This is a genomic window from Parabacteroides sp. AD58, assembly GCF_023744375.2.
Taxonomy (GTDB): domain Bacteria; phylum Bacteroidota; class Bacteroidia; order Bacteroidales; family Tannerellaceae; genus Parabacteroides; species Parabacteroides absconsus.
Genome location: NZ_CP146284.1, coordinates 2,246,052 through 2,303,722, shown reverse-complemented (window position 1 = coordinate 2,303,722; position 57,671 = coordinate 2,246,052). Strand labels below are relative to the sequence as shown.

Genomic DNA, 57,671 nt, shown 5'->3' with positions numbered 1-57,671 from the left:
ATGATTGCCATCATTTCACAGAAGAATGCTCCAAAAAGAAACTGTAATATTTCTTTTTTGTCTTCCAATAGATGTGTCTGAATGCGGGAATTGATCAGCGACCGATACTGGTTAAAGAAAACGACCTCTTCTTTATTTAAATGCTTGACGGGATTGTTATGAATATGATGCATTATTTTCCAATGATTCTTCTCGAATTGTAAGGTTCGCTGTAAAAAAGGCGTAGATAAGCAGACGAATTCAACAACGTGGTTAGGCGAAGCCAGAATTTTACCGATGATATGATTGGGTGGACTTAGCAGCAGGTCATTTTTCTGTAATTCGTAATTCTGGTCGTTCAATTCGATCTGAATATGCCCTTCCAGGCAGAATAACATGAGAAACAAATCTAATTTAATTTTATCATTTCCTAACAAAAGATGGTCAAGGCTATTACTTACCACAAGATAGTCGTCGGCGTAACTGTTGTTGTGGTCATATTCTTTTAGCTTTTCTATGTTTACATGAATTATGTCTTGTTGTTCCATATTCCTAATTTTTGGTAGCAAAGTTGGGGAATAATGATCATATATACTTATTCAATTTGTCGATAAAAATGGTCTATTTCCCTTATTCGCCCGGTATGGAAGGGTAGGTTAAGAAAATAGGTAAATTCTGTGCGAAAAAAGGTTGCAGGCGTTTTTGGGGCTTACGGTACTTTTGCCGCGAATTTTAAATGTAAGATATGAATAAGTTTGGAAGAAAAAGCTGGCAAATAGCTCTTATTTGCTTTACGTTAGGATTGATCTCCTGCAAACAGGAGGTGAAAGAACAAGCAGTGGCTAAATATGCTGTGATGAAGATTTCTGCAAATGCAGAAAAAGAAGTGATGACTTCCTATTCTGCGGCTATTGAAGGAAAGCAGGATATAGAAATATATCCTCAGGTTTCGGGTTATATTGAACGATTATGCGTATCTGAAGGAGAAAAGGTACGTCAAGGACAAATCTTGTTTGTGATTGATCAAGTTCCATACAAGGCGGCCCTTGAGACGGCAATAGCTAACGTGAAAGTGGCTGAAGCTTCTCTGGCAACGGCAGAACTGACATATAACAGTACTAAAGCCTTGTTTGAAAAGAAAGTGGTTTCGGATTTTAACCTGCAGACCAGCCGAAATTCATATCTGACGGCTCAAGCGCAATTAGCTCAGGCAAAAGCCGAAGAAGTGAATGCCCGGAATAACCTTTCGTATACCGAAGTAAAGAGTCCAAGTGATGGTGTTGTAGGTATGTTGCCTTATCGGAAAGGAGCGTTAGTCAGTCCTTCGATTCCGCAACCCTTGACTACGGTTTCCGACAATTCTGAAATGTATGTATATTTCTCAATGACTGAAAACCAGTTGTTGGCATTAGCCCGGCAATATGGTACAATCGATCAGGCTATCAAAGAAATGCCTGAAATCCAGCTTCAGCTGAATGACCAGACATTGTATGCGGATAAAGGACGAATTGAATCTATCAGTGGTGTTGTCGACAAAACGACCGGAACAGTAGGTGTTCGGGCCGTATTCCCGAATGAGACACATCTGTTGCATAGCGGTTTTTCAGGGAATGTGCTGGTACCGAGTACTTATAAGAATTGTATTATCATTCCTCAAGGTGCCACTGTCCAGTTACAGGATAAGATTATTACGTATAAAGTAGTGGATGGTAAAGCCACTTCAACCTTAATTCAGGTAGCCGGTGTTGACGATGGACGTGAGTATATTGTGTTAGACGGATTGAAAGAAGGTGATGAAATCGTTTCCGAAGGAGCCGGTATGCTCCGTGAAGGAACGCAAGTAAAATAAAGGGATAGCTTTATGAAAGGAAATATATTTATCAAGCGGCCAGTGATGGCCTTATCTATCTCGATCCTGATCCTGATAGTCGGATTTATTTCATTAGGAACATTACCTGTTGAACAGTATCCGGATATTGCTCCTCCTACGGTTCGTGTGGAAGCTACGTATACTGGTGCCAATGCTGAAGCGGTTATGAATAGTGTGATCATGCCGTTGGAAGAGAGTATCAATGGTGTGGAAAACATGATTTATATCACATCTACGGCGACCAACTCGGGTTCTGCTGAAATCTTGGTTTACTTCAAACAGGGAACAGATCCGGATATGGCAGCTGTCAATGTACAGAACCGTGTTTCCAAAGCACAGGGTCTATTACCGTCGGAAGTAACGAAGATTGGTGTGAGTACAACAAAACGTCAGAACAGTTTCTTGCAGATTGATGGATTAATCAGTCCTGACAAGCGTTATGATGAAACGTTCCTGGCCAATTATCTGGATATAAATGTAATCCCTGCTATTAAACGTATTCAGGGAGTTGGTGATGCCCAGTTGTTGGGTGATACGTATAGTATGCGAATCTGGATGAAACCGGAATTGATGGCTCAATATGGATTGGTTCCTTCCGATGTAACCGCTGTTTTGGGGGAACAGAACATAGAAGCTCCGACAGGTTCGTTGGGTGAAAACTCAGACCATGTATTCCAATATACTATGAAATATAAAGGGCGTCTGAAAAGTACAGAAGAATTTGAGAATATCGTAATCCGTTCACAGGCGGATGGCTCGGTACTTCGTTTGAAAGATATAGCGGAAGTAGAATTAGGACGTCTTTCGTATGGTTTTCATGGCGAAGTAGATGGTGTCCCGGGTGTGATCTTTATGGTTTATCAGGTTGCAGGTGCGAATGCGACAGCTGTCAATCAGGAAATATCGGAATTATTGGATGATATGTCTAAAGAACTTCCTACAGGAACTGAGTTTGTTCAGATGATGAGTGTGAACGACTTCTTGTTCGCCTCTATCCATAATGTAGTGGAGACTCTGGTTATTGCCATCATTTTGGTCGTATTGGTGGTTTATTTCTTCTTACAGGATTTCAAGAGTACGTTGATCCCGTCTATTTCCATTATTGTTTCTTTGATCGGAACATTTGCCTGTTTGCAGATAGCCGGTTTCAGTATTAATATCTTGACATTGTTTGCCTTGGTATTGGCGATCGGTACGGTTGTGGATGATGCGATTATTGTGGTGGAAGCTGTGCAGGCAAAATTCGATGTTGGCTATAAATCCTCCTATTTGGCCACTAAGGATGCCATGAGCGATGTTACCATGGCGGTTATCTCCTGTACGTGCGTGTTTATGGCTGTATTTATCCCGGTTACCTTTATGGGAGGAACGTCAGGCGTATTCTATACGCAGTTTGGTGTGACAATGGCAGTAGCTGTCGGTTTGTCGTGTATTAATGCGTTGACCCTTTGTCCGGCGTTATGTGCCATGTTGATGAAGCCTTCGGATGGAGAAAAAGGTGCCAAGAGTTTTAACGGTCGGGTGCGTGCTGCTTATAACGCTTCTTACAATGCTTTGTTAGGAAAGTATAAAAAAGGATTGATGTTCCTGTTCCATCATCGTTGGATGACTTGGACGGCATTTGGAGTGGCAATTGTGTTGTTGGTATTTTTAATGTCTACTACGAAGACAGGGCTTGTTCCGCAGGAAGACCAGGGAGTTATGATGGTCAATGTAAGTACATCTCCGGGTAATACGTTGGTAGAAACAGACAAGGTATTGGATAAAGTAGAAAATATATTGAGAAATACGCCTGAAGTAGAACATTACTCAAGAACAGCCGGGTTTGGATTGATCTCCGGACAAGGAACATCCTATGCTACACTGATTATCCGTATGAGGAATTGGGATGAAAGAAAGGGCGAGGAACATACTGTAGATGCGGTAATGAAGCGATTGAATGCACAGTTTGCCCTGATTAAGGAAGCGCAGATCTTCTGTTTCCAGCCGGCTATGATTCCGGGTTACGGTACAGGTAACTCAACTGAATTGTATCTGGAAGACAAGACTGGTGGTGAAATGGCTACTTTCTATCAATTGGCAATGCAATATTTGGGAGCGTTGAACCAGCGGCCGGAAGTGGCGATGGCTTATACTTCGTATGCCATGAATTTCCCGCAGATTTCGGTCGATGTAGATGCAGCCAAGTGCAAGCGTGCCGGTATTTCTCCTAATACCGTATTGGATGCTTTGGGCTCTTATTGTGGTGGTTCGTATGTCTCAAACTTCAATAAGTTTGGTAAAGTATATCGTGTCATGCTGCAGGCATCGCCTGAAACCCGATTGGATAAACATGCTTTGGATAATATGTTTGTCCGCAATGGCGAGGAAATGGCCCCGATCAGTCAGTTTGTAACAGTAAAGAATGTATTGGGTGCTGAAGTGGCCAAGCGTTTTAACTTGTATAATACCATAACGGTGAATGTAAATGCGGCCGAAGGTTATTCTACGGGTGAAGTACAGCAGGCTATTAAGGAAGTGGCAGAGCAGATGCTTCCTACGGGTTATGGCTATGAATATGGTGGTATGGCTCGTGAAGAGGCTTCAAGCGGAGGAGCACAGACCGTATTTGTGTATGTCCTTTGTGTTGTCCTGATTTATCTGATTCTATCCTGTTTGTATGAAAGTTTCTTGGTGCCGCTGGCAGTTATCTTATCTGTTCCTTTTGGATTGATGGGTAGTTTCTTATTCGCTAAGATTGCAGGTCTGGAGAATAATATTTATCTGCAAACGGGAGTGATTATGTTGATCGGTCTGTTGGCGAAGACTGCTATCTTGATTACCGAGTATGCCATTGAACGCCGGCGAAAAGGTATGGGAATTGTTTCGGCTGCTTATTCTGCCGCCCAGGCTCGTCTGCGTCCGATTCTGATGACGGTCTTGACAATGATATTCGGTATGTTGCCTTTGATGTTCTCAACGGGTGCCGGAGCGAATGGAAATGGATCGTTGGCAACGGGTGTTGTCGGTGGTATCTCGGTTGGTACATTGGCCTTGCTTTTCGTTGTTCCGGTATTCTTTATCTTCTTTGAATATCTGCAGGAAAAACTGCGGAAACCGAAACAGGAAGACGAGGATATGCAGGTTATGTATGAGAAAATAAAAACACAGGTCGAACGGGACGCATTGAATACTAATAGTTAATGAAGGAATGAAACGTATGAATAAATGGATTTTCATGATAGGCGCTACTTGTTTACTGAGTAGTTGCGGTATATATTCAACCTATAAGCCACAGACGTCGGTCCCGGATAACTTGTATGGAGAAGAAATTCCGGCGGAAGACACAGTGAACTTGGGTAATATGAGCTGGCGGGAATTGTTTAAAGACCCGCAGCTCCAGGCTCTGATTGAACGGGGATTGCAGAATAATACGGATTTGCGTACGGCCCAGCTTCGGGTAGAAGAGGCTAAGGCGGCCTTGCTCTCGGCTAAATTGTCGTTTTTGCCTTCTTTGGCTTTCTCGCCGCAAGGAACGATCAGTAGTTTTGATGGAGAAACGTCAAAGAGCTATACGGTTCCGGTTTCAGCAAGTTGGGAACTGGATGTTTTCGGGAAGTTACGCAATGCCAAGAAGCAGGCTCAGGCTGCTTATGAACAGAGTGAAGATTATCAGCAGGCTGTTCATTCCAGTCTGATTGCCAATATAGCCAACACCTATTATACGTTGCTGATGCTCGATGAGCAATTGGCTATCTCGGAAGAAACAGCTGCTTCGTGGAAAGAAACGGTTCAGTCGACAGAAGCGTTGATGAATGCCGGCTTAGCCGATGAGAGTGCTGTTTCGCAGATGCGCGCCACTTATTTTGAGGTGGAAAATTCGGTGCTCGATTTAAAGGAGCAGATTAATCAGGTCGAGAACAGCCTGGCATTGTTGCTGGCTGAGACGCCGCAGGCTTTCGAACGGGGAAATCTGGCCGCACAGGAATTTCCGGAAGAGCTTTCGGTTGGTGTTCCATTGCAGCTTTTAGCGAATCGGCCGGATGTTCGGGAAGCTGAACGACAGTTGGAACAGGCTTTTTATGTGACGAACCAGGCTAACGCAGCCTTTTATCCGTCGATTACACTCAGTGGAAGCGCAGGCTGGACCAATGCAGCGGGAGCCATTATTACCAATCCGGGCAAATTCCTGGCTTCTGCCGTTGCTTCTCTGACTGAACCCTTGTTCAACCGGGGAACATTGATCGCTCAGAAGCGAATTGCTAAAGCACAGCAGGAAGAGGCTTCGTTGGCTTTTCAGCAGAAATTATTAAGTGCCGGCAGTGAAGTGAATGATGCGCTGACTTCTTATCAGACGAGCAGGTACAAACGCAGTAATTATGAACAGCAGATCGTCTCTTTAGAGAACGCCTTACGAAGCACGACTCTGTTGATGGAACATGGTACAACGACTTATCTGGAAGTCTTGACGGCTAAGCAAGCACTGTTGAGTGCGGAGCTGTCGCAAGTGGCCAATCAGTTCAAGGAAATCCAGAGTGTGATCAATCTGTATCAGGCTTTGGGTGGCGGACGTATGTGAATCATTGTTTGATTAGGTTTATATCGTCAGAAATGAAAGCTGGGAAGAATGCTCTTTGAAGAAATAAAAGGTTTTGACAAACTGGATAACCTTTTCTTATAACTCATGTTTCTTCATATTAACGATTGAAATTTCTTCCGAATGAATTGCTCCTTCAAAGGCATCTCCCAGCTTTTTATATATTATATAAGGTAGGAACAAGTGAGCCGTTCAGATTCTTTTTGGAAAAAATTTGCCTGCAACAGGTACAACGATAGCTATTCTTGACTATATTTGCCTTGCTTTTTGAGAGAAATGACTGGAAAGATGCCGGAGTGGTCGAACGGGGCGGACTCGAAATCCGCTATACGGCTTTGCTGTATCCAGGGTTCGAATCCCTGTCTTTCCGCATAAGACAGTCAAGGAAGACGGAGAGATTTTTCAATCTCTCCTTTTTTATGTTCTCTCAAGTTGTATAGTTATACAACTTTCCTGCCTTTGTTATGATCAACTTGTGCATACAACTTGAATTAGCCAGCTTGAATATAAGTCTGTTATTCCCTAAACTCATCCAGCAGTTCATTGCATCTTCTCATGTGCTTTTTATATTGCAACAGCGTGATCACAATGCCAACGGCGATGGAAATAATGCCTGCTACGGTAATAAGTCGCACAGTAGCAGCGTCGTTTGCCTGGGCATATAGCCGCATAAATATATAAGTAAGCATAGCGGTCAGGGGAACTATGCCGGCAATGAGCGTTCCTGCGTAGAATTTACGATAGCCGGCAATCTTTTCTGTAACCGTCCGTACATCGCCGTTCAACAGATTTTCCATGCCTAACTTACGGCTTACCCACAGGCTGGCACCCAAGTCGGCCAAGGCCCATAACGACACCAATAGGGCAAACAGTATAGGCCAGTTTATGTGGATGCAAATCACAATTATCATAGGTACCGTCAGGATGTCACCCCACATTCGGTCTCTGATTTCTTTGCTGATGGCCATTGCGGGCCGTTTTCTGAGGGATTTAAAGAACTTTTCGTTCACTGTTTTTTGTTTTCCCAACTCTTCCTTGAGCAGATCATATTCCGACTTCAGTGTTTGAAGTTCTTTTTCGATATTGATTCCCATACGATTCTTTTTTTAGATGTTAGACATTTTTTTGAGTTGTTCTTTGATACGAACCAACTTGAATGAGACATTCTTGACAGAAATACCCAGGATAGCGCCAATCTCTTCGTAGCTCAGGCCTTCGAGCCACAACAGGACGACGCTTCTGTCTACCAGTCCCAACGTGTTGATCCGCTTATAAAGCTGCTTTATCTGCAAATTCTTTTCCATACTTCTCCCTTCCGAAAGGGAATCAGTATCAAGGTTCAGCCGTTCGCGCTGCTTTTTCTGCCGGTTACTGAAGTTGATACAGTAATTCAAACTGACACGATAGATCCACGTTCTGATATCGCTTTTCCCTTCGAAGGCATCGAAGCCTTGCCACAATCGGACGAGAATGTCCTGATACAGGTCGTTTACCTCGTCCGAATCGCTCGAGAACATATAACAGACGGTATAGATGGTCCGTTCATGTTCCTTGATGATGTTCGTGAATTGTTGTTCTTTCGCATTCATTTCACATGCTGTTTTTACTTGTTAGACCATAAAGTGGGCCGAAAACTATACATTCACACCTGTTTTTTTCGATTCATTTATCTCCATCCCATAAAATCTTAAAGGAAAATGTCTTGTATTTTTACCGTTCCACAACTGTGGAACGATCGTTTCACCCTTGTGGAATGATCGTTTCACCTGGGTGGGACGATCGGATCACCCGGGTGAAACGATAAAAAATAAAAGAATTTGACATAAAATCGTGAGGACTTCGTTATAACTGGCAGAAGAAGGATACTAAAAAAGGTACGCTGAAATCGACCAGAATCCCGTGGAAGATGGAAACAAACACCAGATCGTTGCCGCAGTAACGGGTGATGATGGGCAGCGTTGTATCCATGGTGGTGGCGCCGCCGGCACAGATTGGTGCCAGACGTCCGAAGTATTTCAGGAAGAAGGGTGCACCCAACAGGGCGAAAATCTCCCGGATAATGTTGGAGATTAAGGCGATGGTCCCTAATTCGGAAGCGATCTGCACGCCTAAAGACGGCTCTTTCAGCTGGGTAACCAGAATGGAAGAAAGGGAATAGTAGGCAAATCCGCTGCCTACGGCCAGGCAGTCGAATACACTCCATCGGCTGATTACCAGACTGATCAGGGCAGCAAACAGTAAGGAGCCGCTGATTGTGGCCAAAGGCACAAGCAATAATTTCGGACGAATGCTGCGCAGGATGTCTTTCAGTTTCTTATCACTGCCGATACTGAGTCCGACTTGAAACATCAGGGCATATAGCACATACATCGAAAGATCTGAATCCATGATCCAGGAGGGCAAAACTCCGGCCCAGCCTAACAGGCAGCCCAGGAGAAAGAAACCGACAACAATGATACTGCCAATCATTTCTCTCCTCCTTTCTTCTCAAAGAAAAAATGATATATCAGCTTGGCCATGCAAACACTGCCTAAAGTAGTAGCTATGGCAATCAGTAAGGCTTGCAGGCCAAGTGTACTGAGATTATTGACAATCTGGGGATTACTTCCCACGGAAGTCCCTAACAAAAACAAGAGGGCGAATATTGTATAAGAAATAGGTTTACCGATCTTCTGCAAAAAAGAGAGATGCTTCAGTAAATATCCCACAGCGATACCGGCAAACATGATTCCAATAACCGTAAACATGATGCATTCATTTTGTGAATTGCAAAGGTAGAAAATAAATCAGCGTATCCGTGGTTCCAGACGTGGTTTTTCGGCTTTGAATGATGGGTAAGTCAATAAAAATATGTAAGTTTGCTGAATGTGATTTGACAATAACTAATACTAAATCTATAACACAGTGAAGACGAAACTATTTTTATTATCTGTTGCCGTGATGGGGTTGGCAACGAGTTGCCAGCAGAAGCCGGAGTCGCAGCCGTTGGCCGACGAAATCCAGTATGTAGATCCGTTTATCGGAACCGGTTTCCATGGGCATACATTCCCGGGAGCTACGCGTCCGTATGCGATGGTGCAGTTAAGTCCGGATACACATATCATGGGCTGGGACGCCAGCAGCGGCTATCATTATGACGATCATCAGATTTATGGCTTCAGTCATACGCATTTGTCGGGAACAGGTATCGGAGATCTGGGCGATATCATGCTGCTCCCGTTCAGTGGAGGCGATTCGATCAAGCCGGTGGCTACCTTCAAAAAGGAGACAGAGAAGGCAACTCCGGGTTATTATGCCGTACGCTTGGAAAACTTGGGTGTGAATGTCGAACTGACTTCTACCGATCGGGTAGGTTTTCACCGGTATACTTTCGATAATCCGAAAGACCGTCGGGTGATGCTGGACTTGGGGCATGTGCTTCAACCGAACTGGGGACACAAACTGGTGAGCAATGATTATCAGCTGGTCAACGACTCAACGGTAGAAGGAACGTTTAAGACACAAGGTTGGGCGCATTTCCATTCTGTTTCTTATCGGGTGACATTCTCTGAACCAATGACTAAGATTTATCAGTATATAGATGGAAAATTGCGTTCGGATTCGTTGTTCCTCAAATTGCATTCCGAGAAAGATCTGAAGTTCCACTACCGGTTCAAGGAATCGGATAAGCCTTTGTTGGTAAAAGTAGCTCTTTCTCCGGTTGATGTGGAAGGAGCGGAAAAGAATATGGAAGCCGAATTGCCGGGTTGGGACTTCGATCAGGTCCGTGCTGAATCGGCTGATATCTGGAACAAGGCATTGAACAAGATCCAGATTGAGACCAACGATCCGGTGGTAAAGAAGAACTTCTATACGGCACTTTATCATACGATGATTGCTCCGTTTGCTTATCAGGATGTGGATGGCCGTTATTGGGGTATGGACAAGAAAGTACATACAGCGGCTTCTGGTTATACGAATTATACGGCCTTTTCTTTGTGGGATACATTCCGTGCCTTGCATCCGCTGATGACAATTATCAATTCTTCGTTGGCTTCGGATATGGGAAATGCGCTGGTTCAGGGTTATATGGAAGGAACCATCTTGCCGAAATGGCCGTTGGCTTCCAATTATACCGGATGTATGGTTGGTTATCCGGCGGTATCTGTATTGGCTGATCTGGTAGCCAAGGATTTGGCAAAAGGAGATTTGAATCTTTGGGCCGAAGCCGGAGCCCGTTCTTCTGTTTATCGGGCAGACCTGGCGGAAAAGTTCAAAGATACACGCGAGCTGGATCTGATTACCCGACATGTATATTATAAGGATAAGTTTGGATTTGTCCCGGCCGATTCTATTCCTGAATCCGTTTCGTGGGGATTGGAAATGGCTTATTACGACTGGTGTATCGCTCAGATAGCGGCTAAAGCCGGAAATGATACGTTGGCTAAGGCTTATCAGGAGAAAGCTGCTTATTATAAGCGCTATTTAGATCCGGAAACGAAGCTGATGCGCGGCGTGATGGCCGACGGTTCTTTCCGTACTCCGTTTAATCCGCGTTATTCATCTCACATGAAGAGCGATTATACCGAAGGAAACGCATTCCAATGGAGCTTCTTTGTTCCGCATGATATGGATAACTTCATTGCCGAGATCGGTGGTAAGAAAGAATTGGAAACACGGCTGGATACCTTGTTTACGACTTCTTCTCAAATCGACGGAGCTGAGGCTTCGGGTGATATTACGGGTCTGATCGGTCAGTATGCGCATGGCAACGAACCGAGCCACCACATGGCCTATTTGTACAATTGGACGGATGCGCCTTGGAAGGGAGCGGAACGCTTGGACTTTATCATGCGTAATTTCTATACGAACCAGCCGGACGGAATCATCGGAAACGAAGACTGTGGTCAGATGTCTGCCTGGTATGTATTGAGTGCATTAGGCTTTTATCAGGTTTGTCCGGGCATTCCGGTGTATGCAATTGGTCGTCCGATGATAGATAAAGCGACAATCCCGGTTAGCGGAGGTAAATTCCTGATCATTGTCAAGAACAATGCTCCGGAAAACAAGTATGTGAAAGAAGCCAAGTTGAACGGAAAAGTATTGGATACCTTGTTCTTCTCGCATGCCGACCTGGTGAAAGGCGGAACCTTGGAAATCGAGATGACGGCGATTCATCCGTAAGACAGCAGAAAACAATCAATAAGCAAGGCATCAGAGGTTCCGGCCTTTGATGCCAGGATAAAAATAGAAATACAATTATGTTACTGACAACAACAAACAACATTGAAGGCCGGCAGATTACGGCTTATTATGGAATTGTTTCGGGCGAAACAATCATTGGTGCGAATATTTTCAGGGATTTCTTTGCCAGCATCCGGGATATTGTAGGCGGACGCTCGGGTTCATACGAAAAAGTATTGCGGGAAGCCAAGGAAACGGCTTTGCAGGAGATGTCGCAACAGGCTGCTGCTTTGGGCGCGAATGCCGTGATTGCTATCGATCTTGATTATGAAACCGTAGGAGGTGAAGGAAGTATGCTGATGGTTACGGCAGCCGGAACAGCCGTTCGTTATGAATAATAACAGAAAGATGAGAAATAAAAAAAGGTCACTCCGGCAAGAAGTGACCTTTCTATGAACTTTATATGAGAAGTAAAATTACTTTCTGATACCCAGTTCTTTGATAATAGCACGATATCTTTCGATATCAACTTTTGTCAGATAATCCAACAGACGACGACGCTTACCAACCAACATTTTCAATGCACGTTCAGTTGCGAAGTCTTTGTGATTAGCTTTCAAGTGCTCAGTCAAATGAGCGATACGGTAAGTAAACAAAGCGATCTGGCTTTCAGCAGAACCTGTGTTAGTAGCTGATTTACCGTACTTTTCGAAGATTTCTTTTTTCTTTTCTGAATCTAAATACATGATTCTTGTACTTTAATAAATTAATACTATGTTATTTAAGCGGATGCAAAGATAGGTGTTTCTTTTTGATTTGCAATGAATTCTTCCTCTTTTTTTATTTTTTGGGTATAATATTCCTTATACATTGTGAGAAATGTCGTATTTTTGCAGCCAATAAATTAGTCTTCAATGCAAAAGATAAGAAACATTGCGATTATCGCGCACGTAGACCACGGAAAGACAACGCTCGTGGATAAAATGTTATTAGCCGGTAAGCTTTTCCGAGAAGGACAGGCAGAGCCGGATCAGTTCCTTGACAGCAACGACCTGGAAAGGGAAAGAGGTATCACTATTCTTGCCAAAAACGTGTCTATTAATTACAAAGGTTATAAGATTAATATTATCGATACTCCGGGGCACGCCGATTTTGGTGGGGAAGTTGAACGTGTATTGAATATGGCTGATGGCTGTTTGTTGTTGGTTGATGCCTTCGAAGGCCCGATGCCGCAGACTCGTTTTGTGCTTCAGAAAGCCATTCAGATTGGTCTGAAGCCTATCGTTGTCATTAATAAGGTAGATAAGCCTAACTGTCGTCCTTCAGAAGTACAGGAAATGGTGTTCGACTTGATGTTTAGTCTGGATGCAACCGAGGATCAGTTGGATTTCCCGACTATTTATGGTTCTGCTAAACAAGGTTGGATGTCGGAAGACTGGCAAAAGCCTACGACGGATATTACGGCTCTTTTGGATGCCATCATCAAATATATTCCGGAACCGCAGGTACTGGAAGGTCCGTCTCAGATGTTGATTACTTCGTTGGATTATTCTAAATATGTAGGACGAATTGCAGTCGGACGTGTTCATCGCGGAGAATTATGTGAAGGACAAGATATCGTTCTGTGTAAACGGGATGGTTCGCAGGTGAAGTCGAAGATAAAGGAAATCGATGTATTCGAAGGATTGGGTCGTACAAAGGTTCAGTCGGTTAAATCCGGAGATATCTGTGCTGTAATCGGTATTGAAGGTTTTGAAATCGGTGAGACAATAGCTGATGCGCTAGAGCCTGAAGCTTTGCCGACTATTGCCATTGATGAGCCGACCATGTCTATGCTCTTTACGATCAATAACTCACCTTTCTTCGGTAAAGATGGTAAATATGTAACTTCTCGTCATATTTATGAACGCTTGCAGAAGGAACTGGACAAGAACTTGGCATTGCGTGTCAAGCCAACGGATTCTGCTGATTCTTGGTTGGTTTATGGTCGTGGTGTATTGCACTTGTCTGTCTTGATCGAAACGATGCGTCGTGAAGGTTATGAATTGCAGGTAGGTCAGCCGCAGGTTATCATCAAGGAAATTGATGGCGTAAAATGCGAGCCGGTTGAACAGCTGACAATCAATTTGCCGGAAGAATGTTCAAGCCGTATCATCGATATGGTAACTAAACGTAAAGGTGAGATGACGATGATGGAAAGCAAGAACGGACGTATGCATTTGGAATTTACAATTCCTTCTCGTGGTATCATCGGTTTGAATAATGCTGCTCTGACGGCTTCTGCCGGTGAAGCAATCATCGCCCACCGCTTCCTGGAATATCAGCCTTGGAAAGGTGAGATTGAACGCCGTACCAACGGTTCTATCATTGCGATGGAAACCGGAACGGCTTATGCTTATGCCTTGAACAACTTGCAGTCTCGTGGCCGTTTCTTCATAGCTCCGGGAGAAGAAGTTTATGCGGGTCAGGTAGTTGGTGAACATACAAAAGAAAATGACCTGGTCGTAAATGTAACGAAGTCGAAGAAGCTGACCAATATGCGTGCTTCTGGTTCAGATGAAAAGGTTTCTTTGGCTCCGCCTACTATCTTCAGTCTGGAAGACGCATTGGAATATATCAAGAGTGATGAATATGTTGAAATCACTCCGAATTATATGCGTATGCGTAAGATTATTTTGGATGAGACAGAGCGTAAACGTCAGAACAGAAACTAAGATTTCTTATATAATAGCATATGACAGGCGCAGAGTTGTTAAAGCTCTACGCCTGTTTTTTGTATCTGAACGTATAAGAAACTTAGATAATATCTAATCGCTGTGTGAATAAACCTGTTGATAACCCGGTTGAAAAGCCTGTGAATTGTGAAGAACCGGTTGAAAAGTTATTGGGAAAACGTGTGGATTGTGCATAAAAAAAAGAAACACATATTAGCTTGTGTCTCTCTTAGGAAGCTCTTCCTCTTGGACTTGAACCAAGGACCCTCTGATTAACAGTCAGATGCTCTAACCGACTGAGCTAAGGAAGAATGTATGTTTTGCTCTTCTTCTTGGACTTGAACCAAGGACCCTCTGATTAACAGTCAGATGCTCTAACCAACTGAGCTAAAGAAGAATGTTTTGCTCTTCCTCTTGGACTTGAACCAAGGACCCTCTGATTAACAGTCAGATGCTCTAACCAACTGAGCTAAGGAAGAATGTTTTTGTTTGCTTTCCCAGAGTGCCTCTCTGAAATTGCACTGCAAAAGTACGGTGTATTTTCGAAATATGCAATATCTTTGCAGAAAAATTTTGAGAAAAATGAAGATTTTAGGTATAGGCAATGCGTTAGTCGATGTTTTATCGAAGTTGGATAGTGATGAAACATTGGTAAAAATAGGTATTCAGAAAGGTGCTATGGATATGATTTCCAGGGAACAAATGTATGTTATCCGGAAATATCAGGCAAATACGGAGACAACTCAGGCTCCGGGTGGAGCAAATTGCAATACGATGCGGGCTATTGCTCTTTTAGGTGGTCAATCCGGCTTTATCGGCAAGGTAGGCGATGACAGTCTGGGGCAATTTTATGAGGAAGCTCTTCTGAAAGCGGGTGTTGCTTCTTATCTGATCAAGACAGAAGGTCCGTCGGGCGCTTGCACGGTGTTTATTTCTCCGGATGGAGAGCGTACGATGGGTACGTTTTTAGGGCCGGCGCCGACTATTTCGCCAGATGAAATTACAGAAGACGTATTGCGTAACTATAATTGTATTCATATAGAAGGTTATTTGATCGTCAATGAAGAGCTGGTGCGCGAGACGATGAAGAAGGCGAAACGTCTCGGATTGAAAGTGGCTCTTGATTTGGCCAATTATAATATTGTAAATGCCTATAAAGGGTTGCTGGAAGAAGTCATTCCGCAGTATGTCGATATCCTTTTTGCCAACGCCAGCGAAGCAGAAGCTTTTACCGGACTTCCTGCCCAGGAAGCTGTAAAGGCGTTGGAAAAGCAAGTGGATGTGGCTCTGGTTACTTTAGGTAAAGAAGGTTCCTTGATTGGCAGTCATGGTCAATTCTATCACGTAGATGCTGAAGGCGGAAAACCGGTTGATACGACCGGTGCCGGCGATAACTTTGCTGCCGGTTTCTTGTATGGTCAGTCGGTGGGCGCTTCCTTGGTTCAGTCGGCTCAGATTGGTTCGATGTTATCAGGTTATGTAATTGATGTGGTTGGTCCGCAAGTGCCGGCCGATAAATGGGAACAAATAAAGTTAAAAGTAAAGGCTATTTTGGCTGGTACAAAAGATTAATTTCTACTTTTACACCCAATAGTGAATTAATAAAGAATAAGTCAAATGCAACGTAAGGGTTTGATTGGTTGGATTTGTGCCTTGTTGTGTGTTGGTTCTTTGTTTCCGGCACAGGCGCAAGAGAAAAAAGACAATCATTTCGAAGTAAGTAAGAATTTAGAGATTTTCAACTCGCTGGTGAAGGAGATGGAAATGTTCTATGTCGATACGATTGATGTGGAAAAAACAGTCCGTCGTGGTATTGATGCCATGTTAGGAGGCTTGGATCCGTATACGGAATATATACCTGAACAGGAAATGGGCGACTTCAAGCAGCTTGTAACTGGTGAATATGGCGGTATTGGTGCTTATATCCGTCAGCGTAATGAGAAAGGAAATGTCATGATCATTGAGCCGTTTGAAGGAATGCCGGCGGCAGAAGCCGGACTGAAGGCGGGTGATGTGATTTTAGCAATTGATACGACGAAGGTTTCTTCGTTTACCAACGACAAGGTAAGTGAACTGTTGAAAGGTGTTCCGAACTCGAAGATGACGCTTACCATTCAGCGGCCGGGAGAAAAGAAGCCCCGGAAGTTTGATATCATCCGTAAACAAGTTCAAATTAATCAGGTTACGTGGTATGGCGTGCGTGGCGACAGTGTTGGTTACATCTATTTGAAGAGCTTTACCGATAAATGCGCGCAGGAAGTGAAAGACGCTTTCCTGGATTTGCGGGATAATCACCATGTAAAAAGCTTGATTCTGGATTTACGGAACAATGGCGGTGGTGTTTTGGAGTCGGCTGTACAGATTGTCAGTATGTTTGTTCCGAAAGGAAGCGTTGTCCTTTCTACCAAATCCAAGCATGCACAGATGGATCGTACGTACCGTACGTCGAGTGAACCGATTGATACCGTTATGCCTTTGGCGGTATTGATCAATGGAAACTCGGCATCGGCTGCCGAAATTGTTTCGGGTTCGCTACAGGATATGGACCGTGCCGTATTGATCGGGCAGCGTTCATACGGAAAAGGTTTGGTGCAGTCTACGCGCGACCTGCCTTATAATGGTAGTCTGAAGGTTACGATCAGTAAATATTATATTCCGAGTGGGCGTTGTATCCAGCAGCTGGATTATACACATCGCAAGGCAGATGGTTCGGTAGCAGCCATTCCGGATAGTTTGACGAAGGTCTTTTATACGGCAAAAGGTCGTCCGGTTCGTGATGGCGGCGGTGTCCGTCCTGAGTTTGAAGTCAAAGAAGATAAACTGCCTACCATGATGTATTATTTGGCTGTTGATACGGTATTCTGTGACTTCGTGACCAATTGGGTGCAGCAGCATCCGACGATTCCTCCGGTAGAAGAATTCTCCATCAGTGATGCCGATTTCGAAGCCTTCAAGGCCTATGCGAAGGAAAAAGGGTTTACTTACGACCGCCAGAGCGAGAAAGTCTTGAAGAACCTGAAAGAAGTTGCCGAGTTTGAAGGATATCTGGAAGGCGATTCAACCTGGTTCAAAACCCTGGAAACAAAGCTGACGCCGAATCTGGATCGGGATTTCGACCGTTTTAAGAAGGAAGTAACCCGTATGCTTGAGTCGGAAATCGTCAAACGCTATTATTATCAGAAAGGAGAGCTGCTGGCCAGTCTGAAAGATGACAAAGTCTTGGAGAAGGCTTTGGAAGTATTGGCCAACCGTGCTCTTTATCAACAGACTTTGAGTACACCGGAAGGAAAATAACGGAACGCTGATTCGTTATTCTTTCCAGTCGGGTATTTATATAGATATAAGGGAGGCCCCTTCGATAGCCGTTATGGTAAATCGAAGGGGCTTTTTGTTTTGTGTCGGTTGTTGGGAAATAAAGTTCCGAAACCGGTGATGCAAAGTTGCAAATCATTCGGATAATTCTTTAGTTCACGCCGTGAACTAAGTAATCCACACCGTGAACTACTTAATCCACGTCGTGAACTAAGTAATCCGCAGCGTGAACTAAAGAATAGTTCGGCATCAGAGAAGTTTTTCTTAACGGGGAAGGATAGAATATCAAACGGTAATCATTTTCTAGGGAAACGACTTCTTCTGAGATTCCGAGGCTTCCATTTGCAAAACTGCCGATAAATCGTTTACTTTGCTTTCTCACTAAAACAGTTTGGCTATGAGCTTTGATGGTTGTCGCGAAATTTATATAAATCCCTATACGGATTTCGGATTCAAAAAGTTGTTTGGAACGGATTTGAATAAAGATCTGTTGATCAGTTTCATCAATGCCTTGTTGGAAGGACGAGAGCATATTGAGGATCTGACTTACCTGAATACGGAGCATTTAGGCATCCGCGAAATGGATCGGAAAGCCGTATTCGATGTTTATTGTGAGAATGATAAGGGCGAAAAGATCTTGATTGAGATGCAAAAAGGAGAACAGCAGTTCTTTAAAGATCGTAGTCTCTATTATGCTACTTTTCCTATTAAGGATCAGGCTGAAAAAGGTCGGGGTTGGAACTATGAGCTGAAAGCTGTCTATGTAATAGGTATTTTGAATTTCACATTAGACGACAAGCATCCGAATTATTATCGGCGTGAAGTGAAATTGATGGATACAAAACTGAAGGAAGTCTTTTATGATAAGCTGACTTTCATTTATCTGGAGATGCCTAAATTCAATAAAGGGGAAGATGAATTAAAGACTTTGTTTGATAAGTGGTTATTTGTCCTGAAAAATTTAGGTCGTTTGCAGGAACGTTCAAAGGCTTTGCAGGAACGGATTTTCACCAAACTATTTGCTGCTGCTGAAATTGCCAAGTTCTCTCAAGAGGAATATTATGCCTATGAAGAAAGTCTTAAGGTTTATCGAGACTGGTTTAGTGTGATACAAACGGCAGAAAAAAAAGGAATGACCAAAGGCCGGAAAGAGGGTTTGGAAGAAGGCCGAAAAGAAGGTAGAAAGGAAGGTCTGGAAGAAGGACTGAAAAAAGGCCGGCAAGAAGGACTTTTGGTTGTTGCCCGGAATTTAAAGCGGCAACATTTATCGGCAGAAGATATCGCGGCAGCGACAGGTCTTTCGAAGGAAGAGATTGAGGCTTTATAAATGCGTTGTGATATTATAAAAATCCCTGCCATCCGAATAGAACGGCAGGGATTTCGTCTTTTAGGATAGTGTCTTTTTATTTTATATCCTTCGTAAGTTCATAATCTCATCATCTGTCAGGCCTGTGCATTCTTTAATCAAGTCCAATGCAATTCCTTTTTGTTGAAGATAACTGGCCTTATACCGGTAAAGGCGTTATACCCAATAATTGACATATATCTTTAGAACGACATTGTCTTAATCCGGTTATTGGCAAAGATTATAAGTTTTTATCGTAAGAAACAAATATTTCTGTATAAGATTCACAGAGCTATATCCTAAACAAATCGGATGTGTAATACAATCAGTTCGGAATGTGTGCCGACACGATAAGCCGGTCCGGCACAACCAAAACCGGACGAAATATAATGTTGCGTTCCTCCTTTACTGTAATAGCCGTAAGGGCATTCGTAAATAAGTTTCATCAAGAGCGGATAAGGCCATAATTGTCCGTTATGTGTATGGCCGTGTAATCCGAGATCGATATGGTTCATGCGCATTTCAGCAAAACTCCAGGGCTGGTGATCGAGGACGATAAGAGGTTTGGTCGTATCGATTCCCATCAGGAGCTGGTGTAAAGGCTTACGCTTCTTGTTGATAAAATCATCCCGTCCGATCAGGTAGAAAGATGAATCGGGCGAAGCAACAGAGTCTTTTAATAAGGTAGAGAACTTTCGGATCCAGCGTTCTTTGGCAAAACGGTTGGCTCGGTATTCATGGTTCCCGTAGGTTGTATAGACACCTAAGGGCGCAATCAGTTGCTTGAAGTCGTCTTCAATATGGGCATTCTCGGCAAAACGGGATTCATAATCCAATACATCACCGACCATGACGACTAAGTCTGGCCGTTGTTCGTTGCTCAATCGGACTAAATTCTGGGCATGCTGCTTACCGATTACTTCACCAAAGTGCGTATCTGACACCATGACAATCTTCAGGCTGTCTCGACTGCTGCTGCCTTTGGGCAAATCAATATAAAGATGTTTTACTACGGGATGTATAACATTTAGATGGGCTTTATATAACAGACAACCGGTTCCAATGACAAAAAGAATAAATAAAATACGTTTACATTCCTGCCAATGTTTGGAAATCAGACGGGGCAGCCATTCCCATTTCCGCTGACTGATACGGATAACTTCCAGGCATAAAAGACCCAATGTGATATAAATACTGCCGATATACCATGTGTTGCAGATATTCATAATCGGTATAAATACTGAATCGGGCAGATCTTCTCGGAAAAAGAATCCAAAGAAGTACAGACAGAGCTCAAGAACAAATAACAGCAGATAAGAAACCTGCCACTTCTTCTGCTGAGGCAAAGCCTGGCGGCCTCGCCAGTATATATAAGGATTCAGTAATAGCTGTGCTACGATCGACTGGATAAATACTTTCATACGTAAAATCGTTTATTGGAAATTGATGTTAAAGATAACCATTTCACTGCGAGTTCCAATACGGAAAGGTGGTCCCCAAAGTGAAAGTCCGGAGGAGACATAAATGTGTGTATTCCCCTTTTGCTTGTAACCGTAGCCGACTTCAAACAGATGGTCGGTAATCAGATTCAAGGGCCAGATTTGTCCGTCGTGCGTATGTCCGCTAAATTGCAAATCAATCTTGGCCTGTTCTGCTTCTTCCAAATGGTAGGGTTGATGATCGAGTAGGATAGAAGGAGCATGGGCTGGCAGTGTATCTGTCAGCTGGGCGATTGATTTTCTTCGTGGATTATGCCGGTCGTCCCGTCCGATCAATTGAATTCCATTCGGTAGAGTAACTACCGAATCCTGTAACCATTGGATAGACGTCTGCTGGCGGATGAAAGCCCTGCTTTTCCCAATACCGCTGATGTATTCATGATTTCCCGGAATCATAAAGACACCCAACGGTGCCTGCAGCTGATTAAGTTCCTGTTCCATGCGTTGCTCTCGTACAGGCTTTAGGTTGCTGTCGATTAAATCTCCGGAGATAAGGATTAAATCCGGCTTTTCTGCCTGTATCATCCGGATATATTGCTGAAGCCGTTCCTTGGTTGTCCCGTATCCGATGTGAATATCACTGATGGCAACTACTCGTATTTGTTTTTTACCGGTTACTTCCTTGTTGATATCTATGTTGATAACTTCCTTTTTGGGATGTGAATAATGAATATATCCACCGGTCAATAATAAGATAGTCAGAACAAAACAGCTTATAAACCGGTAGTTGAAACCTATGTTGAAAACCCGGAGTAAATCGGTGCATAAAAGGAATAATACCATATACAGGGTAAAGATCAGCCAGCCTGTTCCGATATAATATAATATGTGTATGACAGGATTGAATTCAGGCAATTCCCGGTGTCCGAAAAGATAAAAGAAAGAGAAGGTTCCGGCCCAGTAGCATACAGAGAAAACCCATTTCCACAGTAAGGGAAATGTGCGTAGCATTTCCCAGCTACGAAAGTATATATAACCGTTCCCTGCTATATATAGCGCTGCAAGAATTAAAAAGAACCAAGGCATAAAGTTACTATTATAAATCCAACATGTTTTTACCGCGAGACAAAAGTAATGAAAACTGCCTTATCTCTGTTTATACTGACAGATAAAAACAGGCTGATACATTTTTTAGTCTTCTTTAAAAAGGTTCGGATAATACTGTTAGTTTTATTCCACTACTTTTGTGAAATGATAAATGTAGACTAACTTATAATTCTAATTATAAAATGTGTAAAACGGTATGAAATGTAGTTTTTTTGCTTTGTTGTGTTTGTTGTTGATATGTTTGCCAATAAAAGTACAAGCCCAGACTTCCGGTGAATTTGTGATCAAAGGCCAAGTAATTGATTCATTAAGTAATGAAACAGTACCTTATGCAACCATAAGCATTGCTTCGGCAGCTTCTCCTCAGAAATCATTGAAGCTGTTGGCTTGTGATATTGATGGAAAGTTTGAAACGGATCTGAAAAGCGCCGGAAAGTATATCCTTTCTTTACAGTCTATCGGAAAAGTACCGGCAAAAAAGAATTTTACACTTTCTGTCAAGAAGAAAGTCCTGGATTTAGGAATTCTCTATATGCATGATGACAGCAAACAGCTGGGAGAGGTCACCGTAACAGCCCAAAGGAAGCTGGTGAAGGTGGAGCTGGATAAATTAACCTACAGTCTGGACGATGATCCGGAAGCGCAGACCAGCAATACTTTGGATATGTTGCGTAAAGTTCCTATGATTACTGTCGATGGTAATGATGAGATTCAGCTGCAGGGATCAACCAACTTCAAGATTTATGTAAATGGAAAACCTTCCAACATGATGAATAACAACCCGGCCGATGTATTGAAGAGTATGCCCGCCAGTTCAATCAAGGATATTGAAGTGATTACTGATCCGGGCGCTAAATACGATGCGGAAGGTGTTGGAGGTATCATCAATATTATTACAACACGGAATGTATTGGAAGGTTATACGGCATCCATCAATGCCGATGCCAGTGTATTGGAACGTATGGGTGCAGGTGCTTATGTGTCGGCTAAATTCGGTAAGTTCGGTATAACCGGTAACTATAAATACAATCATGAAAATTCTCCTTGGACTGAGTCTTCTTCTGTTCGTGAAACGTATGCATCCGGGACAAATGCGGCGACTTTACTGAACCAGTACGGACGTAGTAAACGCCAGGGCCCTTTTCAGTTTGGATATGTGGAAGGAAGTTATGAGATCGATTCACTGAATTTGTTGAGTGTGGGACTTAATCTTTTCCGGGGTGATGCAACCAATAAAACAGAATACGATGTGACGATGACGGATGGCGCTGACCTTTCCAACTTCGTCTATGGATTTAACCGAAACAGTAGCTCAACTTCGGTTTTTGGTTCTACAGATGTCAATGTGGATTACCAGCATTCTACTCATAAAAAGGATGAGTTGCTGACATTCTCTTACCGTTTTAGTCATACACCCAATAACAACGAAAGCTATACGGATCTGGAAAACATTGAAGGAGTTTATCCGCAAGATGATTTATATCCGCGCTGGGATATCAACGATGCCGCATCGAAGGAACATACGGCACAGATTGATTATACAACTCCTTTGTGGAAAGGACATACGTTGGAAGTGGGAGCAAAATATATTTTCCGCCAAAGTGATAGTGAAACACTACAGCAATATTATAATGATTCTACTAAGGTTTGGGATGCCACTTACGACGCGAACAGCGACTTCCGTCATAACCAGCATATTTATTCAGCCTATTTAGGATATACGTTGAAAATTGATAAATTGGGTATCAAAGCTGGTGCCCGTGCAGAGGGAACTTCGTTGAATGCTCATTTTGCTTATGAACCCAGCATGGACTTCAGTACGAGTTATTTTAATGTAGTACCTAATTTGACGTTATCTTATCAGATCAATATGGCACAGCAAATCCGTGTAGGTTATAATATGCGTATTCGTCGTCCGAGTATCTGGAACTTGAATCCGTATGTAAATACAACCGACCCGGAAAACATCAGTTATGGTAACCCGAATCTGGATCCTGAAAAGAGCAACCGTTTACACATGAATTATAGCTTCTTTAATTCGAAGTTCAACTTCAATGCCAATTTGAGCTACCGTTTTGAGAATAATGCCATCGAACAGATTGTTAAGATGAATAATGGTATTTCGGAGACGACTTATGATAATATCGGTAAGAGTAAGCGAGTAGGGCTTTCTTTGTATGCCAGCTATACACCGATACCTTTATTGCGAATCATGTTCAACGGAGGTGCCGATTATTCAGATCTTTCCAGCTCGGAAATGGCTTTAGGAAATACCGGTTTCAGTGGTCGTATGTTCGCAGGTGTTCAGTTTAATTTCCCAAAAGATTGGAGGGTAGACTTGCGTGGCGGTTATTTTTCTCCGAGAATATCGTTACAGGGAACTCGTTCGCCGATGTACTTTACCGACTTTGCCGTCAACAAAAGCTTCCTGAAGAAGAAACTTACTGTTTCGCTGACATGCCGTAATCCGTTATGGAAAACCATCAAGATGGAAAGTACAACCGATGATCCGGCATTTAATATGACAACCGTAAATTATATGCGGGCACGCGATTTCCGTATCAGCATAACGTATCGGTTTGGTACATTAAAGGATGCCATCAAGAAAGTAAAGCGTGGCATCAGCAATGATGATGTAGATAGTAATAATGGTGGTGGTGAAGGCATGATGTAATGCTTTCACCGTTACATACAGAAAAGCCCTCGGATTGTATTCAACAGCAAATCCGAGGGCTTTTCTTATAGGATAGAAAACCTTATTCTGCTTTCTTGCGGGTAACCCGTTTCTTCGTCGCCGGTTTCTGATCTGCTTCTTTGATCAGCTTCATGCAATCATCCAAAGTCATTTCGGCAGGCGTATAGCCGGTTTTGGGAATCCGGTAATTCTTGCCTTTATACGCAATGTAAGGTCCGTAGCGGCCGTTCAAGATTTCCAGCTCTGGTTCTTCCTCGAACTTCTTGATGAAACGGTTCTCATCTTTCGCCCGTTTTTGCTGAATCAGTTCGATGGCTTCATCTAAGGTGATGGAAATCGGATTCTTGTCTTTGGGAATAGAAACGAACTTGCCATCATGACGGATGAATGGGCCGAAGCGGCCGATGGCGGCTACTACAACTTTCCCTTCATATTCACCTACCGTGCGTGGCAGTTCGAATAACTTCAAGGCTTCTTCTAATGTGATGGTTTCAATAGACTGGCCTTTTAACAAGGTGGCAAACTGAGGTTTCTCGTTGTCCTTATCCGGATTGGATTCACCTATCTGGGCAACCGGACCGAAACGGCCGATCTTGACGAAAACAGGTTTTCCGCTTTTCGGATCAATACCTAATTGACGTTCGCCCACTTTATGTTCTGTGCGGATGGCCGAAGTCTGTTCAACAATCGGGTGGAATACCTTGTAGAAATTATCAATGACTTTCGTCCAGTTTTCTTCACCTTCGGCAATGGCATCGAATTCTTTTTCTACCTTGGCGGTAAAGTTGTAGTCCATGACTAATTGGAAATATTCCATCAGGAAGTCATTCACCACAATGCCGATATCGGTAGGCATTAACTTATTTCGGTCGGCTCCGACCATTTCGGTCTTGCTGCTTTCCTGAATCCCCTTCTTATTTAATGTCAGGATGGTAAATGCACGCTCAGTTCCTTCTTTATCTCCTTTTACAACATACTCCCGGTTCTGGATTGTCTGGATTGTTGGCGCGTATGTTGACGGGCGGCCAATACCTAATTCTTCCAGACGACGGACTAATGTCGCTTCTGTATAGCGGGGCGGACGCTGGGTGAAACGTTCCGTAGCCGTTGCTTCCTTCAGTTGTAAGGCATCTTGCAGATGGACGGCGGGCAGCAATGTGTTTCCTTGTTCTTTTTCCTGATCGTCATCCGTACTTTCGTGGTAGACTTGCAGAAATCCATCGAATACAACGACTTCACCCGTAGCTACGAATTTCTCTTTCTGTCCGCTGATATCCACAGAGATGGTAGTCCGTTCCAATTCGGCATCGGCCATCTGGCAGGCGATAGTCCGTTTGCGGATCAGATCATACAACTTGCGTTCCTGGGCCGTACCGTCGATTTCTGCCTTGGCAATATACGTCGGACGAATGGCTTCGTGAGCCTCTTGTGCTCCTTTGCTCTTTGTATGATACTGGCGGAACTTATAATATTTTTCTCCGTATGATTCCAGAATAGCTTCTTTGGTTGTCCCTAAAGCTAAGTCACTCAAATTGAATGAGTCGGTACGCATATAGGTAATTAATCCGGATTCATACAGACGCTGGGCAATCATCATGGTTTGAGAAACTGAGTAGCCTAATTTTCGGGCCGCTTCCTGTTGCAAAGTTGATGTAGTGAACGGGGGCGCCGGAGATTTCCGTACCGGTTTCTTACTGATATCATCGATGGTAAAGGTCGCATGTTGGCAAGCCTCCAGAAATGCCTGTGCTTCTTCCTTCGTTTTCAGGCGACGGTTTAATTCTGCTTTCAATATTGTCTTACCGTCAGGAAGGATGAAATTTGCTGTTACCCGATAGGCCGCCTCTGATACGAAATCCTGAATTTCACGTTCTCGTTCCACGATCAGCCGGACAGCTACCGATTGTACACGTCCGGCAGATAAGGCGGGCTTGACTTTTCTCCACAAAATAGGAGAAAGCTGGAAGCCTACGATACGATCCAGTACTCGGCGTGCCTGTTGGGCGTTGACCAGGTTCATATCGATGCTGCGTGGCGTTTCAATAGCATGTAAGATAGCTGTCTTGGTAATCTCATGGAAAACGATTCGGCGTGTTGTTTCAGGTTTCAGTCCTAAGACTTCATATAAATGCCATGAAATGGCTTCTCCTTCGCGGTCCTCATCGGAAGCAAGCCAGACCATTTCGGCGTTCTTAGATTCAGCTTTGAGTTCAGAAACCAGCTTTTTCTTATCTGCCGGAATTTCGTATTGAGGAGCGTAATTATGCTCAATGTCAATACTGAATTGTTTCGTTTTCAAGTCGCGGATGTGTCCATAGCTCGACAAAACCTTATAGTCTTTACCCAAGAACTTTTCAATGGTTTTTGCCTTGGCCGGAGACTCCACTATTACCAGATTTTTTTGCATAATTGTTTACTTTCTGATTGGAATCGGCTGCAAATGTACAAGATAATCTTTAAATAAAACAAATTGGCTTCTTTTTTTATACATTTGTGCCGTATATATTAATGTAGAGAGGTGGCGTGCCGCGTCTGATGTGGCACGCTGAGTCTCTACGTGATGAATGAAATGATATGGAAGAAATAAAGAATCTGATTTATGCAGGCCAAGTAGATGAGGCCATTCAGCGATTGAACGCTTATATACAGGAAAACCCGGATAGTGATGAAGCCTATTATTTATTGGGAAATGCCTGGCGGAAGAAGGGTGACAACCGGCAGGCACTGAATAATTATCTGGAAGCTATTCACCGGAATCCGGACAGTCCGGCCAAGAATGCCTATGATATGCTGATGGACATCCTGGATTTCTATTATAAAGAAATGTATAACCAGTAAAAGAAGAAGAATACCATGAAAAATAGGGGGAAACTGATAGGATGTTTGGTCGGCATTTGGATGGTACAGTTCGCCTTTGCCCAGCAACTGCCGGAGATTCGGATGGTGGATATTCCCGCCGGTTCTTTCTATATGGGTGGTGAAGGGGGCGGAGAGAATTATGATGAGCTGCCTGTTCATAAAGTAAACATCACTCATCCGTTCAAGATGAGCGTAACGGAGATCACTAACGCCCAGTTTGAAGCCTTTCGCCCGGAGCATAAGACCTTGCGGGGAAAGAATGGACTTTCGCTGGAAGATGATGAAGCGGTGGTGTACGTCAGTTATGTGGATGCGATGGCTTTCTGTGAGTGGCTCAGCCAGAAAGAAGGTAAACACTATCGTCTGCCTACCGAAGCGGAATGGGAATATGCCTGCCGGGCTGGTACGTATTACCTATATAATACGGGTGATGGCCTGCCGGAAGCTTATCGGAAGAATCAGCAGACGGCCCGCGACTTGAAGCCGGTCTCGCTGAAAGTAGGGCAAACACCGCCGAATGCATTCGGACTTTGTGACATGCACGGCAATGTGGAAGAATGGTGTCTGGACTGGTATGGTCCTTATTTACCGGGTGAACAGAACGATCCGGCCGGTAGGACAACTGGAGATTTCCGGGTAACACGTGGCGGCAGCCATAATACGCCGGATAAATACCTGCGTTCGGGCAATCGGATGGCGATGATTCCGGATGATAAGCACGCACAGACCGGTTTCCGGATAGTAGAATCGGAGTTTACTCCGGTAGCGACGGTTGCACCGGCACTTCCTCCGGCTAACCAGCAAGAAGTGAATCAGACAGATTATACCTGGACGGTCGTAAAAGAACCGGTATTCAAAGCGCCGGTTCCTTATGTATTGCAACCGGAATCGGGTAGTGGGAATCCTTTCTTTTCTCATAATCACCAGCCGGCTATTACCTGGTGTGATAACGGCGATCTGCTGGCAATCTGGTTCTCGGCAGATGAAGAAAATGGCCGGGGTATGGTGGTACTGGCTTCCCGTTTGCGGGCGGGAACGGAACAGTGGGACCGTTCTTCCCTCTTCTTTAAAGTGCCTGACCGGAATATGACAGGCTCGGCTTTGTTGAACGACCGTCAGGGTACGTTGTATCATCTGAACGGTGTGGAGGCGTCGGGCGACTGGCAGAATCTGATGATGGTGATGCGTACCAGCCGGGATAACGGACAGACCTGGTCGGCTCCGCAAATCATTGCTCCGGAACACACCAAACGTCATCAGGTCATTGCCGGGACAATCTGTACTCGCGAAGGCTGGCTGATCCAGCCTTGTGATGCCGGACCAGGTAGTCACGACGGGGCAGCCATTCATATCAGCAAAGATGGAGGCAAGACTTGGCAGGATCCGTGGGACGGGAAACCGCTGCCGGAGTTTAAGGAAGGAAATACGGGCTCGACGATAGCCGGTATTCATGCCGGAGTGGTTCAATTGAAAGATGGTTCACTCATGGCGTTGGCACGGGGCAACAGCATTTTGAATAAGGAAGGGAAACTGCGAATGCCAATGAGCATCTCGAAAGATATGGGAAAGACTTGGACGTATTATGCTTCTGAGTTCCCTCCGATTGACGGTGGACAACGTCTGGTCTTTATGCGTCTGAATGAAGGTCCGCTGTTGCTTATTTCGTTTACTGATCATCCGTTGCGTACGCCCGAAGCTGAGCGGGGCTTGATTTTCCCAGATCGGGAAGGAAATAATTACCGGGGGTATGGCTTGTATGCTGCCGTATCGTATGATGAAGGCAAGACCTGGCCGGTGAAACGACTGCTGACTGATGGTGCAACCCGCTTTCTGGATGGTGGCGCCTGGACCAAACATTTTCTGATGGATGCCACACACGCCGAACCCCGTGGCTACATGGCAGCCACACAAAGCCCGGACAATCTGATCCATTTGGTGAGCAGCCGGCTGTATTACTGCTTTAATCTGGCCTGGATTACCGATGGGCGGCCCGCTCCTGTTGCTTTTTGAGCTTATGGACGGCATTCTCTAACGATTCGGTTGGCTCGATGATGTTATAATCTCCCCAGAATTCTTCGTCGGCAAAGTCTTTTACTCGGTCGGAAAGCGAATGATTCGACTTGAAAGAGGCTTTATACGGAATATTTCCCGTGGCCGGCCGGTTGTCGGTCGCTACCATTTCAGAGACGATGGTGTAGGTGGTCGAGAATAACCGTCGTTTCCAGTCGCATTTGAAGCGGATTTCATTCCGTACATAATTTATATAGGAATGTCTTTCGTGCTCCCGGTAAGTGACTAAGAAAGACACTTCCATGGGTTTGAAGCGGAGGCCGAACGGCTTTTTCCGTAGAATAGCTTCCGTGGCTTTGTCAAGGTCGCTCATGTCGAGGTTGAACTCGGCCCGACTAATCGACAACCGTTCTTGGTCAATGTATAGCAAGCCTTCATACAGGGCAAACGACAAGACTACTTGCGGATAGAAACGGATCACATAATGCGGCCGTTCGTTTAGCCAGGTGATTTCCTGCATCTCAAAGGCATAACAAGGCATAACAAGCGGATCGAGTACTAAATCCGGATTTTTTGCAATATCGACAAACACCGGCAATGTAGGGCCGCCCAACAGCTTGACCACTAATGTATCGCCTGGCTTCGGGCTCAATAGTTTTCTTCCTTTCAATACTTGCACGCGGTCGTGCTCGATGTTCTTCTGCGTATATGCTGTCTTGTAAACGTCAATTACAGCTTCTGAGATCGAGATGTAGCGTCTTCTTTTCTGGGCTGTCTCCCGGTAGAACCCCGTTTGCAGGGTGGCAGACTGGGCATAATTGCTGCTTACCCGTTGCATGGCTTCTTCAACGATAAAACGGGCATCGCCTCCCCGCACGATCAGGTCGCTGAGTTGTTGGGTAGTAGGTGTCAGGTAGATTTTCAGTCCAGACTGGTCGAGTGAATCAATCGGAATGCGCTGGTTTTTGTAGCCTACATGTGTGAAAAGAATCTGTCTGGCCTGCAGTGACCGTTTGATCTTGATAGAGAACACACCTTCGCTGTTGGTAACGGTGCCGATAGGTGTACCCGGTACGGTGACGTGCACAAACTCCAGTCTTTTCCGGTCGTTCTGGTCGCGCACCATTCCTTCGATGGTGACATATCGGCTGGTATCGGCCGTGACTTGTGCTCTTAATGGTTCAACAAAATAGCCGGCCATTAAAAATGTTACCAGCAGAAGATGAAAGAGTGATAAAACAGGAGACTTCATAATCGTATCGTTTAACGTGTGAAACAAAGCCGGATAGCCCGACGGAATGATCGATTCATCTTCAACAATTCAGCCTCATGCCAAATATACAAAAAGAAAAGAAGAAAAAAGAATGATTGTGAAAATATTTGAAGGAGAAAAGCTTGTTATTTAAAATTAATTCATACTTTTGCAAACACAGAAAAACAAGTTCTGGCGTAACTGCGCTAATTGTATTTTTGTAAAAAGGGATATGTGACAGTTTTTATTTCTGCATGTTGCAAAAGAAGTGTTGTTATAAAAATTATGCTTTTGTCACCAAACAAAACCACTGTTACCTGAAAAACGATTATTTTGTTATCAAACAAAAGCATAGTTGCCACAAAGACAATCTTTTTGTCATCAGGCAAAAGAACTGTTTCTATAATAACGGCTCTTTTGTTGTCAAACAAAACTATTGTTTATATAAAGTTGCATCTTTTGCTAACTAACAAAAGTTCTGTTTTTTGAAAAATGATCTATTTGTTCGTTGCATGAAACATAGAATGAGAAAACGATTCCCTTTTGTTGCCTGCATAAAGGCTGAAGAGAATATATATTATCGCCAAATCGGAGGTTGATCAGAAAGAATAGGGATAGATAAATACTTATTAAAGAGTTTATTATGAGTAATATTGCAAAAATTGAAAGTAGTTCATGCCAACGGTATAGCAATGCCTTGCATGTCGGTTTTCATCAGCATATCTTAAATATTTTAGATTCGCTGCTGACGGACATACGGGCAAAATTGCACATTTCGGAAGAAATGCTGAGTATATATAAGGGATTGATCGATCGGGAAGTGGAATTAAATAGAAAGAGTTACGCCAGTACTTATACACTTACCATGGATGAGGAAGAAGCCGAGCGCGACCGTCTGTTGTCGATGTTGTTCTTCATGGTTTCAAATGCAATGGGATCGACAAAGGGAAATACCAAGTCGGCTGCCCAGAAAATCGATATCGTACTTCGCCCGTATAAGGGAATCCAAAATCAGGCAGATGATGCGGAAACATCCTTGATTAAGGGCTTACTCGTCGATTTGCGGAAAGAAGAGAATTCGGAAGCGGTCGCGGCGTTGAACCTCGAACCTATCTTGACCAACCTCGAAACAGCCAACAATGCTTTTGATTTGGCCAAAAACGAGCGGACTTCAGAAAATTCCCTGTCGCAAAATGGAACTACGGTAGAAGTCCGTAAGAAAACAGACGCGATTTATCAGGACATCTGTACGTTGGTGTATGCTTCTGCCTTGATGGCCACTGGTGAAGAGGACAGGGAGTTTTGTATTTCCATCATCGACGAAATGAACCGTGTCATTGCCAACTTTAAGACCAGCTACAAGCAGAGCCAGGCACAGAAAGAAGCTCGCAAACAGCAGGCGGAAGAGGGCACAGCGGAAGAGGAAAACAAGAATCCCGACGGTACTGACGACGGGAACTTAGAGTTCGTCCCGGTGGACTAACTTCCAACCGATAAACCAAAACCAACCGGGGCAAACAGTATGGCCCCACGACTCCCTCAGGCGGGAGTAATAGATGTAGATAAAAGATATTCAATATTCACTATTATTAATACTAAAAGTTATGAAACGAAAATTATTTACTTTTTTAGTCGCGTTTTTGGCGACGTTGAGTGGTGCCGTGTGGGGGCAGACACCGATAGAAATTACAGGTATTCATAATGAGTCTTTTCCGAAGAAAGTTACCCAGGAATATGAGGCGTATCATGGAAATTTTGACCATGAAGGTAATAAAGTGATCATTAAGCAGACTGGTTCATACAGAATTATTGATAATGGACAAGATGCTAATGACAAAAGTAATGTCCAAATCATAGTTGAAGAAGGTTTAGGTAGTGTAAATATTACTTTGGAAGGTGTTAAAACCAATGCTGCGTTACCAAATACTTTGTCATCAAAAGGTGAGGATGCAGCTTTGGTAAAGATGGATCGTTGCGCTTTGGAAATTAATACAGGTTCGATCGTAACACTCTCTTGGCAAGGAGCTAATAAACTCTGGAGTGGAGGTAATAGAGCCGGTATTAATGTTAAAGATGGTGCTACTTTGATTATTGCAGGTCCGAATGATCAAGGTTCATTAGAAGCTGGATCATATTGTAATACAACAACGGCAGATCATACTCGAGGTGCCGGAATAGGAGGAGATAATCTAGATCCCAATTTTGGAACAATTATTATAGAAAGTGGAAATGTTACAGCAATTAGTCAAGCGATTGCAGAGAATGTAAATCAAATCTATGCTGATGGTGCCGGAATAGGTGGTGGCGCACAAGTTCAGCAAGGATCCACTAATGTCAATCCTTCAACAAAGGGAATTATTATTATAAAAGGTGGAAACATTACAGCGAAATGTGAAGCAGCAGGTTCTGTATCAAAAGACAATGAACACGGTGCCGGAATAGGTGGTGGTTGTCAGGGTACATGTTCTTCAATTACAATTATAGGAGGAACTATTAATACGTCATCAAATAAAGGATATGACATTGGTTATGGATATAATTATGCGGGTAATAAAACTACTCCGCAATTGATTATTGCTCCAAAAGATAAGAATTCTGGTACATTAACCGTTTCTACTAATGATATAGCAAGTGTAAATAACCAGTTGAAAGTAGATGGGAATAGTTCAACACTAAACGGTGAAGTAACGTTACCGGAAGGTACGCAAGTTTATGCCCCTAACTTAGACAAACAAGCTAATTTAAAAGCTTATAAAATTACCTATGCTGATTCGAAAATAAGTGAAGAAGGAACTCATACTGTTACTGGTTTGGAAGAAGCTAAAGAAGCTGTAAGTGATATGTATTTCTCACCGGGCACAGAGGTTACTGTTCCCAGTAATATTTCTTGCAATTTACATTACTATATAGGTTGGTATAAAAAAGCAACATCATCTTCTTCTATCGAACAAACAACAGGTGAAGAAGGAAATAAAGTTTGCACTTTTACTTTGCCTTCCAGTTCAGTAACAACTCTACAAGAAGAAGCTTTTACTATTTCTCCGGTGTGGGTTGATATGGAACAACCTATTTTAGCTTTAGTGGATCCGAAGTATGAATGGATAGAAACCAGTAGTGATTGCCCAACTATTGCAACTATGCCTGAAGAAGCCATTGATTTGCTAACTTATGAATTAGTCCCTGGAACTGCTGCAGGAAATAGATTGGACAATGTAAAATTTTCAGGGAATAAAATGATAGGTAAACCAAGTTTGGATCCTTTATTAGATAATGGTTATAAGGAATTGCCTAATGTTACAGTAAAAGTGAAGTTAACAGAAGGAACAGAGATGTGTACAGTCAAAACTCCAATGATTCTTCATAATGGTATGATTGTCATTACGGGTGTAGAAGTAACAGATAGGGAGCATACTTATGATGGTTCAAGTCATAATGGATGGGATAAGGACCATGGAGTCGATGATGCATACCATCTATTAACATTTACATTTACAATCAATGGTAAAACTCCAACTACTAGTGGTAAACCACGTGAAGGTGTACATTATATTATTAGTGGATATACGAAAGATGATCAAGATAAAAATGCAGTAGATGATATCTCTTTAGAAATTAAAGATGCTGGTACGTATCGTAATTTGAAGTTAAAATCTTTAAGAGAGTCTGTAAAATTTAATATTGGAAATCAAGGTGAAGAAGAAGAATGTGAAACGAATCTGTCTGTAACTGTTGGACAAAGACAGTTGGGTTTGAAAGCCACAGAAGATAAACCTATATCTTATAAAGTATCTTCTATTGTTCCTGATTTTGCAAAAGATTGGGATGATTATGTCGAGTTGACTAACAAGGTTGGTAACGAATCTGTAAATGTTACCAGTGGAATGACTGCAACTGTAAATGTAAAAGATGTATCAGCTGCGACAGAAGATTGGAAAACTAAACCAGGTGTATATACTGTAAACTTCAAAGCTGGAGATAATGCAATTGTTGGAAATTCAAATTATACAGTTGCGGGAGCTACAGCAACTCGAAAATTAATAGTATCAATAGATGATGCAACCAATGTGGATGTTAAACCAGGTGATGATTCGCCATGGAATAAAGGCTTCGAACATGTGTATGATGGTACTATGCCGAAATTAGGTTCACTGGTAATTACTGTAGCCGGAGCAACCGAAACATTGCAAGAAGGTGCCGACTTTAGCGTAAATTATCCTGATGATGTAAATGTAGGAGATCATGAGGCGACTATTACATTCTTGAATAGTACATATATCACAAAGAATGCTACAAAAGAGGTTACTTTAAAGATTACAGAACGAGATTTGTTTATATCTTTTAAAGAGAACGTTAAAACATTAGAAGGAGTCGAAATAGCAGATTTATTGGATTGTAAAAATTTAGTATCTGGCGAATATCCTGAATTCGAAGGCACAATTGTGACTAAGTTAATTTCCGATAATACTTATGAAGTAACAATTAATGGATTTACAATAAAAGATGCAACTACTAATAACTTTAAAGTAAATAATTATGATATTACAGTGAACGGAAGTTCGTACGCAGCCGGCAACAATATATCGGGTACTGTTACTACAGATCCGGATGAAGACGGTGACGGTGATGAAGATGGTGATAGCGATATCCGATTATACCGCATCTACACCGATGAAGTTTGTGCAGGGGTAGAACTGGAATACAGCCGTGAAGTCGTTAAGGGTGGTCAGTCAACCATCGTTACTGTCAATGTAGAAAAAGGCTATGATGCCAGTGCCTTGAAACTGTCATTCAAGCGTGGTTTGTATGGCGATTGGGAACCATTGACATTGAACAAAGACGGTCAGTACCAGATCAAGAATATCTGGAAAGACATCTATGTACGTGCCGAAGGCGTAGTAACCGGTATGGAAGACATCGACGGTGCAGCCCGGGTATATGCAAAAGACGGCAGTCTATATATCTATACACCGCAGCAGGATGACATCACTGTTGTTTCAATGACAGGTGCTGTAGTTAAACGGACAAAACAGATCGGTTTGCAGTCTTACCCGTTGAATCAGGGTATCTATGTAGTACGTGTAGGTGAACAGGTGTTCAAAATACGCGTTAAGTAATTAAAGATATAGACTATCGACATGATTATAATTAATATTTCTTTTTTATACAATCGAGCTATACCTTCGTTGCGAAATGCGGGTATAGCAGCAAGAAAGCGTAAAGCTTACTTGTTAGCGTTTTTTTAGTATATGAAGTATGTTTTCCTCCGTTGCGAAACGCGGGGACATGAATCAACAAGAGGAGAGAGGCTTCGGTCTTTCTCCTCTTCTTATATGGAAACGGGCCGTTGGCTTTTGTCTTTCCAAAGGATTAACAAGGAAACTTATGTTTTTGTTTATGCTTCTCCTCATATATCCCATAAACTGCATGTTCTGTTTGGGTATCATTCGGAATTTGTCTACCTTTGAGCACGTTAGGAGAAGATCGGGGTACGCTCTTCCCTGAGGATATATGAAAATCTGAAAAAACATGAAGATCGTTTTTCTATATTTGTCGTTGCTGATGTGTCTGGTGTTGCCGGGTTGTTCCGATTCGGAACCGGAGATAACAGAAGAAGAGTTGCCGAACCGGACTATTCTGGTTTATTTGGCGGCCGAGAACTCGTTGTCATCGTTTGCTTTGGATGATTATGATGAGATGCTTTCCGGTATGGAGTCTGTTGCCAACAATAACCATCTGCTGGTGTATGTGGATGTAAATAAGGACAAACAGGGAATGACGGCTTTACCCAAACTGATTCACATTGGGAAAGACCAGGCTACGGGTGCGATACAGGAAACTGTCGTATATGAATATCCGGAACAGGACGATTCATCGGTGACGGTCGAACGGATGGTGGATGTGTTCAATAGGGCATTTACGGCTTATCCGGCGAAGAGTTACGGACTGGTTCTCTGGTCACATGGCGATGGCTGGTTGCCTGTTTCCCAATCTCTGCGTTCATTTGGTCAGGATGGTGGCAGCAGTGGTCCGCAGATGGATATCTTGGATTTAGAGAAAGCCGTGTCGGAAGGCTGCCAGTTATTAGGTGCCTCTTCCCATTTCGACTTCATCTATTTCGATGCCTGTTTTATGCAAGGAATTGAAGTGGCATATCAGTTCCGCAACTATACGGATTATTTAGTGGCATGCCCGTTGGAAACACCCGGACCGGGTTCTCCTTATGATTTAGTATTAGAGCCGTTGTTTGCCGACAGTCGGGCGGATGTCGTAGGTATGGCCGAAACGTATTACGATTCGTATGCGGCCCTTTATGCCGGCGGAGTAGGCGGAAGCAATGATCACTGGACTTCGGGTGCTGCTATCTCGGTGGTGAATACGGCGGGGCTGACCTATTTGGCGGAGGAAACCCGCTCCATTTATCAGAATCATGCGGATGAAATTTATGCTTTGACCGAGGCCGACTTGGCCGATGTACAAGTGTTTGATTCGGACCGGCGTTATGGCGGTGTATACAAACAGGCATATTATGATTTCGGCGATCTGGTTAAACACATAGCTTCCGATGACGAATATAGCCGCTGGTCGTTGGCTCTCAACGAGGCAGTGCCATACAAGGCTAGTACGCCGACCTGTTATTCTGTGTATTATGGTGGTTGGGGCGGTAATATGCCCATTCTTTCTTTTTCCGGCCTGTCGTCTTATTTTCCGTTCCAGCAGGATACAAAATATGCCAGCTGGAATACGTATTATAAAGGTTTGGCATGGGCCGAATATATCGGATTGTGGTGAGATAGTTAATTATGAATATGCTACGTTGGTTTTGTATAACTTCGGGGAGTACGGCTTTCTGTAATGCTGAGCAGCTTTATAGGAGTCGTATATGTGGGTATTTCGTTAGCCTTTGTTTATGTATGTAAAATGCTGATGGATATAGCCACGGGCGATGTCCATGCTCGTATGGAAGTGTATGTCGGCCTATTGATATGCTGCATTGTTGGACAGATCTCCCTTTCTGCCATTAATACTCGTTTATCTGTTTATAATGATGTTCAGCTCCGGAATAATCTTCGGTATCATTTATTCTCTCATTTACTTGATACAGCATATATAGTTGATCGGAAACGACGTCACACAGGAGATATGCTTAATCGGCTGATTGAAGATGTCAGGATTGTAACTAATGCGATTGGCCAATTATTTCCGTCTATATTAGTAACAAGCGTTCAATTTATTGCCGCCTTCTTTTTCCTTTTGTATTAATGCGAAACTTGACTAATTTTATGCCAGATAGAACCATGATATTTATCATGCATCGTTCTAAAGTCACTGAATATTGTAATCAAGAACTTAGAATTTTCAAGAGATAATATCCTTTTAAGTAAGGCTTCTTTTGATAACAACTTATACATGGATAGAAAACGCTTGCAACTATTTTATTTTATCATAATACAATATTGCATAAGATAATTTTTTTTTATTCCTTTGTAAAAGGTTGTCTCATACAACGAGTGGGTGTATTTTCTAATAAATAAAACCACTTAGAGAGCCAAATATATTCTGTCATCTACTTAATTAGTTGTATACTGTTCATACGAAAGAGAGTTTATTCACTCTTTTGGCTTTATGGTTTCTGTTAATGTATGATCTATTCTATGTTTTATTAAAAGTCAAAATTATGAGAGTCAAGCTTTATTTCCTTATGACATTATTGCCTCTATTCTTTTCTTGTAATAATGAAGAGGATAATTTCAATTCTTTTCAAGAATTAGACAATGAGCAATATTCTTATTATGTGGCAGAAGCATTAGATGCTATGAATATGCCGCGTCCTGAAGGATCTTATAATTATCCATGCTTACCGGGTATGCCTTCGTGGAAAGAATTAAACAGTGGTGAAGAAATGAATATGGCTTGCCATGTGCCTGATGATGTATTAAATAATCAAACGACGCAAGCCGTAATTCAGGCCATGTGGGAACATCCGAAATTCAAAGATCTTATAGGGTTTAGCAGTAATTCGTCTATACAAGAATCTCTAAACAATGTTCTGCTTGATTGGAATATTTATTTAGAGTTGACGAAACGGTCAGACGCTGCTTCTTGTTTGGTTGAAAGGTATAACAGAATGCAACCGACGAAAGTGTCGCATACTTTTTACAACAACTCCCTACAACTGCTTTTATCACAAACAATTTTCCTTGAGCAGTTATCAGCCGATGAAAAATTGTTGTTGGCAAAAGAAATGGTGGAAAGAAAGGCCTCTGTTGAAAAAGTATTAGAGATGGAGAATGAATCTTCTTCTCTGGATTCTTTCTATTTTTGTTTAGTTCGAATAATGGTTAGTTGCCAGTATGCTCCGATGATGAGTTGGATGGAGAATAATGAGGCTATTCAGCAATTTGAAGAATCTGGAGATATATTTTTCCTGAGTTCAGAAATGCGCAAAGATATTTTAGATTTAAGTATTGACTTTATAAACAATAATTGATTCATCTCCCTGGTGAAACGGGTACAATTATTATTCCTTAGCTAATTCAATGGAAGCTCTCAAACGGTTGATAATAAGTATTCTCCGGAACTTTCTTCTACTCTTTTAGTGCAAGGTGTAAGCCTCTTAATATAAAGAAAGCTTGCACCTTGTACGAAAGAAGTTTTTCTCCAGATCAAATCCTGGTAAGGTTGACAAATTAAGCATAAATCTTTATCTTTGTCACCATAAAATAATTAAAACCATGAAACAGATATTTTCACAGATAAAGTCCTTACCACTTTCACACCACAGCTTCTTCGTAAGTTTTTTGATAAGCCTATAAAACCTCAAAAAACCTAAAATAAATAGATATGAAAACCTTTATTTTATTTCTCAGTTTATTCGTATCTGCCTCGTTGTTTGCCCAGAATTATGAGCATTTCGAAGTAAATGATTTGGGAAGTCTTATTTTCCTAAGACTTAAAGCATCGGATTCCCCTGCGCCGCGAAAGATCAATCCGGATATGAATGCAAGGGCTTTCCGGACAGTGAATAATGTAGCGTGTATGCAAAAAATCGTACCGATTTTTCAAAAACATTTTGCTGGATTGACCGGCGACGAATTGGCGGCATTAAAACCTGTCGAATACGTCCTTCAGTTCGATAAAGACTTAAAGGTTTGGAATTTCGGAATGCATTTCCCGAAACAATCCGACCCCGTCGTCTTGAAATACGAAGCCAACTGCTACCATTTCGGGAAAGAATTGATAGGTTTCGACTTGTCTCCATACGTAATCCCCGCAACCCCGGAGCTCTTTGCCGGTAGCGACTATCATTTCCAGCTGTTTATGCCCATGCGTTTTCTTCCCAAAGAATAGTATGCAAAAATAATTGTCAAATTTTTGCGGATTTAGGGTCGCAATCAAAAAATTTTTTCGCCGAAAGGTTTGTTTCCGAAAGAAAATGGCTAACTTGCACAGCGAAACGCCCGGTTAATAGATAAAGCTTCCTGAGAGCGTCCCTTCATTCGGCTTGTTGCATTACACCATAGTTTTTTATCAACATTAAGTCCGGAAGAACCTACATTCAGCATCTCCCTGTTTAAATAGATTCTAATCATTAAAGGAGATTTGCCATTCTTGTTCTCGTAATTGGATCGAACATAGAACGAAACTTTAAAAATCATTCTCATAATAACTAATCTTTTTTACGTGGTAACTTTACTACAAAGTTCAACATAATTTATTATGAATTAATGATTTACAAGGTATCAATTTAGTCCTCATTTCGTCGTCTCTGCTACATTTTTGTGACGGAAAAATTTCTGTAGCAGAAATTGTAGCAGAAATTGACCAAGATATGACTGCCAACCGATGCTGGATGGTCTTCACTTTGAAACAAAAATATACGAAAAAAAGCACCGTAATCGATTGATATACGATGCTTTGACTCCTTGAGTGAAGGCTTTCGTAAATACCTTCTTTTAAACTCATGGCGGAAGCTGGGGGATTCGAACCCCCGGTACGGTAACCCGTACGACAGTTTAGCAAACTGTTGGTTTCAGCCACTCACCCAAACTTCCAATTGTTTATGACTGCTGCAATTGTTTCGAATTGCGATGCAAAGGTAAACCTTATTTTTTAATAAACAATACTTTTGGCATGTTTTTTCGGAAAAAAGATGCTATTTTTGTGACCGATTCTGAAAATCAATTCATTAAATGTATGAACAAACGTTTCATCTTTCACCACTGGATCTGGATTTGCAGCATTGCGGTATTCCTGATTCTATTTTGTTGTGGGCTTTGGATTTACCGTATTATCTGGGCGCCAAATTTCTTTTCTGAAAAACCGGTGTATGTTTATATTGACGAACATAAGGACTGGGATCAGCTGTGTCGTGAACTGGAAGACTCGGCTGCCTGCCTGCATATCGCAAGTTTCCGTCAGTTGGCTTCGTGGATGAATTATGCCGGTCACCTAAAAACGGGACGGTATCGGGTAGATCCGAAGATGAGCAATCTGGATTTAGTCCGGCGTTTGCGGAGCGGACATCAGGAAGCTGTCCGGCTCACGTTTATAGGTGTGCGTTCGCGGGAAGAACTGGCCAGAAGAATGGATGAGGAACTGATGCTGAGCGGTGATGAACTGCTCCGGATGATGAACGATTCAGCTTGGTGTGATTCGATGGGGTTTAATAAACAGACCATTGTGGCGATGTTTATCCCCAATACGTATGAAGTATACTGGAATGTATCGCCCGAACGGTTTATGGCCCGGATGAAGCGGGAATATAAGGCTTTCTGGAATGACGCCAGGCGGCAGAAGGCGCAGGCGGCAGGACTGACTCCGATTGAAGTATCGGTCTTGGCTTCGATCATTGAAGAAGAGTCGGCGGCTGTAGATGAATATCCGGTCATTGCCGGATTGTATCTGAACCGGCTGAAAGCAGGGATTCCTTTACAGGCCGATCCGACCGTGAAGTTTGCCGTGGGTGATTTTTCGCTTCGCCGGGTATTGGACAAGCATCTGGAAGTCGATTCTCCTTATAATACCTATAAATATGCCGGACTACCACCGGGCCCGATCCGGATTCCTTCGATTCAGGCCTTAGATGCTGTCCTGAATTACACGAAACACCGTTATTTATATATGTGTGCGAAGGAAGATTTTTCTGGTCGCCATAATTTTGCGGTCACCTTGGCCGAGCACAATAGAAATGCTGCGAGATACCGTTCGGAACTTAACAGAAGAAAGATTTTTTAGGAGATTGCTTTCAATGTATAACAAAAAACGTATCTTTGAAGGTTGAATAAGACATTAATATCATAATAACATGGGAAAACATCTTTTTTTAGGGGATGAGGCAATTGCCCAGGCGGCTATTGATGCCGGTCTTTCGGGCGTATATGCCTATCCGGGAACGCCTTCTACTGAAGTAACCGAATATATTCAGAATTCTCCGGTGGCTCGTGAGCGGAAGATTCACTGTAACTGGAGTGCCAATGAGAAGACAGCGATGGAAGCTGCGTTGGGAATGAGTTATGCCGGAAAGCGTTCGTTGTGCTGTATGAAGCATGTCGGGTTAAATGTGGCAGCCGATTGCTTTATGAATGCAGCCATGAGTGGAATCAATGGCGGTATGATTATCCTGACAGCCGACGATCCATCAATGCACTCTTCGCAGAATGAACAGGATAACCGTATGTATGGCAATTTTGCCATGATTCCGATGCTGGAACCTTCCAGCCAGCAGGAAGCGTATGATATGGTTTATCATGGTTTTGAACTATCAGAAAAATTAGGATATCCGATTTTGTTGCGTGTGACAACACGTATGGCGCATTCGCGTGCCGGCGTGGAAACACAGCCGATGAAGGAACAGTTGCCGATGCATTGTCCGGAAGACGGGCGGCAGCGCTTTATCTTATTGCCGGCCTTAGCCCGTCAGCGTTATAAGAAACTGATTGCGGCTCAGGAAGTATTCATGCAGGAATCGGAGAATTCTCCTTATAACGTCTATTTCGACGGACCGGATAAGTCGTTGGGTATCATTACTACGGGTATTGCATTTAATTATCTGGCCGAGAATTGTCAGAACGGATTCAAGCATCCGGTCTTGAAGATCACGCAGTATCCGGTTCCTCACGATAAACTGGAACGTCTGGTCGATACTTGTGATGAGATTCTGGTGCTCGAAGAAGGTTATCCGGTAGTGGAACAGCAGTTGAAAGGCCTCTTGAGCAAAGGCTTGAAGGTACATGGCCGTCTGGATGGAACTTTACAGCATGATGGCGAATTGACACCGGATGCGGTTGGTGTTGCCTTAGGCTTGGAAATCACCGAATATTATGCAAAACCGGAAGTGGTAGAACAACGTCCGCCTGCACTTTGCCAGGGTTGTGGTCACCGGGATATGTATCAGGCCTTGAATGAAGTACTGGCTGAATACCCGACGGCAAAAGTCTTTGGCGATATCGGTTGTTATACTTTGGGCGCTCTGCCTCCTTTCCGTGCGATAGATACTTGTATTGATATGGGAGCTTCTATTACCATGGCCAAAGGTGCTTCGGATGCGGGCGTTTTCCCGGCTGTTTCGGTGATCGGCGATTCAACCTTTACGCATTCAGGTATGACCGGTTTGCTGGATTGTGTCAATGAGAATACCAACATTACCATTGTCATATCCGACAATGAGACGACGGCCATGACCGGCGGACAGGATTCTGCGGGAACAGGTCGCCTGGAATCTATATGTGCCGGTATCGGTGTAGATCCTGCACATATCCGGGTCATGATTCCTTTGAAGAAGAATTATGAGGAAATGAAGGCCATTATCCGCGAGGAAATTGAGTATAAAGGTGTTTCGGTTTTGATTCCGCGCCGTGAGTGTATTCAGACATTAACCAGAAAGAAAAAAGCGAATAAGAAATGAAAACAGATATTATATTGTCAGGTGTAGGCGGACAGGGAATCCTTTCGATTGCTGCCGCTATTGGTGAAGCTGCCTTAAAGGAAGGTTTGTATATGAAGCAGGCAGAAGTACACGGTATGAGTCAGCGTGGAGGCGATGTACAGTCGAATTTGCGTTTGTCGGATCGTCCGATTGCTTCGGATCTGATTCCGTTGGGACATGCCGATCTGATCATTTCTCTCGAGCCGATGGAAAGTCTGCGTTATCTGCCGTATCTGAATAAAGAAGGCTGGCTGGTAACAAATTCACAGCCGTTTATCAATATCCCGAATTATCCGGATCTGGAAAAAGTCAAGGCCGAACTGGATAAACTTCCCCATAAGGTGGTGTTGGATGTAGAAGCCATTGCCAAGGAAGCCGGCTCAATGCGGGCGGCCAATATCGTGATGCTGGGTGCGGCTACTCCGTTCTTGGGAATTGAATATGAAAAGATAGAAGATGGTGTTCGCAGTATCTTTGCCCGTAAGGGAGAAGAAATTGTTGCCATGAACCTGAAAGCTTTGAAAGCTGGATACGAACTGGCTCAGAAGCATAATCAGTAATTTGTAAAGATAGAGCCGTTGGGCTCATTTTCTGGCTAACCAGGTTTCAGAACCATTCATCCGGCTATGAATTTCTGAAATCTGGTTCGTTTGTAGGAAAGAGCCTGGCTGGCTGTCAATGCATAATAAAAACAATAAAATAAATCTGATGAAGAAATTTTTGTTTATTACATTCAGTCTTTTGCTGGCCTGTGTGGCCTGGTCTCAAAATGATTCAAATGACATCGTGAAAGTGGGTGATGCCATGCCGGCCTTTACGATTGTGCACGACGACGGAACACAGCTGACTTCTTCTTCGTTGAAGGGAAAGGTCATTTTGGTAAACTTGTTTGCCACCTGGTGTCCGCCCTGTCAGAAGGAACTGGCAGCTGTAAAAGATCAGCTTTGGCCGAAATACAAAGACAATAAAGATTTTGTTTTGCTGGTGATCGGTCGGGAACATACGGATGCCGACCTGACAAAGTATAACCAGAAGAAAGGCTTTGCTTTTCCGTTGTATCCGGACAAGAACCGGGCCATCTTTAATGCCTTTGCCAAAAACCTGATTCCCCGCAGTTATCTGATCGGGAAAGACGGCAAGGTCGTTTATACCAGTAAAGGCTATACAGATCAGGAATTTGCGGAGTTGATGAAACAAATAGAAGGAGCATTAAAGAAATGAACTATAAGCATGTACATGTCATTTATTTTTCTCCCACACACTCTTCGGCTAAAATAGCCCACGCCATTGTGGAAGGAATGGGGGCGGTTTCGTATTCAGAATCCGATTTGACTTACGAAATGCCTGAATCGGAAGAAGCGGTAGAAAAAGAACTGACGATCGTGGCCGTACCGGTGTACGGAGGGCGTGTGCCCGATACGGCGGTAAAACGCCTGCAGAAATTTGTCGGGAAAGAATCTCCGGTAGTTCCTGTGGTTGTCTATGGAAACCGGGATTACGAAGATGCGTTGCTGGAATTGTCGGATTTGCTGGTACAACAGGGATTTACGTTGCTGGCCGCTGCCGCCTTTGTGGGAGAACATTCTTTCAGCTGCTCGCAATATCCGGTAGCTGCGGGGCGTCCGGATCAGAAAGATCATGATGATGCTTTCCTTTTCGGACAGCATGTGCTGGAAAAACTCGAGGCTTATCCTTCTTTGGAGGCTTTACCTCCTTTGAAAGTGAAGGGCAACAGACCTTACAAAGAAAAGAAAGCAGCGGCGCCGTCGGCTCCACTTGTCGATGCCTCTCGCTGTAATCTGTGCGGACATTGTGTGGATATCTGTCCGGTAGGGGCAATTTCCATACAGAACGGTGAAATGATCAGTGATCCCGTTCTTTGCATCAAGTGTTGTGCCTGTGTAAAAGAATGCCCGGAAGAAGCACGGACGTTCCCGAATCCTTTTGCTGAATACTTGTATAAGAACTTCAGCGCGCGTAAAGCCCCTGAATTGTTCTTATGAGACTTAGATTTCACACCCTTCACAGGAAGTGATTGATTATTAATAAAATGACTACGTGTGTGAAGGGTATAAAAGAAATTAGCTATTGCTATATTAAGGTATATAAGAAAGAATACCGGGTAAGATAAACGGGAATCGAAAACGAAACCGAAAGGAATCAATTTTGATTCCCGTTTATTTCATTTAAAAAGGTAGGCAGGAAAGAGAAAAAAGCCGGCGTCTTTTGTTGAAAAGCCGGTGAGAAATGATAAAAATACGCCGGCTTTTGGTCAATTGAAAATGGAGGGTTGAAAATTGAGAATTAAAGGGAGAAAAATAAGAGGAAAGGAAGAAAAATAAAAGGGAAGAACGGAAAGCAGGAGGATAAAAGGACCGGCCTAACGGAGAAGGCGTAAAGCAAATTGCGAGCGGAGCGTAAAGAAATCCCGGCTGTTTGAGCGCGTAGCGCGAGTTATCCGGGATTTTAGCGGAGGGAAGCAAATTTGTAGCCTTCGGAGTGTAGCCTTGACCTTTTGGTTCTTTTGGGTCAAGCCAAAAGAACGGAGGAAAGTAAATCCAAAAGAGGGAAGAAAAAGTGCATTCATAACATCCTGACAATCAGGAAAGGCAAAAAATAATTGAAAAAAAAGTAGCAAAAACATTTGGAGGATATGTTATAAAGCAGTACTTTTGCACCCGCAATCGAGAGAGATGCGTGAGACAACATGATGGAAACGGGTTAAGGATCCGGAGAGGAAAGAGGATGAGGTTGGAAGAATCCAAGCAGATATCCGATATCCGCCCGGCGGTCTTCCGAGAAAATAAATCGAAAAAAAACTTCGAAAAAATTTGGAAGATAAAAATAAAAATCCTTACCTTTGCACCACGTTTCGCAAGAAACCGATTGGGAAGAGTTCTTTGAGAAAATTACATATACAACAGTAGTACAAGTATTTAGAATGAATACCGTCAATAATACTTGAACCTGAAGGGAAGACGGAATCTTGAGCAAAGACATAAAACAATTTCAACAACGAAGAGTTTGATCCTGGCTCAGGATGAACGCTAGCGACAGGCTTAACACATGCAAGTCGAGGGGCATCGGGGAGTAGCAATACTCTGCCGGCGACCGGCGCACGGGTGAGTAACGCGTATGCAACTTACCTATCAGAGGAGAATAGCTCATCGAAAGATGAATTAATGCTCCATGAAACAGGGGTCCCGCATGGGAATATTTGTTAAAGATTCATCGCTGATAGATAGGCATGCGTTCCATTAGGCAGTTGGCGGGGTAACGGCCCACCAAACCGACGATGGATAGGGGTTCTGAGAGGAAGGTCCCCCACATTGGTACTGAGACACGGACCAAACTCCTACGGGAGGCAGCAGTGAGGAATATTGGTCAATGGCCGAGAGGCTGAACCAGCCAAGTCGCGTGAAGGATGAAGGATCTATGGTTTGTAAACTTCTTTTATACGGGAATAAAGTGAGCCACGCGTGGTTTTTTGTATGTACCGTATGAATAAGCATCGGCTAACTCCGTGCCAGCAGCCGCGGTAATACGGAGGATGCGAGCGTTATCCGGATTTATTGGGTTTAAAGGGTGCGTAGGTGGTTTCTTAAGTCAGCGGTGAAAGTTTGTGGCTTAACCATAAAATTGCCATTGATACTGGGAGACTTGAGTATGTTTGAGGTAGGCGGAATGCGTGGTGTAGCGGTGAAATGCATAGATATCACGCAGAACTCCGATTGCGAAGGCAGCTTGCCAAGCCATAACTGACACTGAAGCACGAAAGCGTGGGTATCAAACAGGATTAGATACCCTGGTAGTCCACGCAGTAAACGATGATTACTAGGAGTTTGCGATATAGTGTAAGCTCTACAGCGAAAGCGTTAAGTAATCCACCTGGGGAGTACGCCGGCAACGGTGAAACTCAAAGGAATTGACGGGGGCCCGCACAAGCGGAGGAACATGTGGTTTAATTCGATGATACGCGAGGAACCTTACCCGGGTTTGAACGCAGTCTGACTGCCGATGAAAGTCGGTTTCTAGCAATAGCGGATTGCGAGGTGCTGCATGGTTGTCGTCAGCTCGTGCCGTGAGGTGTCGGCTTAAGTGCCATAACGAGCGCAACCCTTGCCGTTAGTTACTAACAAGTAAAGTTGAGGACTCTAGCGGGACTGCCAGCGTAAGCTGTGAGGAAGGCGGGGATGACGTCAAATCAGCACGGCCCTTACATCCGGGGCGACACACGTGTTACAATGGCGTGGACAAAGAGCAGCCACTTGGCGACAAGGAGCTAATCTCCAAACCACGTCTCAGTTCGGATCGGAGTCTGCAACTCGACTCCGTGAAGCTGGATTCGCTAGTAATCGCGCATCAGCCATGGCGCGGTGAATACGTTCCCGGGCCTTGTACACACCGCCCGTCAAGCCATGGGAGCCGGGAGTACCTGAAGTCCGTAACCGTGAGGATCGGCCTAGGGTAAAACTGGTGACTGGGGCTAAGTCGTAACAAGGTAGCCGTACCGGAAGGTGCGGCTGGAACACCTCCTTTCTGGAGCGAGAGATTCCGAAGGAAGAAAGGATCAAGTAGAGGTATGAATGAAGAATACCTTGTACTACAGGTTGGATATGAAAAGATAATAGAGAGAAAAAGATGAAGCTGGGAAACCGGCAAAGTTGACAGTCCTATAGCTCAGTTGGTTAGAGCGCTACACTGATAATGTAGAGGTCGGCAGTTCAACTCTGCCTGGGACTACTCTCAGATACGGGGGATTAGCTCAGCTGGCTAGAGCATCTGCTTTGCACGCAGAGGGTCAACGGTTCGAATCCGTTATTCTCCACAGAGTAGAATTGATGCTGGAAAGGGAAAAACGAAAAATAATTTTCAATTCTCCATTTTCAATTTTCAATTCAGAAAGATCTTTGACATGTTGTACATTCAGTAAAGTAAAAAAGAAGAGCAAGCTTAGTAAATATCAATCCGGCGCGTTAAGTGCCAGATAAAGAAAGTAAGCAAGGGCAGACGGTGGATGCCTTGGCTCTCGGAGGCGAAGAAGGACGTGATAAGCTGCGAAAAGCCCGGGGGAGATGCAAATAATCCTTGATCCCGGGATATCCGAATGGGGCAACCCGGCAGGTAGAAGGCCTGTCACCTTGAAACAAGGGGCAAACGCGGGGAACTGAAACATCTAAGTACCCGTAGGAGAAGAAAACAAAATGTGATTCCGCAAGTAGTGGCGAGCGAACGCGGAAGAGCCCAAACCGGTTTTGTCTAGGCAAAGCCGGGGTAGTAGGACCACGACGTGGCAAGACAGCCTTGAAGTAGAACCATCTGGAAAGGTGGGCCAGAGACGGTGACAGCCCGGTACACGACTCAAGGCCGAAGCCTAGTGGCATCCTGAGTAACGCGGAGCACGAGGAATTCTGCGCGAAGCAGCGGGGCCCATCCCGTAAGGCTAAATACTCCCGAGAGACCGATAGCGAACCAGTACTGTGAAGGAAAGGTGAAAAGAACCTCGAACAGAGGAGTGAAATAGACCCTGAACCCGTCTGCCTACAAGCGGTCGGAGCTCAGCAATGAGTGACGGCGTGCCTTTTGCATAATGAACCTACGAGTTACTTTCAGTGGCAAGGTTAAGTACTTCAGGTACGAATCCGAAGCGAAAGCGAGTCTGAAAAGGGCATCAAGTCACTGTGAGTAGACGCGAAACCAAGTGATCTACCCTTGTCCAGGATGAAGGTTGGGTAACACCACCTGGAGGTCCGAATGGTTATACGTTGAAAAGTGTTCCAATGAGATGAGGGTAGGGGTGAAAGGCTAATCAAACTTGGAGATAGCTCGTACTCCCCGAAATGCATTTAGGTGCAGCCTGTGCGAAGTATAATATGAGGTAGAGCGACTGATTGGATGCGAGGGCTTCACCGCCTATCAAGTCCAGACAAACTCCGAATGCGTATTATATGATTCCATGGAGTGAGGGCATGGGTGCTAAGGTCCATGTCCGAGAGGAGAAGAATCCAGACCACCTGCTAAGGTCCCGAAATAATGCTTAAGTTGAGAAAACGAAGTCAGATTGCAAAGACAGCTAGGATGTTGGCTTGGAAGCAGCCATTCATTTAAAGAGTGCGTAACAGCTCACTAGTCGAGGAATTTGGCATGGATAATAATCGGGCATAAAGCATTTACCGAAGCAGTGGAATCTTTAGAGATTGGTAGGGGAGCATTCCGGCGGCGTCGAAGATGGAGGATGACCTCCGTTGGAGCTTCCGGAAAAGCAAATGTAGGTATAAGTAACGATAAAGGAGGTGAGAAACCTCCTCGCCGAAAGACTAAGGTTTCCTGATCAACGTTAATCGGATCAGGGTAAGTCGGGACCTAAGGATAAGCCGAACGGCGAAGCCGATGGAAGAAACGGTTAATATTCCGTTACTGCTTTAATGAGTGACGTGGAGACGGAGAAGTGACAGTCCTGCCGGCTGACGGAATAGCCGGTTGAAGGGTGTAGGAGCAGATCTTTGTAGGCAAATCCGCAGAGAGATCCGAACCTGAGAGTATGGAACGCACCCCGGTGCAATCCAACATGGACGTAACCAGGCTCCCGAGAAAATCCGCTAAACATAATCATTGAAGTACCCGTACCACAAACGGACACACGTAGTTGGGTTGAAAATACTGAGGCGCTCGAGTGAGTCACGGTTAAGGAACTAGGCAAAATGGTCCTGTAACTTCGGGATAAAGGACGCCGATCGGAAGATCGGCCGCAGAGAATAGGCCCAGGCGACTGTTTAACAAAAACACATGGCTGTGCGAAATAGTTAACATGAAGTATACAGCCTGACACCTGCCCGGTGCTGGAAGGTTAAGAGGAGAGCTCAGCGCAAGCGAAGGCTTGAATTGAAGCCCCAGTAAACGGCGGCCGTAACTATAACGGTCCTAAGGTAGCGAAATTCCTTGTCGGGTAAGTTCCGACCTGCACGAATGGTGTAACGATCTGGGCACTGTCTCAACCGTGAGCTCGGTGAAATTGTAGTATCGGTGAAGATGCCGATTACCCGCGATGGGACGAAAAGACCCCGTGAACCTTTACTATAGCTTTACATTGAATTTGGGCAATTGATGTGTAGGATAGGCCGGAGGCTATGAAGCTGGTACGCCAGTATTAGTGGAGCCGCCGTTGAAATACGGCCCTTTGATTGTTTGAGTTCTAACTTGCGGAAAGCGAGGACACTGTATGGTGGGTAGTTTGACTGGGGTGGTCGCCTCCAAAAGCGTAACGGAGGCTTCTAAAGGTACCCTCAGACCGATTGGTAACCGGTCGCAGAGTGTAATGGCATAAGGGTGCTTGACTGGGAGACAAACAAGTCGATCAGGTAGGAAACTAGAGCATAGTGATCCGGTGGTTCCGTATGGAAGGGCCATCGCTCAAAGGATAAAAGGTACTCCGGGGATAACAGGCTGATCCCTCCCAAGAGCTCATATCGACGGAGGGGTTTGGCACCTCGATGTCGGCTCGTCACATCCTGGGGCTGGAGAAGGTCCCAAGGGTTGGGCTGTTCGCCCATTAAAGTGGCACGCGAGCTGGGTTCAGAACGTCGTGAGACAGTTCGGTCTCTATCTATCGTGGGCGCAGGAAATTTGCGGGGATCTGACACTAGTACGAGAGGACCGTGTTGGACAGACCTCTGGTTTACCGGTTGTACCGCCAGGTGCACCGCCGGGTATCTAAGTCTGGAAAGGATAAGTGCTGAAAGCATCTAAGTACGAAGCCAACCTCAAGATAAGATTTCCTTAGGAGGGTCGTCAAAGACGATGACGTTGATAGGCTGCAGGTGTAAGGTCAGTAATGGCGAAGCCGAGCAGTACTAATAGCCCGAAACTTTCTTATCGGAAAAAGGATTGATAGTTACGAAGCAGAAAAGGTCTTCCGGAAGACTTTACGGGATGTACGGCAGGTTCAAAAGATTTAAATAAAGAAATTAAGGTGGTTATAGCACGAGGGATCCACCTCTTCCCATTCCGAACAGAGAAGTTAAGCCTCGTCACGCCGATGGTACTGCGTAACAGTGGGAGAGTAGGTAGCCGCCGTTTTAGAAAGAGAAAGCCGGTTCGACATCTGTTGGATCGGCTTTTTTCGTGTTGAAACCTTGCTTTCTCGCCCAGGATTTTGTACCTTTATACAGAAAATAGAAATGACTGAATGAAGCAAGCATTGGCTAACATACATCAGCAGTTGGATGCGCTATATCCGCCAGGAGAACTGAGGGAACTGATCCGTTGGATGATGGAAGAGGTGGCAGGTATTCCTCCTTATCGTTTGCTGTTGGCAGACGATGTATTGACGGATCATCAGCGGCAACAGATTGCTGCGATGGTGGAACGGTTGGCAAAGAAGGAACCAATTCAGTATATTTTAGGAAAAACGACTTTCTGCGGATTGCCTTTTCAGGTAAATCGGGAGGTATTGATACCCCGTCCTGAAACGGAAGAGCTGGTCCGTCTGATTGTTGATGATTTCACTTCTCATCCCTCTGTACGGATATTGGATATTGGGACAGGGAGTGGCTGTATCGCGGTTTCTCTGGCATCATTTCTTCCTGGTGCTCAAGTAACGGGATTGGATGTATCTTCATTGGCTTTGCAGGTAGCTGCGGGTAATGCGGCATTGAATCAGGTGTCAGTTTCATGGATAAGTCAGGATGTCTTGTCGGCCGATGTCGATTCTTGCTTAGGTCAATATGACTGTATTGTAAGTAATCCACCTTATATCATGGAGCATGAACAGCAAGAGATGGATGCGGGAGTGTTGAATTATGAACCTCATCAGGCCCTTTTTGTACCTGATACCGATCCTCTGTTGTTTTATCGTCGGATTGTGCAATTGGCAAAACGACATTTGACGGCTGGAGGTTGGTTGTATTTTGAAATCAATGAGCAGTGTGGAGATGCAATGCGTGAATTATTAAATAGGGAAAGATTCAGTCAGACAGAAATTATCAAAGATTATTTTGGAAAAGATAGAATGCTTAAAGCTCAGCTTGTACTATGAAAAAGTTGGATGAACAGGAAATGTTACATCGCATGGCAGCGTATTGCTCTTCTGCCGAGAGATGCGAACAGGAGGTCCGGCAGAAGCTGGAGAAGACAGAATTGGAGCAAGAGGCTGTGACGCGCATTATAAGTCGTTTGAAGCAGGAGAAATTTATTGATGAATCCCGTTTTGCCCGTGCCTTTGTCAATGATAAGTTCCGGTTCAACCGCTGGGGAAAATACAAGATTCGTTGTGAGTTACAGCGTAAAGGTATTTCCGAAGAAGTGATTGATCAGGCTTTGGCTTTGTTGGAAGCAGAAGCATATAACCAGGTTTTGATGGAACTGCTGAAAGCAAAAATGAAGTCTGTCAAGGCGAAAGATGATCGGGAACGCTATTATAAGCTGCTGCGCTTTGCTGCAGGACGCGGATTTCAACCTGCTGAAGCCGCTTTGTGCCTGAAACGACTGATAAAAGATAGCGCTCATGAAGAATTCGATATGGAATGATTTCCTGCATCTGTTTTATCCGAGGTTGTGTATGCTTTGTGAAGAACCTCTGGTAGAAGGGGAAGAACAGGTTTGCTTGAGTTGCCTGTGTGATCTGCCGCGTATAAGACACCAGGATACTGAAACGTGGAATTCTTTGTTTGTGGGGAAGTCGGAGATCAGACTGGCTTATGCTTTCTTCCTCTTTGAAAAAGGCGGGCATGTACAGCAGTTGATTCATGCGTTGAAATATTATGATAATAAAGAACTGGCCTTTAGTCTGGGGCGCTTGGCTTTTCGTCATTTACAGCAAGAAAATCATCCTTTATGCGGATTCGATGTCTTATTGCCCGTTCCTTTGCATCCGAAGCGATTGAAGGAACGAGGATATAATCAATCGGAATGGATTGCCAAGGGCATACAATCCGTGTTGTCTGTACCGATTGAAACGTCGGTTTTGGTGCGCGGTGTAAAAACAGAAACGCAGACTCACCGGAATGTGTATGACCGGTGGACCAATATGCAGGATGTATTTGAACTGGCAGATGCTGAAAAGTTGAAAAACAAGAAAGTATTATTGATAGATGATGTACTTACGACGGGTGCCACTTTTAATGCGTGTGCAGCTGCTTTAGGAGATATTCCGGGCATAGAGTTAGGCGCTTTTGCTCTTGCAAAAGTATAAAGTGTATATGAACGCAGGAGAAAGCGGCAAATAACTTGCCTTAGGGCTGTATAGCTATTAGACTGTATGTGAAAATATTTTACGGCTTGTTTGAAAAATAAAAGAATAATAGCTACAGTTTGTCGGCGAGTTTGATTATTTTTGCAGAACAAATAAATAGAATGAGGATTGTATGAAAACACTGGAAAGATTAGTCGCAGAAAAATTATTGAAGATTAAGGCTGTGAAATTGCAGCCTGCGAATCCATTTACCTGGGCTTCAGGTTGGAAATCTCCTATTTACAATGACAATCGCAAGACACTTTCATATCCGGCTGTCCGTAGTTTCATCAAGTTGGAATTAGCACGTATGGTAAGTGAGAAGTATGAAAATGTAGATGCGATTGCGGGCGTTGCTACCGGTGCTATTGCACAAGGCGCGTTAGTAGCTGACTTACTGGGATTGCCTTTCGTTTATATTCGTTCAACCCCAAAAGACCATGGTCTGGAGAACTTGATTGAAGGAGAATTGAAACCCGGATCGAAAGTGGTTATTATTGAAGACTTGGTTTCAACAGGCGGAAGTAGTTTGAAAGCAGTTCAGGCAGTACGTAATTTTGGTTGTGACGTAATCGGTATGGTGGCAATCTTTACGTATGGTTTCCCGGTAGCTGTAGAAGCTTTCAAGGAAGCAAAGGTTACTCTGAACACATTGAGTAATTATGATGCAGTATTGGAAGAAGCTGTTCGCACAGATTATATTGCTGAATCAGAAATTGCAGTATTGCAAGAGTGGAGAAAAGATCCGGCTGGCTGGAACCCTGATAAATAAACTGTAAACTGATAATTAATTGAATGACAGAATTTGTGAGTGAGATCAAACAGATCCCACAGAACGATGAACGTATTTATGCGATGCTTTCTGACTTGTCTAATTTAGAACGGATCAAAGATCGCATACCTCAAGATAAAATTAAGGACTTTGAGTTTGACAGTGATTCTTGCAGTTTCTCGGTGAGTCCGGTAGGAAAGATAACTTTCCAGATTGTGGACCGTGAGCCCTGCAAGACGATTAAGTTTCAGACAACCAATTCACCGGTACCACTGTTCCTGTGGATTCAATTAAAGCAGGTGCAGGAAATGGATACACGGATGCGTCTGACAGTACGTGCAGAGTTGAATTCGTTCTTGAAGCCAATGGTGTCGAAGCCATTACAGGATGCATTAGATAAAATATCTACGGTGTTGGCCTCATTGCCTTATTGATAATTTTGATGATGAATAAATAGCAGGAAGCAGAGAGTTGGAAATGGAAGTTCGGCTCTCTGCTTCTTTCGCTCATATATAAAGAGAATAATTATGGCTCAAAAACTTTGGGAAAAGAATGTCCAGGTAGATCATGAAGTGGATGTGTTCACGGTTGGTCGTGACCGTGAAATGGATTTATACTTGGCGAAATATGATGTGCTGGGTTCGATGGCACATATAACCATGCTTGAAAAGATCGGTTTGTTGAAAGCCGACGAATTGAAGCAGCTGTTGGCTGAGTTGCGTAAGATTTATGCGATTGCTGAAGCTGGAAAGTTTGTGATAGAGGATGGTATTGAAGATGTACATTCGCAGGTGGAACTGATGCTGACCCGTCAGTTGGGCGATATGGGAAAGAAGATTCACAGCGGCCGTTCGCGAAATGATCAGGTATTGGTGGATCTGAAATTATACACACGTGCCGAAATACAGGAGTTGGTACAGTTGGTGCAGGATTTGTTTAATGTGCTTCAACAGCAGAGTGAACGTTATAAAGATGTACTGTTACCAGGTTACACGCATTTGCAGATCGCTATGCCTTCTTCTTTTGGCCTTTGGTTTGGCGCGTATGCCGAAAGTCTGACAGATGATATGCTGTTGTTGCAGGCGGCATATCGGATTTGTAATCGGAATCCTTTAGGCTCGGCTGCCGGTTATGGCTCTTCATTTCCGTTGAACCGTCAGATGACGACTGATTTATTAGGCTTTGATTCCATGGATTACAATGTCGTTTATGCCCAGATGGGACGTGGCAAGATGGAGCGGACCGTGGCTTTTGCCCTGGCTGGTATTGCCGGAACATTGTCTAAGCTGGCATTTGATGCCTGTCTGTTCAACAGCCAGAATTTTGGTTTTATCAAGTTGCCGGATCAGTTTACGACGGGTTCCAGCATCATGCCGCATAAGAAGAATCCGGATGTGTTTGAACTGACGCGTGCAAAATGCAATAAAATCCAGGGTTTGCCCAATCAGATTACCTTGATCTGTAATAATCTGCCTTCGGGTTATTTCCGTGATCTGCAGATTATCAAGGAAGTATTCCTGCCTTCGTTTGATGAATTGAAGGATTGCTTGCGGATGGTTACTCATATGATGCGTGAAGTCAAGGTGAATGAACATATTCTGGATGATGACAAATATTCATTGTTGTTCAGTGTAGAAGAAGTCAATCGCCGTGTGTTGGCCGGTGTTCCTTTCCGGGATGCCTACAAGCAGGTTGGATTAGAGATCGAAGCTGGCAAGTTTGTGGCAGACAAGCATGTGCATCATACCCATGAAGGCAGTATCGGCAATTTATGCAATTCCGAAATCGCTGCTTTGATGCAGAAAGCGGTAGATGGTTTCCATTTCGAGAAAATGAATGCAGCTGTTGAAGCCTTGTTAAAGAATGTCTGATGAGAAAGTTTATCTCTTTACTTATATTATTCTGTGCTTTGTCTTGTACGCAGACAGAGCACAGTTATTTCCCGTCTTATCCTGTTTATCTGGAGTTGGATCTGACCTTTGAAGATAAAGATCTGAATGGCGTGATGGCTTATAAGGAGTATATTTTAGGGAAGACTTCCGGCTTGTTTGGCTCGAGAGATCGTACCGGATTAGGTGGTGTTTTGGTTTATCACAGTGTGGATGGGTATCATGCCTATGATTTGGCTTGTCCTAATGAAACACAAGCTAGCGTCCGTGTGGAAATGGATGATGATGCTATTTATGCGATTTGTCCGAAATGTGGTTCGACGTATAATGTCTTTGAAGGCTATGGAAGTTTGGTGGAAGGTCCGGCTACACGTGGACTGAAACAGTATCAAACGGCCTTGAGTGGAACGAAATTATATGTCACAAATTAAATTTTTCTTCCGAAAAGTTTGGTAGTATAAAAAATATGTATACCTTTGCACTCGCAATCGGGAATTAAGATACCGAAAGCGAAAATGCGGAAGTAGCTCAGTTGGTAGAGCATAACCTTGCCAAGGTTAGGGTCGCGGGTTCGAGTCCCGTCTTCCGCTCATCACTTTAAGTGAAAGGGATGCTCGAATGGTGGAATCGGTAGACACGAAGGACTTAAAATCCTTTGGCTATTGCAGCTGTGCGGGTTCAAGTCCCGCTTCGAGTACAGCTTTTATGCGGAAGTAGCTCAGTTGGTAGAGCATAACCTTGCCAAGGTTAGGGTCGCGGGTTCGAGTCCCGTCTTCCGCTCTTGCTTCCAAATAAAGCCTCGTAATTCTTCGGAATAGCGGGGCTTTTTATTTATAGTTACTTCTTTCCAAAAAGACGCCGGCTTTTCATCAAAAGGTAGGCAGAAATTGATGAAAATATAGGCATGAAATGATGAAAACATAGGCATGAATTTTCTCTTGCTCTTTTGATACTTTCTGAAGCCTGCATGAAAAAATCAAGAGCCGAAACAGACAGTTCACGCTTCAGTTTGTCAGCCTCATTCGTTTTTAACCACAACGTGCACGATGTACTGTTACTTTTGTTTCCATAATAAAAATGCTGATATTATGTTTACATCTATTGTCCGTTTCTCCATCCGCAAGAAACTGTTTGTAGCGCTGACTACCATTTTCCTGCTGATCGGAGGTATTTATTCGATGCTGACACTGCCCATTGATGCCGTGCCCGACATTACCAACAATCAGGTGCAGATTGTGACTGTCTCGCCAACGCTTGCCCCGCAGGAGGTCGAGCAGTTGATTACATTCCCGATCGAGATTGCCATGAGCAATATCATGAACGTGGAAGAAATCCGCTCTGTTTCGCGTTTCGGCCTCTCGTTGGTGACTGTGGTTTTCAAGGAGAATGTGCCCACGCTGGATGCACGCCAGCTGATCAACGAACAGATTCAGACCGTTGCCGGTGAGATTCCGCCCGAATTGGGTACACCGGAGCTGATGCCGATAACCACCGGTCTGGGTGAAATTTACCAGTATGTATTAAAGGTAGATCCGG

General features: G+C 43.8%; 41 protein-coding genes, 10 tRNA genes, 3 rRNA genes and 1 pseudogene (2 of these 55 cut by a window edge). 40 read left to right on the top strand and 15 right to left on the bottom strand.

Annotated features, from left to right (window positions below):
- Nucleotides 1-527, bottom strand: partial view of an AraC family transcriptional regulator gene (locus NEE14_RS10045; RefSeq protein WP_251967567.1) — the 5' portion only. Its footprint begins 388 nt before the window's first position; the window shows 527 of its 915 coding nt (coding positions 1-527); the start codon lies at nucleotides 525-527; its stop codon lies off the left edge, out of view.
- Nucleotides 528-724: 197 nt separating this feature from the next.
- Here NEE14_RS10045 and NEE14_RS10040 point away from each other — a divergent pair, with 197 nt between their 5' ends.
- From NEE14_RS10040 to NEE14_RS10025, 4 genes are all read left to right on the top strand, one after another.
- Nucleotides 725-1,828 (top strand): efflux RND transporter periplasmic adaptor subunit, encoded by a 1,104-nt coding sequence (locus NEE14_RS10040; RefSeq protein ID WP_251967566.1) that lies wholly within the window; start codon nucleotides 725-727, stop codon nucleotides 1,826-1,828.
- Between the two features lie 12 nt (nucleotides 1,829-1,840).
- Nucleotides 1,841-5,032 (top strand): efflux RND transporter permease subunit, encoded by a 3,192-nt coding sequence (locus tag NEE14_RS10035; protein WP_251967565.1) that lies wholly within the window; start codon nucleotides 1,841-1,843, stop codon nucleotides 5,030-5,032.
- A gap of 16 nt (nucleotides 5,033-5,048) precedes the next feature.
- On the top strand, nucleotides 5,049-6,407 hold the full coding sequence (locus NEE14_RS10030; protein ID WP_251967564.1) for an efflux transporter outer membrane subunit: 1,359 nt from the start codon (nucleotides 5,049-5,051) through the stop codon (nucleotides 6,405-6,407).
- A gap of 300 nt (nucleotides 6,408-6,707) precedes the next feature.
- Nucleotides 6,708-6,795, top strand: a tRNA-Ser gene (locus tag NEE14_RS10025).
- A 145-nt stretch (nucleotides 6,796-6,940) separates the two neighbouring features.
- Here NEE14_RS10025 and NEE14_RS10020 read toward each other — a convergent pair.
- The 4 genes from NEE14_RS10020 to NEE14_RS10005 all read right to left on the bottom strand — a co-directional run bounded on the left by NEE14_RS10020 (nucleotide 6,941) and on the right by NEE14_RS10005 (nucleotide 9,172).
- Nucleotides 6,941-7,519, bottom strand: a complete 579-nt coding sequence (locus tag NEE14_RS10020) for a hypothetical protein (RefSeq protein WP_251967563.1) — start codon at nucleotides 7,517-7,519, stop codon at nucleotides 6,941-6,943.
- Nucleotides 7,520-7,531: 12 nt separating this feature from the next.
- Nucleotides 7,532-8,014, bottom strand: coding sequence for an RNA polymerase sigma factor (locus NEE14_RS10015; protein ID WP_251967562.1), 483 nt, complete (start codon nucleotides 8,012-8,014; stop codon nucleotides 7,532-7,534).
- Between the two features lie 253 nt (nucleotides 8,015-8,267).
- Complete coding sequence (locus tag NEE14_RS10010; RefSeq protein WP_251967561.1) at nucleotides 8,268-8,894, bottom strand: lysine exporter LysO family protein; 627 nt, start codon at nucleotides 8,892-8,894, stop codon at nucleotides 8,268-8,270.
- Nucleotides 8,891-9,172 (bottom strand): LysO family transporter, encoded by a 282-nt coding sequence (locus tag NEE14_RS10005; protein WP_251967560.1) that lies wholly within the window; start codon nucleotides 9,170-9,172, stop codon nucleotides 8,891-8,893. Before NEE14_RS10005 ends, NEE14_RS10010 begins: the two co-directional genes overlap by 4 nt.
- Nucleotides 9,173-9,329: 157 nt before the next feature.
- Here NEE14_RS10005 and NEE14_RS10000 point away from each other — a divergent pair, with 157 nt between their 5' ends.
- Entirely contained in the window at nucleotides 9,330-11,588 is a 2,259-nt protein-coding gene (locus tag NEE14_RS10000; RefSeq protein WP_317259011.1) for a GH92 family glycosyl hydrolase, read from the top strand.
- Nucleotides 11,589-11,665: 77 nt separating this feature from the next.
- Nucleotides 11,666-11,986: a heavy metal-binding domain-containing protein gene (locus NEE14_RS09995; protein ID WP_251967559.1), complete on the top strand. Its 321-nt coding sequence runs from the start codon at nucleotides 11,666-11,668 to the stop codon at nucleotides 11,984-11,986.
- Nucleotides 11,987-12,064: 78 nt separating this feature from the next.
- Here the strand turns inward: NEE14_RS09995 and rpsO are convergent, their stop codons facing one another.
- On the bottom strand, nucleotides 12,065-12,334 hold the full coding sequence (gene rpsO / locus NEE14_RS09990; RefSeq protein ID WP_251967558.1) for a 30S ribosomal protein S15: 270 nt from the start codon (nucleotides 12,332-12,334) through the stop codon (nucleotides 12,065-12,067).
- Nucleotides 12,335-12,502: 168 nt separating this feature from the next.
- Between rpsO and typA the strand changes: the two genes are divergently transcribed.
- Entirely contained in the window at nucleotides 12,503-14,302 is a 1,800-nt protein-coding gene (gene typA, locus NEE14_RS09985) for a translational GTPase TypA (protein ID WP_251967557.1), read from the top strand.
- A 237-nt stretch (nucleotides 14,303-14,539) separates the two neighbouring features.
- On the opposite strand, the gene NEE14_RS09980 is transcribed toward typA, so the two are convergent.
- The 3 genes from NEE14_RS09980 to NEE14_RS09970 form a co-directional block, all read right to left on the bottom strand.
- Nucleotides 14,540-14,613: transfer RNA gene (locus NEE14_RS09980), tRNA-Asn, on the bottom strand.
- 12 nt (nucleotides 14,614-14,625) lie between these two features.
- A tRNA-Asn gene (locus tag NEE14_RS09975) sits at nucleotides 14,626-14,699 on the bottom strand.
- An 8-nt stretch (nucleotides 14,700-14,707) separates the two neighbouring features.
- Nucleotides 14,708-14,781: transfer RNA gene (locus NEE14_RS09970), tRNA-Asn, on the bottom strand.
- 103 nt (nucleotides 14,782-14,884) lie between these two features.
- Between NEE14_RS09970 and NEE14_RS09965 the strand changes: the two genes are divergently transcribed.
- The 3 genes from NEE14_RS09965 to NEE14_RS09955 all read left to right on the top strand — a co-directional run bounded on the left by NEE14_RS09965 (nucleotide 14,885) and on the right by NEE14_RS09955 (nucleotide 18,941).
- Nucleotides 14,885-15,874, top strand: coding sequence for an adenosine kinase (locus tag NEE14_RS09965; RefSeq protein ID WP_251967556.1), 990 nt, complete (start codon nucleotides 14,885-14,887; stop codon nucleotides 15,872-15,874).
- Nucleotides 15,875-15,919: 45 nt separating this feature from the next.
- A complete protein-coding gene (locus NEE14_RS09960) occupies nucleotides 15,920-17,596 on the top strand; it encodes a S41 family peptidase (RefSeq protein WP_251967555.1) in 1,677 nt (558 codons plus the stop codon).
- A gap of 415 nt (nucleotides 17,597-18,011) precedes the next feature.
- Nucleotides 18,012-18,941, top strand: coding sequence for an Rpn family recombination-promoting nuclease/putative transposase (locus NEE14_RS09955; protein WP_251967554.1), 930 nt, complete (start codon nucleotides 18,012-18,014; stop codon nucleotides 18,939-18,941).
- A 317-nt stretch (nucleotides 18,942-19,258) separates the two neighbouring features.
- Here the strand turns inward: NEE14_RS09955 and NEE14_RS09950 are convergent, their stop codons facing one another.
- Nucleotides 19,259-20,380 (bottom strand): metallophosphoesterase, encoded by a 1,122-nt coding sequence (locus tag NEE14_RS09950; RefSeq protein ID WP_251967553.1) that lies wholly within the window; start codon nucleotides 20,378-20,380, stop codon nucleotides 19,259-19,261.
- A 12-nt stretch (nucleotides 20,381-20,392) separates the two neighbouring features.
- Entirely contained in the window at nucleotides 20,393-21,484 is a 1,092-nt protein-coding gene (locus tag NEE14_RS09945; protein WP_251967552.1) for a metallophosphoesterase, read from the bottom strand.
- Nucleotides 21,485-21,701: 217 nt separating this feature from the next.
- On the opposite strand from NEE14_RS09945, the gene NEE14_RS09940 reads away from it, so the two are divergent.
- Nucleotides 21,702-24,179: an outer membrane beta-barrel family protein gene (locus NEE14_RS09940; protein WP_251967551.1), complete on the top strand. Its 2,478-nt coding sequence runs from the start codon at nucleotides 21,702-21,704 to the stop codon at nucleotides 24,177-24,179.
- Nucleotides 24,180-24,261: 82 nt separating this feature from the next.
- On the opposite strand, the gene topA is transcribed toward NEE14_RS09940, so the two are convergent.
- Nucleotides 24,262-26,607 (bottom strand): type I DNA topoisomerase, encoded by a 2,346-nt coding sequence (gene topA / locus NEE14_RS09935; protein ID WP_251967550.1) that lies wholly within the window; start codon nucleotides 26,605-26,607, stop codon nucleotides 24,262-24,264.
- Between the two features lie 167 nt (nucleotides 26,608-26,774).
- Between topA and NEE14_RS09930 the strand changes: the two genes are divergently transcribed.
- Both NEE14_RS09930 and NEE14_RS09925 read left to right on the top strand, forming a co-directional pair.
- Nucleotides 26,775-27,038: a tetratricopeptide repeat protein gene (locus NEE14_RS09930; RefSeq protein WP_251967549.1), complete on the top strand. Its 264-nt coding sequence runs from the start codon at nucleotides 26,775-26,777 to the stop codon at nucleotides 27,036-27,038.
- A 60-nt stretch (nucleotides 27,039-27,098) separates the two neighbouring features.
- Nucleotides 27,099-29,069 carry an SUMF1/EgtB/PvdO family nonheme iron enzyme gene (locus tag NEE14_RS09925; protein WP_422394703.1) on the top strand — a complete coding sequence of 657 codons (1,971 nt, stop codon included), beginning with the start codon at nucleotides 27,099-27,101 and terminating at the stop codon, nucleotides 29,067-29,069.
- On the opposite strand, the gene NEE14_RS09920 is transcribed toward NEE14_RS09925, so the two are convergent.
- On the bottom strand, nucleotides 29,035-30,321 hold the full coding sequence (locus NEE14_RS09920) for a carboxypeptidase-like regulatory domain-containing protein (protein ID WP_251967547.1): 1,287 nt from the start codon (nucleotides 30,319-30,321) through the stop codon (nucleotides 29,035-29,037). The two genes, NEE14_RS09925 and NEE14_RS09920, sit on opposite strands and share 35 nt — an antisense overlap.
- Nucleotides 30,322-30,964: 643 nt before the next feature.
- On the opposite strand from NEE14_RS09920, the gene NEE14_RS09915 reads away from it, so the two are divergent.
- The 6 genes from NEE14_RS09915 to NEE14_RS09895 all read left to right on the top strand — a co-directional run bounded on the left by NEE14_RS09915 (nucleotide 30,965) and on the right by NEE14_RS09895 (nucleotide 39,669).
- On the top strand, nucleotides 30,965-31,804 hold the full coding sequence (locus tag NEE14_RS09915; protein ID WP_251967546.1) for a DUF6261 family protein: 840 nt from the start codon (nucleotides 30,965-30,967) through the stop codon (nucleotides 31,802-31,804).
- A 121-nt stretch (nucleotides 31,805-31,925) separates the two neighbouring features.
- Nucleotides 31,926-35,435: a hypothetical protein gene (locus tag NEE14_RS09910; RefSeq protein WP_251967545.1), complete on the top strand. Its 3,510-nt coding sequence runs from the start codon at nucleotides 31,926-31,928 to the stop codon at nucleotides 35,433-35,435.
- A gap of 412 nt (nucleotides 35,436-35,847) precedes the next feature.
- Nucleotides 35,848-37,110 carry a clostripain-related cysteine peptidase gene (locus tag NEE14_RS09905; RefSeq protein ID WP_251967544.1) on the top strand — a complete coding sequence of 421 codons (1,263 nt, stop codon included), beginning with the start codon at nucleotides 35,848-35,850 and terminating at the stop codon, nucleotides 37,108-37,110.
- A gap of 63 nt (nucleotides 37,111-37,173) precedes the next feature.
- Nucleotides 37,174-37,581, top strand: coding sequence for an ABC transporter transmembrane domain-containing protein (locus NEE14_RS15855; protein ID WP_422394647.1), 408 nt, complete (start codon nucleotides 37,174-37,176; stop codon nucleotides 37,579-37,581).
- Between the two features lie 415 nt (nucleotides 37,582-37,996).
- Complete coding sequence (locus tag NEE14_RS09900; protein WP_251967543.1) at nucleotides 37,997-38,809, top strand: hypothetical protein; 813 nt, start codon at nucleotides 37,997-37,999, stop codon at nucleotides 38,807-38,809.
- A gap of 353 nt (nucleotides 38,810-39,162) precedes the next feature.
- On the top strand, nucleotides 39,163-39,669 hold the full coding sequence (locus NEE14_RS09895) for a hypothetical protein (RefSeq protein WP_251967542.1): 507 nt from the start codon (nucleotides 39,163-39,165) through the stop codon (nucleotides 39,667-39,669).
- Nucleotides 39,670-39,776: 107 nt separating this feature from the next.
- Here the strand turns inward: NEE14_RS09895 and NEE14_RS09890 are convergent.
- Nucleotides 39,777-39,983 (bottom strand): annotated as a pseudogene (locus NEE14_RS09890) (Arm DNA-binding domain-containing protein); the annotation flags it as partial.
- Nucleotides 39,984-40,283: 300 nt separating this feature from the next.
- Nucleotides 40,284-40,373: transfer RNA gene (locus NEE14_RS09885), tRNA-Ser, on the bottom strand.
- A 142-nt stretch (nucleotides 40,374-40,515) separates the two neighbouring features.
- Between NEE14_RS09885 and mltG the strand changes: the two genes are divergently transcribed.
- From mltG to NEE14_RS09780, 21 genes are all read left to right on the top strand, one after another.
- Nucleotides 40,516-41,556 carry an endolytic transglycosylase MltG gene (mltG, locus tag NEE14_RS09880; RefSeq protein WP_251967541.1) on the top strand — a complete coding sequence of 347 codons (1,041 nt, stop codon included), beginning with the start codon at nucleotides 40,516-40,518 and terminating at the stop codon, nucleotides 41,554-41,556.
- Between the two features lie 70 nt (nucleotides 41,557-41,626).
- Complete coding sequence (locus NEE14_RS09875) at nucleotides 41,627-43,225, top strand: thiamine pyrophosphate-dependent enzyme (protein ID WP_251967540.1); 1,599 nt, start codon at nucleotides 41,627-41,629, stop codon at nucleotides 43,223-43,225.
- Complete coding sequence (locus NEE14_RS09870) at nucleotides 43,222-43,806, top strand: indolepyruvate oxidoreductase subunit beta (protein WP_251967539.1); 585 nt, start codon at nucleotides 43,222-43,224, stop codon at nucleotides 43,804-43,806. Before NEE14_RS09875 ends, NEE14_RS09870 begins: the two co-directional genes overlap by 4 nt.
- A 148-nt stretch (nucleotides 43,807-43,954) precedes the next feature.
- Nucleotides 43,955-44,467 (top strand): TlpA family protein disulfide reductase, encoded by a 513-nt coding sequence (locus NEE14_RS09865; RefSeq protein WP_251967538.1) that lies wholly within the window; start codon nucleotides 43,955-43,957, stop codon nucleotides 44,465-44,467.
- Nucleotides 44,464-45,249, top strand: a complete 786-nt coding sequence (locus NEE14_RS09860) for a 4Fe-4S binding protein (RefSeq protein ID WP_251967537.1) — start codon at nucleotides 44,464-44,466, stop codon at nucleotides 45,247-45,249. Before NEE14_RS09865 ends, NEE14_RS09860 begins: the two co-directional genes overlap by 4 nt.
- Before the next feature lie 1,009 nt (nucleotides 45,250-46,258).
- Nucleotides 46,259-47,785, top strand: a 16S ribosomal RNA gene (locus tag NEE14_RS09855).
- A 130-nt stretch (nucleotides 47,786-47,915) separates the two neighbouring features.
- A tRNA-Ile gene (locus tag NEE14_RS09850) sits at nucleotides 47,916-47,989 on the top strand.
- Between the two features lie 11 nt (nucleotides 47,990-48,000).
- Nucleotides 48,001-48,074: transfer RNA gene (locus NEE14_RS09845), tRNA-Ala, on the top strand.
- A 162-nt stretch (nucleotides 48,075-48,236) separates the two neighbouring features.
- Nucleotides 48,237-51,119: ribosomal RNA gene (locus tag NEE14_RS09840) — 23S ribosomal RNA — on the top strand.
- A gap of 92 nt (nucleotides 51,120-51,211) precedes the next feature.
- Nucleotides 51,212-51,322 (top strand): 5S ribosomal RNA (gene rrf / locus NEE14_RS09835).
- The 16S, 23S and 5S rRNA genes sit together here with 2 tRNA genes alongside, the layout of an rRNA operon.
- Nucleotides 51,323-51,431: 109 nt before the next feature.
- Nucleotides 51,432-52,280 carry a peptide chain release factor N(5)-glutamine methyltransferase gene (gene prmC, locus NEE14_RS09830; RefSeq protein ID WP_251968187.1) on the top strand — a complete coding sequence of 283 codons (849 nt, stop codon included), beginning with the start codon at nucleotides 51,432-51,434 and terminating at the stop codon, nucleotides 52,278-52,280.
- Nucleotides 52,277-52,771 carry a regulatory protein RecX gene (locus NEE14_RS09825; RefSeq protein WP_251968188.1) on the top strand — a complete coding sequence of 165 codons (495 nt, stop codon included), beginning with the start codon at nucleotides 52,277-52,279 and terminating at the stop codon, nucleotides 52,769-52,771. The genes prmC and NEE14_RS09825 overlap by 4 nt, the downstream gene beginning before the upstream one ends.
- Nucleotides 52,749-53,435 carry a ComF family protein gene (locus tag NEE14_RS09820; RefSeq protein ID WP_251968189.1) on the top strand — a complete coding sequence of 229 codons (687 nt, stop codon included), beginning with the start codon at nucleotides 52,749-52,751 and terminating at the stop codon, nucleotides 53,433-53,435. The genes NEE14_RS09825 and NEE14_RS09820 overlap by 23 nt, the downstream gene beginning before the upstream one ends.
- A 172-nt stretch (nucleotides 53,436-53,607) precedes the next feature.
- Nucleotides 53,608-54,246 (top strand): orotate phosphoribosyltransferase, encoded by a 639-nt coding sequence (gene pyrE / locus NEE14_RS09815; RefSeq protein ID WP_251968190.1) that lies wholly within the window; start codon nucleotides 53,608-53,610, stop codon nucleotides 54,244-54,246.
- A 23-nt stretch (nucleotides 54,247-54,269) separates the two neighbouring features.
- Nucleotides 54,270-54,680 (top strand): hypothetical protein, encoded by a 411-nt coding sequence (locus tag NEE14_RS09810; RefSeq protein WP_022456474.1) that lies wholly within the window; start codon nucleotides 54,270-54,272, stop codon nucleotides 54,678-54,680.
- A 93-nt stretch (nucleotides 54,681-54,773) separates the two neighbouring features.
- Nucleotides 54,774-56,117 (top strand): argininosuccinate lyase, encoded by a 1,344-nt coding sequence (gene argH / locus NEE14_RS09805; protein ID WP_251968191.1) that lies wholly within the window; start codon nucleotides 54,774-54,776, stop codon nucleotides 56,115-56,117.
- A complete protein-coding gene (locus NEE14_RS09800) occupies nucleotides 56,117-56,566 on the top strand; it encodes a Rieske (2Fe-2S) protein (RefSeq protein WP_251968192.1) in 450 nt (149 codons plus the stop codon). Before argH ends, NEE14_RS09800 begins: the two co-directional genes overlap by 1 nt.
- An 86-nt stretch (nucleotides 56,567-56,652) precedes the next feature.
- Nucleotides 56,653-56,725 (top strand) — tRNA-Gly (locus tag NEE14_RS09795).
- A 22-nt stretch (nucleotides 56,726-56,747) separates the two neighbouring features.
- Nucleotides 56,748-56,832 (top strand) — tRNA-Leu (locus tag NEE14_RS09790).
- 10 nt (nucleotides 56,833-56,842) lie between these two features.
- Nucleotides 56,843-56,915, top strand: a tRNA-Gly gene (locus tag NEE14_RS09785).
- 308 nt (nucleotides 56,916-57,223) lie between these two features.
- Nucleotides 57,224-57,671, top strand: partial view of a CusA/CzcA family heavy metal efflux RND transporter gene (locus NEE14_RS09780; RefSeq protein WP_251968193.1) — the 5' end (the start) only. 3,887 nt of this gene lie beyond the right edge of the window; the window shows 448 of its 4,335 coding nt (coding positions 1-448); the start codon lies at nucleotides 57,224-57,226; the stop codon falls past the right edge of the window.

Excerpts from the sequence above, each read along its gene's own strand:
- NEE14_RS10040 (WP_251967566.1), top strand. The coding sequence starts at position 725 with ATGAATAAGTTTGGAAGAAAAAGCTGGCAAATAGCTCTTATTTGCTTT.
- NEE14_RS10035 (WP_251967565.1), top strand. The coding sequence starts at position 1,841 with ATGAAAGGAAATATATTTATCAAGCGGCCAGTGATGGCCTTATCTATC.
- NEE14_RS10030 (WP_251967564.1), top strand. The coding sequence starts at position 5,049 with ATGAATAAATGGATTTTCATGATAGGCGCTACTTGTTTACTGAGTAGT.
- NEE14_RS10020 (WP_251967563.1), bottom strand. The coding sequence starts at position 7,519 with ATGGGAATCAATATCGAAAAAGAACTTCAAACACTGAAGTCGGAATAT.
- NEE14_RS10015 (WP_251967562.1), bottom strand. The coding sequence starts at position 8,014 with ATGAATGCGAAAGAACAACAATTCACGAACATCATCAAGGAACATGAA.
- NEE14_RS10010 (WP_251967561.1), bottom strand. The coding sequence starts at position 8,894 with ATGATTGGCAGTATCATTGTTGTCGGTTTCTTTCTCCTGGGCTGCCTG.
- NEE14_RS10005 (WP_251967560.1), bottom strand. The coding sequence starts at position 9,172 with ATGTTTACGGTTATTGGAATCATGTTTGCCGGTATCGCTGTGGGATAT.
- NEE14_RS09995 (WP_251967559.1), top strand. The coding sequence starts at position 11,666 with ATGTTACTGACAACAACAAACAACATTGAAGGCCGGCAGATTACGGCT.
- rpsO (WP_251967558.1), bottom strand. The coding sequence starts at position 12,334 with ATGTATTTAGATTCAGAAAAGAAAAAAGAAATCTTCGAAAAGTACGGT.
- typA (WP_251967557.1), top strand. The coding sequence starts at position 12,503 with ATGCAAAAGATAAGAAACATTGCGATTATCGCGCACGTAGACCACGGA.
- NEE14_RS09965 (WP_251967556.1), top strand. The coding sequence starts at position 14,885 with ATGAAGATTTTAGGTATAGGCAATGCGTTAGTCGATGTTTTATCGAAG.
- NEE14_RS09960 (WP_251967555.1), top strand. The coding sequence starts at position 15,920 with ATGCAACGTAAGGGTTTGATTGGTTGGATTTGTGCCTTGTTGTGTGTT.
- NEE14_RS09955 (WP_251967554.1), top strand. The coding sequence starts at position 18,012 with ATGAGCTTTGATGGTTGTCGCGAAATTTATATAAATCCCTATACGGAT.
- NEE14_RS09950 (WP_251967553.1), bottom strand. The coding sequence starts at position 20,380 with ATGAAAGTATTTATCCAGTCGATCGTAGCACAGCTATTACTGAATCCT.
- NEE14_RS09945 (WP_251967552.1), bottom strand. The coding sequence starts at position 21,484 with ATGCCTTGGTTCTTTTTAATTCTTGCAGCGCTATATATAGCAGGGAAC.
- NEE14_RS09940 (WP_251967551.1), top strand. The coding sequence starts at position 21,702 with ATGAAATGTAGTTTTTTTGCTTTGTTGTGTTTGTTGTTGATATGTTTG.
- topA (WP_251967550.1), bottom strand. The coding sequence starts at position 26,607 with ATGCAAAAAAATCTGGTAATAGTGGAGTCTCCGGCCAAGGCAAAAACC.
- NEE14_RS09930 (WP_251967549.1), top strand. The coding sequence starts at position 26,775 with ATGGAAGAAATAAAGAATCTGATTTATGCAGGCCAAGTAGATGAGGCC.
- NEE14_RS09925 (WP_422394703.1), top strand. The coding sequence starts at position 27,099 with ATGGTACAGTTCGCCTTTGCCCAGCAACTGCCGGAGATTCGGATGGTG.
- NEE14_RS09920 (WP_251967547.1), bottom strand. The coding sequence starts at position 30,321 with ATGAAGTCTCCTGTTTTATCACTCTTTCATCTTCTGCTGGTAACATTT.
- NEE14_RS09915 (WP_251967546.1), top strand. The coding sequence starts at position 30,965 with ATGAGTAATATTGCAAAAATTGAAAGTAGTTCATGCCAACGGTATAGC.
- NEE14_RS09910 (WP_251967545.1), top strand. The coding sequence starts at position 31,926 with ATGAAACGAAAATTATTTACTTTTTTAGTCGCGTTTTTGGCGACGTTG.
- NEE14_RS09905 (WP_251967544.1), top strand. The coding sequence starts at position 35,848 with ATGAAGATCGTTTTTCTATATTTGTCGTTGCTGATGTGTCTGGTGTTG.
- NEE14_RS15855 (WP_422394647.1), top strand. The coding sequence starts at position 37,174 with ATGCTGAGCAGCTTTATAGGAGTCGTATATGTGGGTATTTCGTTAGCC.
- NEE14_RS09900 (WP_251967543.1), top strand. The coding sequence starts at position 37,997 with ATGAGAGTCAAGCTTTATTTCCTTATGACATTATTGCCTCTATTCTTT.
- NEE14_RS09895 (WP_251967542.1), top strand. The coding sequence starts at position 39,163 with ATGAAAACCTTTATTTTATTTCTCAGTTTATTCGTATCTGCCTCGTTG.
- mltG (WP_251967541.1), top strand. The coding sequence starts at position 40,516 with ATGAACAAACGTTTCATCTTTCACCACTGGATCTGGATTTGCAGCATT.
- NEE14_RS09875 (WP_251967540.1), top strand. The coding sequence starts at position 41,627 with ATGGGAAAACATCTTTTTTTAGGGGATGAGGCAATTGCCCAGGCGGCT.
- NEE14_RS09870 (WP_251967539.1), top strand. The coding sequence starts at position 43,222 with ATGAAAACAGATATTATATTGTCAGGTGTAGGCGGACAGGGAATCCTT.
- NEE14_RS09865 (WP_251967538.1), top strand. The coding sequence starts at position 43,955 with ATGAAGAAATTTTTGTTTATTACATTCAGTCTTTTGCTGGCCTGTGTG.
- NEE14_RS09860 (WP_251967537.1), top strand. The coding sequence starts at position 44,464 with ATGAACTATAAGCATGTACATGTCATTTATTTTTCTCCCACACACTCT.
- prmC (WP_251968187.1), top strand. The coding sequence starts at position 51,432 with ATGAAGCAAGCATTGGCTAACATACATCAGCAGTTGGATGCGCTATAT.
- NEE14_RS09825 (WP_251968188.1), top strand. The coding sequence starts at position 52,277 with ATGAAAAAGTTGGATGAACAGGAAATGTTACATCGCATGGCAGCGTAT.
- NEE14_RS09820 (WP_251968189.1), top strand. The coding sequence starts at position 52,749 with ATGAAGAATTCGATATGGAATGATTTCCTGCATCTGTTTTATCCGAGG.
- pyrE (WP_251968190.1), top strand. The coding sequence starts at position 53,608 with ATGAAAACACTGGAAAGATTAGTCGCAGAAAAATTATTGAAGATTAAG.
- NEE14_RS09810 (WP_022456474.1), top strand. The coding sequence starts at position 54,270 with ATGACAGAATTTGTGAGTGAGATCAAACAGATCCCACAGAACGATGAA.
- argH (WP_251968191.1), top strand. The coding sequence starts at position 54,774 with ATGGCTCAAAAACTTTGGGAAAAGAATGTCCAGGTAGATCATGAAGTG.
- NEE14_RS09800 (WP_251968192.1), top strand. The coding sequence starts at position 56,117 with ATGAGAAAGTTTATCTCTTTACTTATATTATTCTGTGCTTTGTCTTGT.